43 protein-coding genes and 1 tRNA gene (2 of these 44 running past the window's edge) are annotated in these 57671 nt (G+C 48.7%); 21 read left to right on the forward strand and 23 right to left on the reverse strand.

What is annotated here, in order from left to right:
• The 5 genes from DS731_RS17700 to DS731_RS17720 form a co-directional block, all read right to left on the reverse strand.
• Positions 1-130: the 5' end (the start) of a Na(+)-translocating NADH-quinone reductase subunit C gene (locus DS731_RS17700; protein WP_119502571.1), read on the reverse strand. The gene continues 635 nt to the left of window position 1, outside the view; only the first 130 of its 765 coding nucleotides appear in the window; its start codon is at positions 128-130; the stop codon falls past the left edge of the window.
• The gene (locus tag DS731_RS17705) at positions 120-1319 is read right to left on the reverse strand and encodes an NADH:ubiquinone reductase (Na(+)-transporting) subunit B (protein WP_119502572.1); all 1200 of its coding nucleotides are present in this window, start codon (positions 1317-1319) and stop codon (positions 120-122) included. The genes DS731_RS17700 and DS731_RS17705 overlap by 11 nt, the downstream gene beginning before the upstream one ends.
• Before the next feature lie 3 nt (positions 1320-1322).
• Entirely contained in the window at positions 1323-2660 is a 1338-nt protein-coding gene (locus tag DS731_RS17710) for a Na(+)-translocating NADH-quinone reductase subunit A (RefSeq protein ID WP_119503487.1), read from the reverse strand.
• Between the two features lie 684 nt (positions 2661-3344).
• Entirely contained in the window at positions 3345-4523 is a 1179-nt protein-coding gene (gene fabV, locus DS731_RS17715; RefSeq protein WP_119502573.1) for an enoyl-ACP reductase FabV, read from the reverse strand.
• A 146-nt stretch (positions 4524-4669) separates the two neighbouring features.
• Positions 4670-5233: an FKBP-type peptidyl-prolyl cis-trans isomerase gene (locus DS731_RS17720; RefSeq protein WP_232373570.1), complete on the reverse strand. Its 564-nt coding sequence runs from the start codon at positions 5231-5233 to the stop codon at positions 4670-4672.
• A 290-nt stretch (positions 5234-5523) separates the two neighbouring features.
• On the opposite strand from DS731_RS17720, the gene ppc reads away from it, so the two are divergent.
• Positions 5524-8148 (forward strand): phosphoenolpyruvate carboxylase, encoded by a 2625-nt coding sequence (ppc, locus tag DS731_RS17725; RefSeq protein WP_119502575.1) that lies wholly within the window; start codon positions 5524-5526, stop codon positions 8146-8148.
• A 68-nt stretch (positions 8149-8216) separates the two neighbouring features.
• Here the strand turns inward: ppc and DS731_RS17730 are convergent, their stop codons facing one another.
• The 5 genes from DS731_RS17730 to DS731_RS17750 all read right to left on the reverse strand — a co-directional run bounded on the left by DS731_RS17730 (position 8217) and on the right by DS731_RS17750 (position 12771).
• Positions 8217-9062 carry an IS3 family transposase gene (locus DS731_RS17730; RefSeq protein ID WP_232373549.1) on the reverse strand — a complete coding sequence of 282 codons (846 nt, stop codon included), beginning with the start codon at positions 9060-9062 and terminating at the stop codon, positions 8217-8219.
• Positions 9059-9559, reverse strand: coding sequence for a helix-turn-helix domain-containing protein (locus DS731_RS17735; protein ID WP_119500931.1), 501 nt, complete (start codon positions 9557-9559; stop codon positions 9059-9061). The genes DS731_RS17730 and DS731_RS17735 overlap by 4 nt, the downstream gene beginning before the upstream one ends.
• A 95-nt stretch (positions 9560-9654) precedes the next feature.
• Positions 9655-11061 (reverse strand): DUF2271 domain-containing protein, encoded by a 1407-nt coding sequence (locus tag DS731_RS17740; protein ID WP_119502576.1) that lies wholly within the window; start codon positions 11059-11061, stop codon positions 9655-9657.
• Positions 11058-11972 (reverse strand): calcium-binding protein, encoded by a 915-nt coding sequence (locus DS731_RS17745; protein WP_119502577.1) that lies wholly within the window; start codon positions 11970-11972, stop codon positions 11058-11060. Before DS731_RS17745 ends, DS731_RS17740 begins: the two co-directional genes overlap by 4 nt.
• 10 nt (positions 11973-11982) lie before the next feature.
• On the reverse strand, positions 11983-12771 hold the full coding sequence (locus DS731_RS17750; protein WP_119502578.1) for a DUF4198 domain-containing protein: 789 nt from the start codon (positions 12769-12771) through the stop codon (positions 11983-11985).
• Positions 12772-12966: 195 nt separating this feature from the next.
• On the opposite strand from DS731_RS17750, the gene DS731_RS17755 reads away from it, so the two are divergent.
• The 3 genes from DS731_RS17755 (at position 12967) to DS731_RS17765 (ending at position 17419) form a co-directional block, all read left to right on the forward strand.
• On the forward strand, positions 12967-15342 hold the full coding sequence (locus DS731_RS17755; RefSeq protein WP_119502579.1) for a TonB-dependent hemoglobin/transferrin/lactoferrin family receptor: 2376 nt from the start codon (positions 12967-12969) through the stop codon (positions 15340-15342).
• 142 nt (positions 15343-15484) lie between these two features.
• Entirely contained in the window at positions 15485-16084 is a 600-nt protein-coding gene (locus DS731_RS17760; RefSeq protein ID WP_119502580.1) for a PepSY-associated TM helix domain-containing protein, read from the forward strand.
• A 12-nt stretch (positions 16085-16096) separates the two neighbouring features.
• Positions 16097-17419, forward strand: coding sequence for an NADPH cytochrome P450 oxidoreductase family protein (locus tag DS731_RS17765; RefSeq protein ID WP_150154315.1), 1323 nt, complete (start codon positions 16097-16099; stop codon positions 17417-17419).
• 136 nt (positions 17420-17555) lie between these two features.
• Here DS731_RS17765 and mdh read toward each other — a convergent pair whose 3' ends face one another.
• Positions 17556-18494, reverse strand: coding sequence for a malate dehydrogenase (gene mdh, locus DS731_RS17770; protein WP_119502582.1), 939 nt, complete (start codon positions 18492-18494; stop codon positions 17556-17558).
• Positions 18495-18719: 225 nt separating this feature from the next.
• Here mdh and argR point away from each other — a divergent pair, with 225 nt between their 5' ends.
• From argR to DS731_RS17790, 4 genes are all read left to right on the forward strand, one after another.
• Positions 18720-19184: a transcriptional regulator ArgR gene (gene argR / locus DS731_RS17775; protein WP_119502583.1), complete on the forward strand. Its 465-nt coding sequence runs from the start codon at positions 18720-18722 to the stop codon at positions 19182-19184.
• 259 nt (positions 19185-19443) lie between these two features.
• Positions 19444-20616 carry an efflux RND transporter periplasmic adaptor subunit gene (locus DS731_RS17780; RefSeq protein WP_119502584.1) on the forward strand — a complete coding sequence of 391 codons (1173 nt, stop codon included), beginning with the start codon at positions 19444-19446 and terminating at the stop codon, positions 20614-20616.
• Entirely contained in the window at positions 20616-23762 is a 3147-nt protein-coding gene (locus DS731_RS17785; protein ID WP_119502585.1) for an efflux RND transporter permease subunit, read from the forward strand. The genes DS731_RS17780 and DS731_RS17785 overlap by 1 nt, the downstream gene beginning before the upstream one ends.
• A gap of 3 nt (positions 23763-23765) precedes the next feature.
• Positions 23766-25247, forward strand: a complete 1482-nt coding sequence (locus DS731_RS17790) for an efflux transporter outer membrane subunit (RefSeq protein WP_119502586.1) — start codon at positions 23766-23768, stop codon at positions 25245-25247.
• A gap of 102 nt (positions 25248-25349) precedes the next feature.
• Here DS731_RS17790 and DS731_RS17795 read toward each other — a convergent pair whose 3' ends face one another.
• Positions 25350-28406 (reverse strand): TonB-dependent receptor, encoded by a 3057-nt coding sequence (locus tag DS731_RS17795; protein ID WP_119502587.1) that lies wholly within the window; start codon positions 28404-28406, stop codon positions 25350-25352.
• 563 nt (positions 28407-28969) lie between these two features.
• The gene (locus tag DS731_RS17800) at positions 28970-32098 is read right to left on the reverse strand and encodes a TonB-dependent receptor (RefSeq protein WP_119502588.1); all 3129 of its coding nucleotides are present in this window, start codon (positions 32096-32098) and stop codon (positions 28970-28972) included.
• A gap of 976 nt (positions 32099-33074) precedes the next feature.
• Between DS731_RS17800 and DS731_RS17805 the strand changes: the two genes are divergently transcribed.
• From DS731_RS17805 to DS731_RS17825, 5 genes are all read left to right on the forward strand, one after another.
• Complete coding sequence (locus DS731_RS17805) at positions 33075-33809, forward strand: PhnD/SsuA/transferrin family substrate-binding protein (protein ID WP_232373402.1); 735 nt, start codon at positions 33075-33077, stop codon at positions 33807-33809.
• The gene (locus tag DS731_RS17810) at positions 33793-34758 is read left to right on the forward strand and encodes a hypothetical protein (protein WP_119502590.1); all 966 of its coding nucleotides are present in this window, start codon (positions 33793-33795) and stop codon (positions 34756-34758) included. The genes DS731_RS17805 and DS731_RS17810 overlap by 17 nt, the downstream gene beginning before the upstream one ends.
• A 177-nt stretch (positions 34759-34935) precedes the next feature.
• On the forward strand, positions 34936-35559 hold the full coding sequence (gene udk, locus DS731_RS17815; protein WP_119502591.1) for a uridine kinase: 624 nt from the start codon (positions 34936-34938) through the stop codon (positions 35557-35559).
• 15 nt (positions 35560-35574) lie between these two features.
• Entirely contained in the window at positions 35575-36786 is a 1212-nt protein-coding gene (locus DS731_RS17820; protein ID WP_119502592.1) for a NupC/NupG family nucleoside CNT transporter, read from the forward strand.
• A 194-nt stretch (positions 36787-36980) separates the two neighbouring features.
• Entirely contained in the window at positions 36981-37820 is an 840-nt protein-coding gene (locus DS731_RS17825; RefSeq protein ID WP_119502593.1) for an isopenicillin N synthase family dioxygenase, read from the forward strand.
• On the opposite strand, the gene DS731_RS17830 is transcribed toward DS731_RS17825, so the two are convergent.
• Positions 37817-38977 (reverse strand): tetratricopeptide repeat protein, encoded by a 1161-nt coding sequence (locus DS731_RS17830; protein ID WP_119502594.1) that lies wholly within the window; start codon positions 38975-38977, stop codon positions 37817-37819. The genes DS731_RS17825 and DS731_RS17830 overlap by 4 nt on opposite strands.
• A gap of 212 nt (positions 38978-39189) precedes the next feature.
• On the opposite strand from DS731_RS17830, the gene DS731_RS17835 reads away from it, so the two are divergent.
• The 4 genes from DS731_RS17835 to DS731_RS17850 all read left to right on the forward strand — a co-directional run bounded on the left by DS731_RS17835 (position 39190) and on the right by DS731_RS17850 (position 42263).
• A complete protein-coding gene (locus DS731_RS17835; protein ID WP_119502595.1) occupies positions 39190-39960 on the forward strand; it encodes a ParA family protein in 771 nt (256 codons plus the stop codon).
• A 252-nt stretch (positions 39961-40212) separates the two neighbouring features.
• Positions 40213-40869, forward strand: coding sequence for a glutaredoxin 2 (grxB, locus tag DS731_RS17840; protein WP_119502596.1), 657 nt, complete (start codon positions 40213-40215; stop codon positions 40867-40869).
• Between the two features lie 96 nt (positions 40870-40965).
• The gene (locus tag DS731_RS17845; protein WP_232373403.1) at positions 40966-41919 is read left to right on the forward strand and encodes a GGDEF domain-containing response regulator; all 954 of its coding nucleotides are present in this window, start codon (positions 40966-40968) and stop codon (positions 41917-41919) included.
• A complete protein-coding gene (locus DS731_RS17850; protein ID WP_119502597.1) occupies positions 41916-42263 on the forward strand; it encodes an Hpt domain-containing protein in 348 nt (115 codons plus the stop codon). The genes DS731_RS17845 and DS731_RS17850 overlap by 4 nt, the downstream gene beginning before the upstream one ends.
• Positions 42264-42283: 20 nt before the next feature.
• On the opposite strand, the gene DS731_RS17855 is transcribed toward DS731_RS17850, so the two are convergent.
• From DS731_RS17855 to DS731_RS17880, 6 genes are all read right to left on the reverse strand, one after another.
• The gene (locus DS731_RS17855) at positions 42284-44353 is read right to left on the reverse strand and encodes an EAL domain-containing protein (RefSeq protein WP_119502598.1); all 2070 of its coding nucleotides are present in this window, start codon (positions 44351-44353) and stop codon (positions 42284-42286) included.
• A gap of 338 nt (positions 44354-44691) precedes the next feature.
• A tRNA-Leu gene (locus DS731_RS17860) sits at positions 44692-44778 on the reverse strand.
• Positions 44779-44866: 88 nt separating this feature from the next.
• Positions 44867-45541 (reverse strand): 3'-5' exonuclease, encoded by a 675-nt coding sequence (locus DS731_RS17865; RefSeq protein WP_119502599.1) that lies wholly within the window; start codon positions 45539-45541, stop codon positions 44867-44869.
• Positions 45542-45543: 2 nt separating this feature from the next.
• Positions 45544-47376 (reverse strand): DUF294 nucleotidyltransferase-like domain-containing protein, encoded by a 1833-nt coding sequence (locus DS731_RS17870; RefSeq protein ID WP_119502600.1) that lies wholly within the window; start codon positions 47374-47376, stop codon positions 45544-45546.
• 83 nt (positions 47377-47459) lie between these two features.
• Positions 47460-49184: a sodium:solute symporter family protein gene (locus DS731_RS17875; RefSeq protein ID WP_119502601.1), complete on the reverse strand. Its 1725-nt coding sequence runs from the start codon at positions 49182-49184 to the stop codon at positions 47460-47462.
• 4 nt (positions 49185-49188) lie between these two features.
• The gene (locus DS731_RS17880; RefSeq protein WP_119502602.1) at positions 49189-49455 is read right to left on the reverse strand and encodes a DUF4212 domain-containing protein; all 267 of its coding nucleotides are present in this window, start codon (positions 49453-49455) and stop codon (positions 49189-49191) included.
• Positions 49456-49709: 254 nt separating this feature from the next.
• Between DS731_RS17880 and DS731_RS17885 the strand changes: the two genes are divergently transcribed.
• Positions 49710-53159, forward strand: a complete 3450-nt coding sequence (locus tag DS731_RS17885) for a PAS domain-containing hybrid sensor histidine kinase/response regulator (RefSeq protein ID WP_119502603.1) — start codon at positions 49710-49712, stop codon at positions 53157-53159.
• Positions 53160-53186: 27 nt separating this feature from the next.
• On the opposite strand, the gene DS731_RS17890 is transcribed toward DS731_RS17885, so the two are convergent.
• Entirely contained in the window at positions 53187-53846 is a 660-nt protein-coding gene (locus DS731_RS17890) for a mechanosensitive ion channel family protein (protein WP_119502604.1), read from the reverse strand.
• 270 nt (positions 53847-54116) lie between these two features.
• On the opposite strand from DS731_RS17890, the gene rimK reads away from it, so the two are divergent.
• The 3 genes from rimK to DS731_RS17905 are packed head-to-tail and all read left to right on the forward strand — an operon-like array spanning position 54117 to position 56528.
• Positions 54117-55022, forward strand: coding sequence for a 30S ribosomal protein S6--L-glutamate ligase (gene rimK / locus DS731_RS17895; protein ID WP_119502605.1), 906 nt, complete (start codon positions 54117-54119; stop codon positions 55020-55022).
• The gene (locus tag DS731_RS17900) at positions 55022-56050 is read left to right on the forward strand and encodes a succinylglutamate desuccinylase/aspartoacylase family protein (protein ID WP_119502606.1); all 1029 of its coding nucleotides are present in this window, start codon (positions 55022-55024) and stop codon (positions 56048-56050) included. Before rimK ends, DS731_RS17900 begins: the two co-directional genes overlap by 1 nt.
• A 28-nt stretch (positions 56051-56078) precedes the next feature.
• The gene (locus DS731_RS17905; RefSeq protein WP_119502607.1) at positions 56079-56528 is read left to right on the forward strand and encodes an ATP-dependent zinc protease family protein; all 450 of its coding nucleotides are present in this window, start codon (positions 56079-56081) and stop codon (positions 56526-56528) included.
• On the opposite strand, the gene DS731_RS17910 is transcribed toward DS731_RS17905, so the two are convergent.
• Both DS731_RS17910 and acs read right to left on the reverse strand, forming a co-directional pair.
• On the reverse strand, positions 56529-57170 hold the full coding sequence (locus DS731_RS17910; protein ID WP_119502608.1) for a response regulator transcription factor: 642 nt from the start codon (positions 57168-57170) through the stop codon (positions 56529-56531).
• A gap of 9 nt (positions 57171-57179) precedes the next feature.
• Positions 57180-57671 carry the 3' end of an acetate--CoA ligase gene (gene acs, locus DS731_RS17915; RefSeq protein ID WP_119502609.1) on the reverse strand. The gene runs 1455 nt beyond the window's last position, so 492 of the gene's 1947 nt are visible here — the last part of the coding sequence; its start codon lies off the right edge, out of view; its stop codon occupies positions 57180-57182.

Here is a 57671-nt window from a genome sequence, read left to right on the forward strand (position 1 = left end):
CCAATTGGGCGTTTGTTTGTTGCAGTGAACGCAGGCCAACAGCCGCACCCGACACAACAATTGAACAAACCAGACAGACGGCAACTACTACGCCAACTGTTTTTCCTAAAGATTCTTTCTTAGCCGACACGAGCTACCCTCCGCTTGATATTGCTTTGCGCGACGAAATAGTCGAACAGTGGCGCCCACAAGTTGGCAAACAGAATGGCCAACATTACACCTTCAGGGAAGGCAGGGTTGAGGACGCGGATCAGTACCGTCATGAAACCAATGAAGATACCGTATGCCCACTTACCTTTATTGGTAAACGACGCTGATACAGGGTCAGTTGCCATGAAGAACATACCAAAGGCAAGACCACCTACAACGAAGTGCCAATGAGCAGGCATTGCAAACATCGGGTTAGTGTCGCTGCCAATCATGTTAAGCAGAGTAGCAAAGAAGGCTACACCTACTGCAACACCGGCAACAATACGCCAGCTTGCAATTCGCATATACATGATGAACAGACCACCAATCATGATAGCCAGTGCAGATACTTCACCCGCAGAACCTGAAATGGTTCCGATGAAGCTATTCATCCACTGATCCATGTTGCTGTAATCTAAGTTACCGGAAGCCGCCTGGCTTAAAGATGTAGCACCTGAGAAACCATCGGCTGCTACCCATACCTGGTCACCTGAAATTTGTGCAGGGTACGCAAAGTATAAGAAAGCACGGCCAGACAGTGCAGGGTTAAGGAAGTTACGGCCAGTACCACCAAAGACTTCTTTAGCGATAACAACACCAAAAGTAATACCCAGAGCAACCTGCCATAATGGAATCGTTGCGGGCAGTGTCAGTGCGAACAGAACAGAAGTAACAAAGAAACCTTCGTTAACTTCGTGCTTACGAACTGATGCAAAAAGGACTTCCCAGAAACCACCTACTGCGAACGTTACTGCGTAGATTGGTAACCAGAAGCAGGCACCGTAGAAGAACAGGCCTAATCCGCCGGCACTGGCCAAATCACCACCTAATGCAGTGAAAATAGCTGCCTGCCAGCTGTCTGGTACAGTTGCACCGGCACCCAGCGCGTCTTGCGCTTGCAAACCGATGTTGTACATACCGAAGAACATGGCCGGGAATGTTGCCATCCATACCATGATCATAATACGTTTCAGGTCGATGCTGTCACGAACATGAGTACCGGCTTTGTTTACTTTACCGGGAGTATAAAAAATCGTTGCCGCTGCTTCATACAGTGCATACCACTTTTCATACTTACCACCCGGTTCAAAATCCGGCTCGATTTTTTCCAGATACGCTTTCAAACCCATGACTTAACCCTCTTTCTCAATGGTGGTTAAACAACTGCGCAGGATTGGACCGTAGCTGTATTTGCCCGGGCACACGTAAGTACACAGAGCTAAATCTTCTTCGTCCAATTCAAGGCAACCCATTGCCTGAGCACTGTCCGTATCGCCCGCAATCAAATCACGTAACAACAGTGTAGGAAGAATATCTAATGGCATAACACGCTCATAGTTACCGATTGGTACCATCGAACGCTCTGAACCATTAGTGGTGGTTGTCATGTCGTAATCTTTCGACGACAGGTGACCTAAATAAGCACGGGTTACAGAGTGCTTATCAGAACCCGGCGTGATCCAGCCGAGGAATTTCTTCTCACGACCTTCTTTTAACGCTGAAACCTGTAAGTGATAACGGCCTAAGAAACCGTGAACACCTTGCGCTGTAGTACCGTTCAGGACAGAACCTGACACTGTACGTACTTCACCATCAACCAGTTCACCGGCTGTCAGCTCTGCAATGTCAGCACCCAGAAGTGTTCTGACCAGGCGAGGATTTTTCGCAGCAGGACCTGCCAGCGAAACAACGCGACGGTTGTCCAGTTCACCGGTAGTCACGGTAGCACCGAACGCAAGAACGTCCTGGTAGTTAACAGACCAGACGGTTTTCTTGGCACCAACCGGATCAAGGTTGTGAATGTGCGTACCCGCAAGACCTGCAGGGTGCGGACCGCCAAACTCAGCAACGTCTACAGTCGCATCACCGGTAGACACTGACGCGCCTGCGGCTTTACAAACGTAAACCTTGCCACCACTCAGTTGCTTCAGCACTTTCAGGCCGGCAACAAAATCATCACTGCGCTCAGCGATGATTGCCACAGGATCTGCAGCAAGCGGGTTGGTATCCATTGCATTCACGAAAATGGAGGATGGTACAGAACCTAAAGCAGGTACTTTACTGAACGGACGCGTGCGTAACGCAGTCCACAGACCGGAGTCCACCAGTAAGGTTTGCAGTTGTTCCTGAGAAGCGTTTGCGATCTGGTCTGCAGCAATTTTCTCAAAAGTAACAGCTTCGTTACCTTCGATTTTTACTACTACAGATTGAAGAACACGTTTAGCACCACGGTTTACCTCTACCACTTCGCCCGCAGCTGGTGCAGTAAACTTAACGCCCGGATTCTTTTTGTCTTCAAAAAGAATCTGGCCTTTAGCCACTTTGTCACCAACCTGGACATGCATGGTAGGACGCATGCCAACATATTCTTCTCCCAGAACGGCAACGCGCGTGACAGCAGATCCATCGGAGATTTGCTGTTGCGGCGCTCCCTTAATAGGGAGGTCGAGACCTTTCTTGATTTTTATCATACGTAATCGCACTACTCTAATAGAAGAACCCTTATGCATGACTGCAGCATCCGCTGCCTGCATGCAGAAGCGCACTTACTAAATTAGGTATCCGTCACCTAAACTATTTATTGATTTTCCGTTGCAGCGTTCATGCACTCACCTTGCGGCGTTGCAAACTTCGATACGTGCCGGGATATTATCGTTATATTTTTATAGGGCCGGACATCAGCTGAAACCTGCACACATGCTATTGCCGGTGCGGTACTGAAGCGTGAGCCGGAAGCAGAGATATAAATACCCTCTACTTAACTACGGGATTTTAGCATTATCGCAGCACTTTAGGCTATGCAAATAATGGATTATCCACAATTTTTGTTAATTTTTAATATAACCACTGTGTGTTTTTCGCTATGTAATCGTTACATCCGCCTCAGCCAAAACTCTTCTATTGTAGTCTATCTTTGGTCTGACGCTTAACGGGGTCACACATTGTAATGCCATGACATAAGTCACTGGTTGGGATTGGCGGCGAAAGTCTACCACAAAGTTTTTCGAAACTGACTAAGACTTAACGCCTAATTACTGCGTGTTAACCCTTATTGCATAAATTTCATCCACATTGTCAAAACACACTTTGCAGATACATTAAAAAATGTACAAAAAAGCCGTCTGTCACGACGGCTTCTGCAAAATATTAATGAATTACCACTTAACCAGCGGATCCACGTCGGCGTCGTAATCAACACCGGCAATGTCAAAACCGAACAGTTTCAGGAACTCATGATGATAACCGGCATAATCGCTTAACTCATGGAAGTTTTCCTGTGTTACCTGATCCCACAGGGCTTTAATTTTCGCCTGTGTTGCATCATTGGTTTCCTTACCGTCCATACGGTAACGGTTCGCTTCGTCCAGTGTCGGGCTGTCGCTGTACAAGCACTCACTGAACAAGCCGGCGATTTGTTCGATACAGCCTTCGTGAGTACCTTCCTCTTTCATCACTTTATAGATCAGAGAGATATACAGAGGCATCACAGGAATAGCTGAACTGGCCTGGGTGACCAGCGCTTTCAATGAAGAAACATTCGCTTCAACCAGTTTTTCTGTGTGCTTGCCAATAATCGCAGCGGCTGCGCGATCGAGGTCTTCTTTGGCTTTACCGATAGTCGCCTGACCATAAATAGGCCAGGTAAGCTCTTTACCGATATAAGTATAGGCAGTGGTTTTACAGCCTTCAGCCAGAACACCGGCTTCGCCCAGGAAATCCATCCAGCGTTCCCAGTCTTCGCCACCCATCACTTTGATGGTGTTGTGAATTTCTTCATCGTTGGCAGGCTCTAACGTCACATCATGAACTTTGTCTTTATCTGTGTCGTAGGTTTTAGTGGTATACGCCTGACCAACAGGCTTCAGCGTAGACTTGTAGGTTTCGCCTGAAACAGGATCGGTACGGCGGGGAGATGCCAGTGAGTAAATGACCAGATCCACAGAACCCAGGTCTGCCTTAATTTGCTCAATCACCTGCGCCTTCATCTCGTCAGAGAACGCATCGCCATTAAAGGTTTTTGCGTACAGTCCGTTACTCTCTGCCTGCTGATGAAAAGCAGCTGTGTTATACCAGCCAGCAGTAGCTGTTTTACGTTCAGACGGCTCTTTTTCGAAACAAACACCTAAGGTTTTAGCACCATAGCCAAAGGCGGAAGTGATCCGCGATGCCAGACCGTACCCTGTTGAACAACCGATCACTAAAACATTTTTCGGGCCTTCACCCTGAACGCCCTGCTGGCGAACGTATTCAATTTGCTCAGCTACGGAAGCTGCACAGCCTGCCGGGTGCGCATTTGTACAGATGAAGCCTCTGACTTTAGGCTTGATAACCATAGTAGTTTTTCCTTTATTAATTGTGCGCGTATTGTAATAGCGTCTGTCGGGATAACAACTCTGAGCAGATCCAGCTCTGAATTATTAAAGAGAAAAGTCGTCAAAGATGCAAAGAGCGGCAGTCAGATGACTGCCGCAGCAGGCAGTTAACCCAGAATATCCAGCAGTTCTACATCAAATACTAATGTAGAGTACGGTGCAATTGCGCCACCCGCACCTTGTTCGCCGTAGGCCAGCTCATAAGGGATATACAGTTTCCACTTAGAGCCAACAGGCATCAGTTGCAGTGCTTCAGTCCAGCCACGGATAACACCGTTAACAGGGAATTCTGCAGGCTGACCGCGCTTGTAAGAGCTGTCGAAGACAGAACCGTCAATCAGTGTACCGTGGTAGTGAACACGCACATTGCTGTCAGCAGCAGGCTTGTCGCCTTCACCGGCTTCGATGATTTCATACTGCAGGCCGCTTTCAGTCACAGTGACTTCTTCACGCTCGGCGTTCTTTGCCAGGTATGCTTCACCTTCTTCGATTACCGCTTTGCTTTGCTCAGCTTTAGCAGCCTGCATACGCTGATGGATTTCGCCGAACGCATTACGCAGGGTATCGGTGTCAACCTGTGCTGCCTGGCCGTTAAACGCATCGCTTAACCCTTCTACAACTGCTTCTAGCGCAAGGCCTTCGAATGGGTTAGATTTAAGTTGCTCTCCCATTTGGAAACCAACACCGTAACTTGCTTGCGTTTCTACGCTGGTATATTTATCGGTCACATTGACTCCTGAAATTAAATTACAAGATTTGTTTATTTTTTGGGCTAATTATGACTACATTGAAGGCCAAGAAATAACCTGCCGGCAAGTTTACCATATCGGGCTGCAACATGCTTGGGGCTTGGGATTTGTTAAATGAACTTTTCATTAAGGTTTAATTTATAACTCAAAGTGGTTAGACAAGTTTGACAATTTTGAAGTAAGGTTATGGGCATATACAGTAGGAGGATGCTATGCAATCACACTATGATGCCGAACTGAAAGACACAGTCCGGTACTTGGGAAAAGTCCTTGGCGAAACCATTAAAGCTGAATTAGGTCAGGAATGGTTAGACCGCATTGAGACCATCAGAAAAGATGGTCGTTCTTCATTTCAGGGCGATGCAACCCGTAGCGAAAATCTGAAAGAAATTTTCAAAAATCTGACGGATTCTGATCTTTTGACGGTCGGACGAGCTTTCGCACAGTTCCTGACATTAGGTAATATTGCCGAGCAGGAATACAACAGTGCAATGAGTGTTGATGCATCTATGGATGCATTGTTTAAACACCTTGATAAAGCTGATCTGTCAGTTGAAAACGTACAAAAAGCCGTGTCGAAGCTGAACATCGACCTGGTACTCACGGCTCACCCTACAGAAGTGACCCGCCGTACATTAATCCATAAGCAGAAAGAACTCGCCCAATGCCTGCAAAGCATTCACCAGGAATCTCTGGATGATCACGAGCGTACGCGTATTGAAACCCGTATCGCTGATTTGATTAGTCAGGCATGGCATACCGAAGAAATCCGTTCAGTTCGTCCGACGCCTGTTGATGAAGCACGCTGGGGTTTCTCCGTCATCGAAAACTCTTTGTGGGAAGCCGTACCGGATTTCCTCCGTGACCTGGATGAGCGCTTAAAAGCCGATTACAACGTTAGTCTGCCACTGGATGCAGCACCTGTGCACTTCAGTTCCTGGATGGGTGGTGACCGTGACGGTAACCCGTTTGTTACCGCAAAAGTGACTGAGCAGGTTTTGCTGCTGGCCCGTAAACGCGCAGCAAAACTGTTTGCCTCTGACCTCGACCGCTTACAGGTCGAACTGTCCATGTTCGATTGCAGCGCAGCCCTTCGTGAAGAAGTGGGCGAAGAAGCTAACGAACCATACCGCGCTCTGTTGCGTCCGCTGGTTCGCCGCTGTGGTGCAACCCGCGACGGTATTGCAGACTATCTGTCCGGCAAAAAAGTCGACCAGTCTGACTGGGTACAACATAACGATGAACTGCTGAAGCCGCTGTTACTGTGTTACGACTCACTGGTTGAGTGTGGCATGAGTGTAACCGCCAACGGTTTACTGCTTGATACCATCCGCCGGGTGAAATGTTTCGGTATTCATCTGCTGCAACTGGATGTGCGCCAGGATTCTGAGCGTCATGCTGATGTATTCAGTGAAATTACCCGCTATCTGGGTCTGGGTGACTACGCGCAGTGGAGTGAAGCTGACAAACAGGCATTCCTGTTACGTGAACTGAGCTCGAAGCGTCCGCTGTTCCCTGCCGAGTGGGATGCCTCTGCCGACGTGAAAGAAGTGCTGGATACCTGTAAGGTCATTTCCCAGCACGGCAAAGAAGGCTTCGGCATTTACATCATTTCCATGGCCAGTGAACCGTCTGACGTTATGGCTGTTCAGTTGCTGCTTCAGGAAGCCGGTGTAGACTGGCCAATGCCGGTGGCGCCGCTGTTCGAAACGCTGGACGATCTGAACAATTCTCCTGCCGTCATGCGCAAGCTGCTGTCCATCGACTGGTACCGTGGCTACATCAAAGGCAAACAGTTTGTCATGATTGGCTACTCTGACTCAGCAAAAGATGCCGGTGCACTGGCAGCGGGCTGGGCACAGTATGAATCACAGGAAGCGCTGGTAAAAGTGGCGGACGAATTTGAAACCACACTGACCCTGTTCCACGGACGTGGCGGAACAATTGGTCGTGGTGGTCTGCCTGCACACGCAGCTATTCACTCACAGCCTCCGGGCTCATTAGACGGTGGCTTCCGCGTGACTGAACAGGGTGAAACCATCCGTTATAAGTTCGGTATGCCTAAACTGGCGAAGCAAAGTCTGGGCATTTACGCATCGGCCATTATTGAAGCGATGCTGTTCCCGCCACCGGAGCCAAAACCTGAATGGCGTGAGCTGATCACCAAAATGGCAGCAAATGGTCGCGATAACTATCGCGGTACCGTTCGTCAGGACAAAGACTTTGTGCCGTATTTCCGTGTTGCCACACCTGAACAGGAACTGGGTAAGTTACCTTTAGGTAGTCGTCCTTCCAAGCGTAAGCCACAGGGCGGGATTGAAAGTTTGCGTGCGATCCCGTGGATTTTCGCCTGGGCGCAAACCCGTCTGGTTCTGCCGTCATGGCTGGGCGTAATGCGCGCCATTGATGCAGTTAAAGCAGAGAGCGACCCGAAAGTGGTTGAGGAAATGTTCGCTGAATGGCCATTCTACCGTTCCCGTCTTTCTATGCTGGACATGGTATTCAACAAAGCCGATCCGCGTATCAGTGAAGCTTATGATGAGCGTCTGGTACCTGCGGAACTGAAACACTTCGGTAAAGCACTGCGTGATGAGCTGCAGGAGAGTATTGACTCGCTGCTGAGTCTCACGGGCCAGGAAAGCATCATGGATAAAGATCCTATGGGTAAAGAATCCATGAACATCCGCGCCGGTTACTTACAGCCTCTGCACTATCTGCAAATTGAGTTACTGGAACGTATCCGTGCCGCTGGTGACGACGCGCAAAACCCTGTGCTGGAACGTGCAATGATGGTAACCATCGCCGGTATCGCAATCGGTATGCGTAACACCGGTTAATCCGCCGTCAGCGTTTCCAAATGCAAAAGCCGTCATTATGAAGTGACCCCATAAAGTTGGACTCATTTCTAAGCGGCTGCCAAGGCCTGATTTCGATATTGTATCGGACTCAGGCCTTTTAGTTTCAGCTTAATACGCTCGTTGTTGTAATAGTCGATATATTCTTTGATGCTTTCAATCAGTTCGTCGGCATCGTTGAACTTCTCGTTGTGATACATTTCCGTTTTTAATATGCCGAAGAAGTTCTCTGCGACGGCATTGTCTAAACAATTTCCTTTCCTGGACATGCTTTGAACTAGCCCGTTTGCTTTGATGTGATTTTGGTACTCTTTATGTTGGTATTGCCAGCCCTGATCCGAGTGAATAAGCGGCTTCTCATGTCGCTGTAGCTTACTCGTCGCGGTTTTGAGCATGTCTGTGACTAGTGGCAGTGCAACCGATGTGCGTACTTCATAGCTGACAACCTCTTGGTTAAACAGGTCAATTATCGGTGACAGATAGACTTTCTGGTCTTTGACTTTAAACTCAGTCACATCGGTCACCCATTTTTGATTTGGCTTCACTGCCGTAAATTCTCGATTAAGTTCATTGCCTGCGATTCTGCCGACTTCACCTTTATAGGACTTGTAACGTTTAGGTCTTACCTTGGATTTTAACCCCAGCTCATTCATCAGGCGTTGTACGCGCTTGTGATTAACTATCAAGCCTACTGTTCTCAGCGCAGAAGTAACTCTGCGATAGCCGTACCGCCCTCTATGTTTATGAAAGATAGTACGTATTTTTTCGCTTAAGCCAATATCGGGACACGACCGTTCTAGCGTATTACGATGATAGTAATAAACGCTTTTCGGGAGTCCTGTGATTTTTAATAGATTTTGTAAGCTGTAACTAGCCTTGAGCTCTTCGACAACTATCGTTTTGTCTTTGCTTTTTTCTTTCTGGCTTGAGCCAAGGCTTCTAACTTTTTTAGAACAGCATTCTCCGCACGTAAATAGTCCAACTCTTCTCTGAGTTCCTTCTCCGTCATTTCAGTTGATGGTTTAGGTGCAGAAGGTTCTTTTTTCACGCGAGGTTTACCTTTTTTCTTTGGTTTTAGACCGGAGATACCATCGTGAGCATAAAGCTTTTGCCATTGGAAAAGAATCCCAGGGGACGATAAATCGAAGAAGGCGCTGGTGTAACTAAGTGACCAGTTGTTAGCTGCCATTGTTTTCAACACATCTGTTTTAAATGCTTGAGAATATGGCCTGTGAGTAGACCTGAAGCTTTCAGCGCCATGAATTCGATAAACAGCAGTCCAATATCGGACCTGCCTTTCTGTGACATTAAATCTGCCACCTATCGCCGAAGAACTTTCAGATAAAGCACACTCAGCTACTTTGAGCTTGAAGGCTCGAGGATGTTTGGACATAAAAAGACCCCCAGTAATTGGAATGTCCAACTATTGGGGGTCACTTCATTAAGACGGCTTTTTTGCTTCTGTTGCGGCTTGTCCGCCACACACACTTATAACGATACGGTTATGTCACCAATCTCCCCTTTACCGGCTGTATGGAGGGGCTGCTTAATCAGGGCATTCAGGTCCAGCGGGATTTTCTGATAGTTACGGCCGCCATCTTCCCGTGCAACTTCTACATTCAGCACAAGTTTCTTATCCGTGACCGGCCTTCCCTGTTCGTCAAATCCGTCCCAGTGTACGTGCAGAGGCTTGTTCTTGCGGGTCGCACCGGCAAAACCGTCAATGAAATCTTCATGTGTACGTCCGATTTTACGCCACCACACTCTTAATTCTGTCAGCCAGCGCTGGCTGTCTCCGCGAATTAATAAGCTTTTAACCAGCTGTGCATCTTCCCCGGTAAGCCATACCGATGCATAGGGGCCATGATAATTACTGACATTAAAACGGGGCAGCGTCACATCGATATCCAGCGCAGTCACACCGGCATCTTCCTTCCCTTGCCAGAAAGCAAAGTAGCCGTCTGACGTATTTACCCTGCCTTTCTTATCAGTGGTTTTTACCAGCACATCCTGTTTGTCGCTGAGTAAATCCTGCATCTGTGTTGTCGTGGTGATCACCGCAAGCTGAGCGGCCAGAGCTGCATCAAACACATTCTTCGCCACCACATGTGACGTTAAGCCTGAGGAAGGCCAGCCATCACTGCTGTCCAGCACGCCGGCTTCCTTTGCACCGGCAACAACCTTTCTCGTGACAGTATTTATGACCGTGCCGGAAAAGGGTTCGTTATGATCAGCCACAGGTTCACCAAATAGCATACGCTCCTCCGGCGACGTCCCGTAAAAGGACACTGTGTCGTTCACCTGAACGGAAAAGGCAGCGCCGGCACCGGCTCTCTCAGCGAGGTAACCGGAAATCCGGTTAACCATCAGTGCGTCACCGATAATGCCAACGTTCCAGAATGGTCCGTCAGGCATAGCCTGCGGCATGGTAAGTTGTGCCGGCGCAGTTAATGACACTGCCGTAACTCTGGATGCTCTCGCCAGTTTCCGTGCATCCCGCCGTTCCATAGACACGTTCCCGGCAACATACTGCTCCCAGTAACGGTACAGCGCACCATTACGGCAACTGACTTTCCCTTCTGTCAGTTGAAACCAGGCTTCACATTTCGCGATGCCCTCATACAACCAGGATGGCAATTCATGCGTTCCCCCGCGGGAGAGTTCCGTCAGTAAGCTGCCTTGCGGGTTTGTAGCCTCTGCCGTGTCGTGCACCAGTGCTTTCAGCGCTTCCTGCTCAACCTTTGCATCGCCACTTTCCATGATAACCGTGACATCGTAGCCGGGTTGCTGAATGTGAAAAGATTGCTTTGCCGGCTCAGGTTGAGCTGAACCGGCGGCCTGAACAGCAACAGCTGTCCAGGTACTCAGAAGGCAGATAATGAAGCGACGTTTCATGGATTACTGACTCTCGCAGTTTGTGTTGCCTTGTCGTCATTATCGTTGCTTTCTCGTTCAAATACCGGGGCCGGATCGTCGATGGTGATGAAACCATCGCCGCTAGTATCGTAGCGGCTGAAAGAACGGAAGCCGGACTGCATGTATTCGTTAAATGTCATATGCCCGCTTTCGTCTTTGTCCAGTACACCAAAACGCACGTAAGTTTGTTTTACCTGTCCCTCATAGGTTTTTTCATACTGCGCGTCCAGACGGTCTTCAAACTCCAGCACATATTCCTGCTCAGTCAGTACCTTATCGCCATTCTCGTCAGTGCGGGCAAATTGCTCATCTCTGACAGCCTGAAATTCAGCCTTATCGACTTTGCCGTCACCGTTGGTGTCATATAAATCCATGAAGCCTTTGATATTATGTGTGGTCGGCATGCGCAACATGGGGCGCTGCTCCAGCTTTGGCTTGTCATCACTGTCTGCACTGCGGCCTTCGCGTACCGGGTCAGGATCAGAGGCCAGGATCAGTCCGTCTTTATTCTGATCCATGAAGTCAAAGCCCCGTCCGCCCACTGCATCCATTTCAGCTTTGGTGATTTGCTTATCGTCATCTTTGTCTATAGCGTTGAAGCGAATATGTGTCTGTTTCACCGACGCTTTTCTGTCAGCCGCCATGCGTGTTTTCATATGACCTTCCCACTCGTAAACATACTCATCTTCTTCGATGGTACCGTTGTGGTTGGTATCCGTTGCGGCAAAACGCTGTCTGCGGGCATCAACAAATTCTTCCAGAGACAGCTTTTCGTTACCATCCAGGTCGTAGGTTAAAATAATACCGCTGGCACTGTGAGGGGCAGCCAGTGAGCAGGTACTGGTAAGCAGGCCCAAAGCTGTAGCAATAATAGAAATACGGGTTTTCATGATGGGCTCCTTAAAAAGCTTCTAACGTCAACGTGGTTGTGTAGCTGTAAAGAGGTACCGCTTCGCCTTCCGGAGCAGCTTCTTTCACGCGGACCTGCAGCAAGTACAATCCCTGTTTATCCAGGGTGGCCGATGCAACACCTTTTGAGTTGGTCGTTAACTTTTGAAAATCTGCTTCTTCACTGAACTGATCATTGGCGAAATACACCGTTACCGTCTGCTCAGCCAGCGGTTTACCTTCGTACTGCAGGGTGAATTCAAAATGGTCTCCCGCAAACAAACCATTAGGATGAGTCGCCGGCACAATCTCCAGTCCTTTACCCGTACCGGCTAGTACTTTTTTAGTAGGACATTTCTTCGTCACGTAAGCAACCGCGCTGGTCACCGACTGGAAGTGCTCTGTCAACACAGCCCCTTCCGGTAAAGGTTCTTCATTTCCTCTCACCGAACCGCGCTCACCATTCAAATCGTAAACGCGAAAAATCGCCCCCAACCGCTTACCGGTGGAAAACTTATAGGTCCCTTCCTGTTCCAGTGTCTGTTCAAGGACATTACGGGTTTTCAAATTCACCACCGTCTCTACCGGTACGATACTGCCATCCGGTTGCTCAACCTCGAAAGGCGCATTACTGATGGCCACTTCGGGCACAAAAAACTGCTCTGCGAATGACGCATCCAGCGTCATCGAGTCACGGCTAACCGGCTCAAAACTAAGCGGTTTCAGGTAAGGAGTGTGGGCGTTCGCTATGGGTGCAAGCATCATCATTGTACTTGCCAGTGCTAAGGATTTTATTTTCATTTTTTAGTACTTAGGTTGTAAAAAGTTTCCCGATCTTATTGCAAATAGGAATTGTTATCAATATCATCCTCAATCAAATCTGAGCGGCGATAGTGTTAAACACCTTTTCTGCGCATCGCATAACTCTCCCCTTTTCGCCACTTAGATCTAAATACTAATTATTTGCACTTTTATTAATATTGCACGGAGCCACTCATGAACTTCAAACGGTCAGCCCTGTTTTTTGCAGTCACGGCGATCTTGTCTGGTAATGTTTTCGCACAAGAAAAAGAACAACTCGCCACAACCAAAGTACAGAGCGAAGACAGTAAAGAAATGACATCCACTGCGGTTACTCTGGATGCTAAAACGCTGGCAGAACAATCTATCACCAATATCGAAGATACCGCCCGCTATGAAGCCGGCGTTCAAATTAATGATTCAGGAAACCGCTTCGGTGATGACGGATTCAATATCCGCGGTCTGGAAGGTGATGCTGTTGCCGTAACCGTAGACGGTATCTCTCAGGGCGAAACACTTAACCCGTCAAGCTTTGCGGCTTACGGCATGTTCGGTTCGAGCCGTGGTCAGGTAGAACTTGAACACGTTAAAACCGTAACAATTTCGAAAGGTCCAAGTGCTGTCGCAAACGGCTCAGGCGCACTGGCCGGGGCAGTAACCTATGTCACTAATGATGCCTCAGATTTTCTGCCTGTGTCCGGCGATGCAACCGGCGGCAGAGTCAAAACCGGTTTCGATTCACGTTCAAACGAATGGTTGATCAACGGCTCTGTTGCAAACCGTACCGGCAATTTTGAAAGCCTGTTGCAATACACCCGTCGTGACGGCAATGAAACGGAAGCCCACAGTAACGGTGCAGGTATTGCCGGACCCGCACGTGGACAGGCCGATCCGATGGATAACACTTCAGATGCCGTGCTGCTGAAGCTGGCCTATAACTTATCTGAAGATGCGCAAATTGGTGTGGTTTACGAAAAAACTGACCGCTCTTCAGATGGCACGCCGTTATCCCGTGAACCGGCCGAAGGTGAAACTGCCAGCTATTATAATTTCAGCAGTAATGACGAAAATAACCGTGAGCGCGCAGGAATTTTCTACAAACAGGATAATGCCGGTAACCTTTTCTTCGACAGCATTGAAGTGAAAGCAGATTATCAGCAACTGTACACATCCGGCCTGACCTCTTTTCTTTACTCAAGCCAGGGTGCCGTGATCCTTCGTCAGGAAGATCGCAGCTTTGAACAGGATTCCACCAGTCTGAATATCGACCTTAAAAAGTCGGTTGAAGGGGATATCAACCATGACTTTGCTTACGGTGTGAATTATCAGTCTGTATCCGTAGAAAACATCATGTATGACCGCCGCTACGATGGTGAGACCACCAGCGACCCGGTACTCGATGGTTACCCTATTCTGGATCAGGGCTTTGTTCCTGCATCAGATAAACATGTACTGTCTGTGTACGCTGCCGACACCATGGCACTGAACGAAGTAGTAAAACTGTATGTAGGTGCACGCTACGACAAAACAGACTATGAGCCGGAATTAAATGACAGTTTTTCCGATCCGCTGGGCCAGAGCGTTTCCGATGCGCAGTTTAACGCTCTAATCGGTGAAGTAGGATTAAGCTATGAATTCGTTCCCGGTCAGGAAATTCAGGCAAAAATCAGTCAGGGCTATAAAGCACCGACGCTGCAGGAACTCTATTTTGGTACTAACTCCGGCGAAGAAATTACGGATACAGTTACCGGCACGGTGTATCAGGACATTGACGAAATATCGAATCCGGACCTGGATGCGGAAAAGTCTGTTAACTATGAAATCAGCTACCTGGCTCAGTTCGAACGAGGCTTTATCAGCCTGAGCGCGTTCAGAACAAACTATACAAACCGCATCCAAAGCGAAACCTTTTCTACCCCTTACGATGCTGAAGTAAATATTGAGACCTGCAGTTACTACACCGGTACCTGTACAAGTGAAGTACTGACAGAAGACGTCTATACCCAAGCACAGAACTCCGGTGAAATAAAAGTAGAAGGGATTGAATTCAGTGCCTTTTATTTATTCACAGACAATATTACCGGTCGCCTGACGTACTCAGCCCTGGACGGTGAATACCTGTCTGAATACACGCCGGCCAGCGAAGGTGATTTCGACTTCTACGATAAAGGAGATGATCTTGAGACTCTGGCACCTGACTCTGCGACGGTGAGCCTTGGTTACCTTTCAGACGAGCGCAACTGGGGTATTAAAGCCCACATTGTTTATTCAGCCGGAATGGATGAGTCTGCTCAGAAGAGTTTCACCTCGCTGAACAATGGCAGTGGCCCTTTCTTCTACCCGCAAAGTTATACCGTGTTTGACCTCACCGGTTTCTATGCGATCACAGAAAACCTGACACTCACAGCAGCTATCTACAACCTGACAGATAAGGAATACTACAACTGGGGTGTTGTAGACAATCTTCGCTCAGGTAATGGTGGTTTCTTCTCAGGTGTCAGCGGTACCGGTTACCAGCGGTTCTCTGAACCGGGACGCAGCGCAAGTGCCTATATCACTTACACTTTCTGATAACCAAATTACTCTGATATGACGATAACCGGCCTGCTATGCGGGCCGGCTTCACTTCAAAAAATAATAATTCCCATTATCATATCCCTATCCTGCTTTGAATTATGTTACAAAGCCTGTATTCCCGAATTTGAGTAACACTATGCGATTTTCCCTTGGCAGTGCTAGGCAATGGCACTGGATTTCAGCCGCCATCTGTATGATTGGCATGTTCATGTTCGCCATAACCGGTATCACGCTTAATCACGCGGCGGATATTGAAGTTGCGCCGCAGGTAAGAAATGTTGAGGCGGAATTACCGGATAATGTGCTGTCTGATATCAGTGAGTTGCCTGAAGGCTCTGTCGTCCTGCCCGCTTCATTGAGAAATTGGCTGGCTGACGCTCAGCGCATCACGCCGCCGTCTGATAAGGAAGGAGAATGGGATGGTGTTGAGCTGTATGTTTCCTGGCCAGGTCCCGGTCAGGATCACTGGTTGTCGGTGGATACCGAAATGGGTGAATTAGTTTACGAAGGCTCAGATCGCGGCTGGATAGCTTATTTTAACGACTTACATAAAGGCCGGAATACCGGCACAGTGTGGCAATGGTTTATTGATATTTTTTCTGTGGTAGTGATTATTTTCACCGTCACCGGACTGCAATTACTGATAAAACAGGCACCTCACAAAGCGTCAACCTGGCCGGTAACGGCACTGGGTTTCCTCATCCCTGTTTTCATTATGCTGGTGTTTATTCATTAAGGTATTCTGGTTGTGACCGAGTTTGAACGATTACTGACGGGGCTTTGCATGGTAGCGGCCTATTCCCTCTGGGTTGGCTATCTGTTCTGGAAACACAAAGGGAAGCATTTGCTGAGGCAGCATACTCAGGAAAGCAAAATTCTGATTGCCTGGGCAAGCCAGACAGGTACCGCACAGGCACTGGCAAAAGCATATGCCGCAAACCACAGTGAATTTAAACACGGGGTGCTGATGCCATTATCAGCCCTCTCACCGGAGCGTCTGAAAGAATTCGAAAGGGCTTTATTTGTAGTAAGTACTTACGGTCATGGTGAGCCGCCCGATAACGGACGTTCATTTTTCAAAGCCCTGAACCGCACCCGCAGGAACGAAACTGATTTATCTCATCTCGAGTATGAAGTCGTCGCGCTGGGAGACAGTAAATATCCGCATTTTTGTGCTTTCGGCGAACATATTGATAAGCGGTTGAATGCATTGGGTGCCAGCCCCGTTGCACCACTGGTTAAGCTTGATCACAGTAAAGGTGAAGAGACTGCCGCACTGGCACAATACTCATCTGCAAGTGTGGCTGTACCCGCGTATGAGGATTTCACGCTTATCCGCAGGCGACAACTCAACAGTGGTCCCCGTCACCCGCTTTTTGAAATCGATCTTTACGCCGGACACAATGCTCAGCAATGGCAAGCCGGTGATATTCTTGATGTACTGCCTTTGAATACATCAGAGGAAATCGCCCGCAGCTATACCATCGCCTCTGTAAGCAGCGAAAGTCATATTATTAAACTGATTGTAAGGCTGGCGATTAAAGAGGACGGCAGTCAGGGCCTGGCCTCAGGGTGGCTGACACAGCAGTTAAAAATAAACGACACAGTTAAAGCCAGGTTGCATGTAAACCCCGCCTGCCACCTTACACTTAACAACAAACCACTACTTCTGATAGCTGCCGGCAGTGGACTGGCAGGTATCCGAGCTCAGTGGATGCAGGCAGCAGAGCAGCAACATACAGCACCGGTCTACGTGTTATTTGGTGAACGCACACGGGAACTTGATGACATTCTGTCAGAAGTTATTCCTGCACAGGCGCTGAACGCAGCCAATGTCACTGTGAAGCGGGTATTCTCGCGTTGTCCGGACCACCCCATGTATGTACAACAAGCGCTGCAGCAAAGCGAAGACGCGCTTCGTGATGTGGTAAACAATGACGGCCAGATATACGTCTGCGGCAGCTACGATGGTATGGGTGAAGGTGTGCACCACACATTAATCAGGATGCTCGGAGAGGAACAGGTGCAACAGTTAACCGACAGCCACCGTTATCACAGGGATGTGTATTAAGTCGCTCTGTAATCATGCACAAACGCTGTCGTCCCTTCGCTGTACTTATAAAAGTAATACCTTGTGTACCTGAAATCAGGGTATAAAAAAACCGGCTTTCAAAAGCCGGTTTTTTCAATGCATCACCGAAACGGAATTAGCCGTTTACGAATTCAACACCAATTTTGATGTCGCCACGCAGGCCTTCCAGCATGTCGTCTTTCGCTTTTTGTTCGAAAGCGCTCAGCTCGCCGTATGGCAGAATTTCTTCAACGCCGTTAGGACCTAAACGTACAGGGTGTGCGAAGAATGCCGCGTCATCGCTGTCGTCAGTTTGTACATAAGTGTACTCAACAACGTTTTCACCTTGCATTGCAGCAACCAGAGACAGACAGAAACGTGCTGCAGCCTGACCCATAGAAAGCGTCGCAGAACCGCCGCCAGCTTTCGCTTCAACAACCTCAGTACCTGCATTCTGGATGCGTGTAGTCAGGCTTGCTACTTCTTCGTCAGTGAAAGAAACACCTTCAACCTGGCTCAGCAGAGGCAGGATTGTCGTACCGGAGTGACCACCGATTACAGGAACATGTACGCTTGATACGTCCAGACCTTTCAGTTCAGACACGAAAGTCTCAGCACGGATCACATCCAGAGTAGTAACACCGAACAGCTTGTTCTTGTCGTAAACGCCTTTTGCTTTCAGCGTTTCAGCAGCGATAGCAACAGTAGTGTTTACAGGGTTAGTGATAATACCAACACAAGCAGAAGGACAGTTATCAGCAACACCTTCAATCAGGTTCTTAACGATACCGGCATTGATGTTGAACAGGTCAGAACGGTCCATACCAGGCTTACGCGGAACGCCGGCCGGAATAAGAACAACGTCACAACCGGTAAGCGCATCAGCCAGATCATCTTTACCATGACCGGTAACTTTCACCGCGGTGGGGATGTGGCTCAGGTCAACAGCAACACCAGGAACAACTGGCGCAACGTCATATAACGCTAATTCAGAACCTGCTGGCAATTGTGTTTTCAACAACAATGACAGCGCTTGACCAATACCACCGGCAGCACCTAACACGGCTACTTTCATACCATTTCTCCTATGGAATAGTTACTCGTCAAAAAAACGGAGCGTCACAGTAAATCAACGCGTAAAAAAACTCAATCACCCAATGGTCTTATGCATGCATAATGGGTATAAGCCGCAAGATTATGCAATAATTTGAATGGATATGCATAAATATTGCTTAAATGTGATGACTACGGCACAATAATAGCGGTTTGTACCCTTAAACACCAAATACGACAGGAAAATATGGCTAACGTAAAACAAGAAAAGATGATCAAAGCCTTCAAAGAGATCCTGAAAGCAGAAAGCTTCGGGTCTCAGGGTGAAATCGTTGAAGCACTGAAATCACAGGGTTTTGATAACATCAGCCAATCAAAAGTGTCCCGTATGCTGAGTAAATTCGGCGCGGTAAGAACGCGAAATGCCCGCGGTGATATGGTTTACTGTTTACCACCTGAACTTGGCATGCCTACGGCGAAGAGTCCGCTTAAACAGCTCGTGCTCGACATTGTACACAATAATGTGATGGTAATCATAAGAACCAGCCCCGGTGCCGCACAGCTTATCGCAAGATTGCTTGACTCTCTGAGTCAGAAAGACGGCGTGCTGGGTACCATTGCCGGTGATGATACGATTTTTATCGCTCCGGCTGACGTCACCCGAATTGAAGAAATTCGTCAGCGCGTAGAGAACCTGTTCGAAAACGTCTGACACAGTTGCTATTGCACAAAGCACCTTTTCAGGTGCTTTTTTTATTCCTTCAGCATTGTACCCCCTTTGTAAATGGCGCGTTCATTCACGGCAAAAAACGCCGGTGAATGAGTAAATTCGTCCCGCTTTTTCGCTAATCTGCCTTCTCATAAAACCGCGTTAACCCTGCCTTAACCCTCCTTGTCGATACACTCTGCTTCAGCAAACTGACGGGAAAGCGCTTAGCGCCGTCAGCTCCGGATTAAACAAGGAACCCGCCATGAAGATCGCCACCACTCTCTGTGTTATTACCAGCCTGCTTACCCTTTCAGCTTGTAGTGACACAACACAAAGTCAACGTTCTGCGCCCCGCGCCACCGCCGTTAGCGCAATTACCATAGCCGCACAAACATTCCCGATTACCCGCACGCTGCAAGGCCGTGTTGTGGCGCAACAAACTGCACAGGTCAGGCCGCAAGTGGGCGGTGTACTTGAACAGCGTTTGTTCGAAGAAGGCAGTTTTGTAGAAAAAGGACAGCTGCTTTACCAGATTGAAGATTCAACCTATCGCGCCAGCGTGAACGAAGCAAAAGCCGATCTGTTGAGCGCGAAAGCGTCTGTGGAGTCAACCCGGCTGATTGATGAGCGCTACCAGAACCTGTTAAAGATAGAAGGTATTTCCCAACAGGATGCCGACAACGCACATGCCGACTATCTGGTTGCTCAGGCCACTTTAGCCAAAGCGCAGGCAGCACTGGACTCTGCCAACGTTAATCTTGCTTTCACCCGCATTACTGCCCCCATCAGTGGCCGTACTGGCATTTCTAATGTGACCGAAGGCGCATTGCTCACTCAGGGGCAGGACACGGCGTTAACCACCATCCGCAAGCTCGACCCGATTTATATAGATATGACAGAAACCAGCGAAGGTGTGCTTGAGCGCCGTGCAATGATGCAGCGCGAGGGCGTAACATCCGGCTCCAGTGATGTTATCGCCATGCTGGAAAATAATACTGAATATGATGAAACCGGCTCATTCACTATGCATGAAGTGGCTGTTGATGAAGCCACCGGCTCTATCACCTTACGGGCGACTTTTCCCAATCCGGACGGCATTCTCATGCCCGGCATGTTTATCCGCACCAAAGTCACCATAGCGGTAGACGAAAACGCGATTCTTGTACCCCAGCAAGCCGTGCAGTTTGACAATAAAGGTAATGCTTTCGCCTGGGTCGCTTCAGGGAGTAAAGCGGTGAAAAGATCGCTGACCTTACAGGAAGCCACCGGTAATAAATGGCTGACTGAATACGGCATTAAGGCCGGTGAAAAAGTGATTGTGGAGGGTATCGACGGTTTACAGGACGGCGCAGACATCACCGTTACCGACGTGACGCTGAACGAAGATGGCAGAGTGGCAGCACCTAAAGCGAAAAATCAGGGAGGAAATGAGTAATGTTCGCCCGATTCTTCATAGATAAGCCCGTATTTTCATGGGTTGTCGCCATTATTATTATGCTGGCGGGAACCGCTTCCATACTCTCTTTACCCATTGCCCAATATCCTGATATTGCGCCGCCTACAGTAAGCATCAGTGCCAACTATTCCGGTGCAGACGCCCAGACCGTAGAGAACAGCGTCACACAGGTACTGGAACAACAGCTCACGGGTCTGGATGGTCTACTGTATTTTTCTTCCTCCAGCTCATCTGCGGGAAGCGCCAGTATCTCGCTGACATTTGAGCAGGGAACTGATGCCGATTACGCCCAGGTACAGGTTCAGAATAAAGTGCAACAGGTGAACTCCCGCTTGCCCTCTGCCGTGCAGTCTGAAGGGGTGACAGTAACCAAATCGCAAAGCGATATGCTGCTTATCGCTGCTGTTTACGACGAAACCGACGAGGACTCTGAGTTCGATATCTCGGATTATATCGCCTCAAATATGCAGGACACCATTGCCCGAACTGAAGGTGTGGGTGACATCAACGTGTTCGGTTCCCAGTATGCCATGCGCATATGGCTCGACCCGGCAAAGCTGGCGGCATACGAACTGATGCCCTCAGATATTACCTCCGCCCTGAGCGCCCAGAACGTGCAGGTGCCCGCCGGTAAAATCGGTGACATGCCTTCGCCGGATACGCAAGAGCTGAATGCTACCGTAACGGCTCAGTCCATGCTGCAGAGTGTTTCCGATTTTAAAAACATCATTGTGAAGTCTGACCGTCAGGGCACCGATGTACGGTTATCTCAGGTTGCCCGTGTTGAAATGGGTAGTGAATCATATTCTGCGGTTCCCCGTCTCGACGGTCATCCTGCATCCGGTATTGCCATTATGCTGGCTCCCGGTGCCAATGCCCTGGATACATCAGAACGGGTTAAAGCGGTATTGAGTGATCTGGAAAAGAATTTCCCGGACAACTACAAAATGGCGTTTCCGAAAGACGCAACCCCGTTTATCAAGTTATCGATTCTGGAAGTCGTGGAAACCCTGATCATTGCCATCGTTCTGGTGGTACTGATCATGTGGTTGTTCCTGCAAAACTGGCGGGCTACGATTATCCCTACCATTTCCGTGCCCGTGGTGCTGTTGGGTACATTCGGCATCATGGCCGCGATGGGCTACTCCATCAACACCCTGACCATGTTTGGTCTGGTGCTGTCCATCGGCTTACTGGTAGATGACTCCATCGTAGTAATTGAAAACGTGGAACGGCTGATGTCAGAGGAAAAGATGTCGCCCCGGGATGCCACGATCCTGTCTATGAAAGAGATCACCTCTGCCCTCATCGGTACATCCATTGTGATCTGCGCCGTGTTCCTGCCTATGGCTTTTTTCAGTGGTTCAACTGGCGTTATCTACCGCCAGTTTTCGGTAACCGTAATTTCGTCCATGCTGCTATCGGTGTTTGTGGCGCTAACGCTGACCCCCATGCTGTGTGCATCACTTCTGAAAGATACCGGTGCAAGCCGTCAGACCGGTGGCTTTTTCGGCTGGTTTAACCGCATGTTCGACAAGTTTGCCGACAAATATAACCTGCGTGCGGTATCAGCGATTAAGCGCCCTAAATTCTGGCTGGCTGGTTATGTGGTAATTATTGCCGTAATGGGCCTGCTGATGGTGAAACTCCCCTCCAGCTTTTTGCCAGAGGAAGATCAGGGTGATGTGATGGTGATGTTTAACTTGCCTGCCGGTGCATCGATTACCCGTACCACCGCCATTGCTGATGAAATTCAGACTTATATTCAGGAAGAGGAATCGGATCTGGTTGATCACTTCTTCACAGTTTCCGGTTTTAGCTTTTCCGGCAGCGGCCAGAACGCAGGTATGGGCTTCCTGTCACTAAAAGACTGGGACGAAAGAACCGGCGACGGTGAATCGGCATCAGACATTGCTGGTCGCCTGATGATGAAGATGAGCGAACTCCGCGACGGCAGTGTGATAGCTATGCTGCCGCCGGTGATTCAGGGTCTCGGTCAAAGTAACGGCTTTACCTTCGAGTTACAGGCAGCGGCGGGCACGACCCGTGACGAACTGACAGAAATTAAGAATGCCATCTTACAACAAGCCCGCACTAATCCGCTGCTGAGCGGTGTGCGTGAAGGCACGCTTAGTGAAACCCCGCAACTGGATATCGATATTGATAACGAAAAAGCCGTTGCCATGGGGTTAAGTTTGTCAGATGTGGCCGACACCCTATCTACGGCCTGGGCCGGTTCTTATGTGAACGATTTCCTGGACCGTGGCCGGGTGAAAAAAGTCTACATTGAGGGCGACAGTAACTACAGCGCCAAACCGGAAGATCTACGCCAGTGGCACGTACGCGGTACTGACAGTGACGGCAACACCACCATGACACCATTCAGTGCCTTTTCCAGTGTCTCCTGGTCGCAGATGCCACAAACATTGAGCCGCTTTAACGGTTTGGCTTCCTACGAAATTCAGGGCAGCGCAGCATCGGGCGTCAGTTCAGGCGAGGCGATGGCGGAAATGGAACGCCTTGCCGATGAAGTGGGTAACGGCAAGGTGACCTATGCGTGGTCCGGATTGTCCTATCAGGAAAATCTGTCCGGCGGACAATCGGTTTACTTGTATGCCATTTCTATTCTGGTGGTGTTTCTGGCATTGGCCGCACTTTACGAGAGCTGGTCTATTCCATTCTCGGTGATGCTGGTTATTCCGCTGGGATTAATTGGTGCTGCGCTGGCGGCCACTTTCCGTGGCCTGGAAAACGATGTTTACTTTCAGGTAGCGCTGCTAACCACCATCGGGTTATCGGCTAAAAACGCCATCCTGATTGTCGAGTTTGCCGAAGCAGCGTATGAAAAAGGGCAAAGCGCCGTCGATGCTGCCATTCACGCAGCAGCACAACGTCTGCGCCCGATCATCATGACCTCGCTTACCTTTGTCTTTGGTATTTTCCCGCTGGTTATCGCATCGGGTGCAGGAGCAAACAGCCGGATTTCCATCGGGACAGGCATTCTGGGCGGCACGCTTACCGCAACCTTGCTGGCCATATTCTTCATTCCCATGTTTTTCGTACTGGTAAGAACCGCGTTTCCGGCCAGAAAGCCCGTTTATGACAATGCTGCGGATAAGGAGTAATCAATGCAATCTACACGTCATTCCAGCAAGTTAACTCTGTGCGCTTTAGTTGTCGCACTGTCGCTGAGCGGCTGTGCAACCCTGACGCCGGACTATGAGCGCCCTGCCTCACCGGTACCCTCTGAATGGCCGGCAGGCGAGGCTTACACAGATACAACGAAGGTTGATCAAACTTCGATGCAGGACGCTAACACCAAAGAAGACAACGCCATTTTGCAGCTTCCCTGGCAGTCGTTCATTACCGACGACAGAATGCAGAAAGTGATTCAGACCGCACTGGATAACAACCGGGATTTACGACAAACCCTTGCAGATGTAGAGGCAGCAAGAGCCACCTACCGCATTCAGCGGGCTGAATTGTTTCCTACAGTGAATGCGGGTGTAACCGGTACGCGGGCGAAATCGTCAGACGGCTCCGTAAGCACCAGTTATGAAGCTGATGCCGGCCTAAGCGGATACGAAATTGATTTGTTCGGCAAGAATCAGAGCGCAACCGAAGCTGATAAGCAAAGCTGGCTTTATTCTGTGGAGACAGCCAGAGCGGCAAAGATCACGCTGATTGCCGAAACCGCCAATGCCTGGCTGACGCTGGCGTCGGATCAGAGCTTGCTGAAACTGGCAGAAGAAACCGCAGAAAACGCGCAGAAAGCCATGGAGATCACCCGCCGCCGCAATGAGCTTGGCGTCGACTCAAAAGTGGATGTGCTGGATGCGCAAACCACCTATCACACCGCAATGGCAGATATTGCCAGCTACACTACGCAGGTGGCGCAGGACATCAATGCGCTCATGTTGCTCGCAGGCAGTGGCGTAGACAAGCAATGGTTACCTGATGGTCTGCCGGAAAACGATGATTTCATCAGTGTGATCCCGGCAGGGCTGACGTCCGACATTTTACTTAACAGACCGGATATACTTGCCGCGGAGCATAACCTTAAATCAGCCAATGCAGATATTGGTGCCGCCAGAGCAAACTACTTCCCGTCTGTGACGCTAACTGCTACCGGCGGGCTGGCCAGTAATGTACTGGCCGACATTTTTACCGGTGGCGCGTCCACTATCTGGAGCCTTATCCCTTCAGTGTCGGTGCCTATTTTCACCGGTGGCGCCAACGATGCGCAGCTTGATTATGCGAAAGCAAATCGGGATAAAATGGTTGCCGCTTATGAGTACAGCATCCAAACCGCATTTTCTGACGTGGCAGATGCGCTGGCAAGACGGGGCACCATTGCCCGTCAGCTTGGGGCGCAGCAGGATTTAGTCGATGTAGCTTCAGACAGTTACCGCCTGTCACTGGCCCGCTATGAAAATGGTGTGAACAGTTTTCAGGATGCCCTCACCTCACAACGAACCCTGTACAGTGCGCAGCAGTCGCTGATTTCTACACAGTTAATTGACTTGAGCAACCGCATAACCCTTTACCGGGTGATGGGTGGAGGTCTGGGTGGCGTTGATGATGGCGATGCAGAAACTGCCGGTGAGTAAATGCTGAGGTAGTTTTTCTACAAGCATAAAAAAACCGCCGTAGAAAACGGCGGTTTATATGCTTTGTTTCTGAGTTAAGAAGATCTGCTTCCTGTCGTCAGATTAGAAGTTGTAGTTAACACCTACACGTACTTCCCACAGAGACGCATCACCCATACGGGCTTCAGGCGTTGTGTCGCCGACTTCAACAGTGTTGAAAAGCACACGCTCAGCAATACCCCAGTCGTCGTTCAGGAAGTTAGTGAAGTTATCAAATACGATAAATGCACTCGCACTATGACCATCTGTGAAACCAGGCAGTTGCTGAGTTAAACGCAGGTCAATCTTGTTCCACCATGAACCGTCTTCGCCGTTACGCTCTCCGCCAACTGGCAGTACGTTGTTGCTGTCCAGGTATGGTGTAAAACCGAACACGCCATTGGAGTCGTCCTGAGACAGCGTGTAGCTGTACGGCTTACCAGACTGAATAAGACCGAAGGCGCCCAGGGTTGTTGGGTAACCGTCGATCAGTTCGATGTCATAGCTCACATTCAGCGTGAAACGGTGTTCAATGTTGTAGTCAGACAGCGAAGAAACCTGCTCATTCGGCGAGGTAAATGCACGGTACTGATAGTTAGAGAACGCCACAGAGCTTGTCATAGGCTGAACGTCTTCAGCATGGTTATACGCATAACCACCGGCCAGATTAATGCCGTTTTCGTACTGCTTCATTACACCGAAAGATACCGTGTAAGAGGTAGACTCAACATCAGAGTTCGTCAGTACAAAAGAACCAACACGGTTGCTTTCATAGATGGCATAACCATCATCTGTAGTACCCACCTGGTCCAGGTCGCCACGCAAAACAATTGCCTGGTTTTGTGTGCGGGACACTAACAGGTCGGCCTGAAGGATATAGTTGTCTTCAGTCTGGTGAGTCACGCCCAGTGCCATTTTAAGCTCTGACGGGATTTCGAAATCAGGGTCAAGATAGTTGATCTCGTTATTCGCACCGGAGCCTGCAGCAACGGCATTGTACATTTCAGATGGGATACCGTAACCGGGACCGGCTGGTACACCGTCTTCTACGCCAAGATACACCACGTCTGCGTCAAACAGTGAGCGTGAGCCGTCTGTGTAACCGTAGTCCCGGCCACGGGCACCAAACTGCAATACGTTGTTGTTTGAGAAGTTGTTAGATAACCAAACGTTAGGGTTACCTCCAGAGAACAGACCCAAGCCACCACGCAGTTCAGTGCTGTCGTTCAGGTAATAGTTAAAGCCGATACGTGGCTGCAGCAGACCTTCGCCATCCAGCGTTTCGCTGTTAGAGAAACCGTAGCTTTCTACGAATTCTGCATTTTCTTCCGGCGCTGAATCTGTGGTGTACCAGTCGTAGCGTAAACCGAGTGTCAGAGTAAGGTCGTCGTTAAAGGCAAACTCGTCTTCCAGATACAGTGCGTTAATTTCATAGCTCCACACTGCAGCTGCATCGTTCGGATCGCCGGATGGAGCGTTGTTGTAGTAAATCGCACCCGGTAAACCCGCTTCAAATGCTTCAATACCGCCGTAGAAACGCATTTCTGTTTCAGTGTGCTGAACGAACACGTTAAATACATCGAGGGCTTCGCGCTCGTAACCGAATGTCAGGTCATGACCATTATCCAGAGCGTAATAACCACGAAGAATAAGACCCGTCACATCGTAGTTCAAATCGTTAGCCTGACGGCTGTCGTCACCACCGATATACACAACAACGTCTTCACCGGTATCCGGGTTCTCAACGTAAATCTGCATTTCACCGAAGTTCATACCACCAACAGCACCGGTCTGGTTTTCCAGAGAGTTCTGACGGTTATCAACATCAAGGTAAGAGTAACGGATTTCGGTAGAGAATTTGTCGTTCCAGTCAGAATACAGTGACAGTACGTGAGATTGTAATTCAGTCCCTACTTCGTACAGGTGGTTTTGCAGTTCAAATTCATCCAGATCACCATCGGACTCAGCAAAGAAGTTACCGTCGTTATAGTTGTAGGTATAGCTTAAACGGTGTGCATCATTGATGTTCCAGTCAAGACGAACAAGCAGCTTTTCATCTTCTTCAGGAATGCTGGTAGGCACCGGGCCCGGGTCATACTGGTACAGCTCGTTAGAAATACGGACGATTTCATCCAGATCTTCCTGACGCAGGCCAACTTCGTTAATGGCACCGGAACCAATTGCGCCACGGGTAAAGATGCTTGAACCTTCATACTTTTCATATGAAACGAAACCGAACACAGTATCTTTAAGCAGCGGGAAGCCTACATTAAAGCCGTAACGCTTATCGCTGTAGCTTGGAGAAGCAATAGAATCACCTTCCAGTGAGTCACCTTGCAGAGAATCAGAACCGTAATCGTAGAAAGCGCCACCGTGGATCTCGTTGGTACCGGTCTTCGTAACGGCATTGATATTACAACCTGTAAAGCCAGAGTAGATTACATCAAAAGGTGCAATTTCTACGGTAACCTGACTTAATGCGTCATAAGAGAAAGGCATACGGATAGTCGGATAACCGTTTGAGCCTAAACCAAAGGAGTCATTCATTTTTACACCGTCAACAGTCAGGCTGTTGAAGCGGTTAGATTTACCCACACACTGAACAGGGTTCGAGTCACCACGGGTTTCGTCAACGTAAACCCGCGGGTCAATACGAATGATATCCGTGATGTTACGGTTAATAGCCGGCGCACTTTTCATCGACTCAAGATCGAAGCTGGCTGACGGTCCCATTTTACCGAATGCAGCAGCACCCAGCTGAGAAGCGGTGATTTGAATAACTTCAATGTTACTGGATTCTTCCAGCTGGTAATTAAAATTAAGTGGTTCACCCAGAGTCAGGTAGATGTCAGACACTTTAGTGTCATTGAAGGTGTCAGAATCCACAGTAATTTCATATGGACCACCAACACGCAGACCACTCAGTGAGAACTGACCAGCTGAGTTAGTAGAGATGGTTTTCACAGCACCTGTTGGGATGTGCTTCAGGGTGATAACCGTATCAGGTGCAGGGTTCCCCATAGGACCGACAATGCTACCTTTAATGGATGACGATGTCTCTTGTGCAACGGCTGCTGCGGTAAGACCAACGGACAATGCCACTGCAAGCGCAATGCGCGTGAGTTTGACGGGTGTGTTCATGTGTGTTTTCCCTTGAGTATTTTAATTTATTCGCATTCAGGATGCCTGCAGGCATATCGTGCTGAGCGGTTAAGACCTGAGTACCCACACAGGATGACACTTTTATGACAAAAACAGCTTGCCGTGTTGGTTCCTGTACAGCGTATAGGCCAATCAGACCAACTGGTCTGAAACTGCCAAGACAACGATTAAAGTCCTTTTTTACTAAAATGCTTTTTCTGTCGTTTTCGACGCAAATCTATGGTCATTTCCAGCCGGTTCCGTACAAATGAAAAAGTACGTTGCCAGTTTGCCGGAAAATTTTGGCATTTCATGCGCCGACCCCGTTTAATATTACTGGACATTATTTGCGCTATCCAGCAGAAATTTACGGTTTACTGACATAAAACGGTCCTAGTGAAGCAATATTTTGTGTCAGATTTATTACAGAAGAGATTTTGGATAGAAGAGGTAGATTGCGGAGGTAAAAAACAAAAAGAAAAAAGCCAGCTATCCGGAAGAAAGCTGGCTCTGAATGGACTGTCGTCAGGTTATTATTATTATAATCCGTTAGTCATCTCTTATCAGAAGATGTACTTCACACCTACCTTGATTCGCCAGGTTGACTCAATAGAATCAAACGAGTCGAAGTTGCTCAGGTTAGTACCGCCATACGCTTCATCGTAAACGTACTGACCATTTTCGTTGATGTCGTAGTCATACAGCAGGTTTTGCGGATATGACAGGTCATAAGTTTGACCCCACTCATCGTTCAGCAGGTTAGCAAAGTTGTCGATGTTCAGATAAAACTTACCTTTGTGACCATCAATAAAGCCCGGGATTTCCTGAGAAATAGACAGGTCCATTGTCGTTACCCAAGGCTGAGTAGAAGTATACTTATCAGGATAACCACCCGCTGCACCGGCAATACCGGCAGCTTCAGCAAATTCCATTACTTCTTCGTATGTCAGGGAACTGTTCGCCCAATCTACAGCAGGATCATCTGCACCTGTTGGTACATAAGGCAGATAAGTGTCTGAACCAGCGAAGGTATACTGATCACCCAGACCAACATCGTTGTACGCGCCCAGAGTCCAGGAGAAAGGACGGCCTGAACGACGTTCAAAGAACATGGTTACGTTAGTGTTGTAACCACTGAAGAACTCGTGATCGTAACCTAAAGTCATAACCAGACGATGCTTGATCTCGTAGTAAGCAGTTCCGACCATAGGAACGTTACGGTTAACACCCACTTCGTACTGGTAGTTAGACTCAGCAGTAGAGCTGGTACCCGGGTTTGCTTCAGTGATATCAGTGTAAGTGTAAGCTGCGCTCCACTTGATACCGTTATCCCATGATTTGTTCAGCATGGTAGTCAGCAGAATGTTACGACCGCCATCGTCTGAGTTAGTCAGTTGCAGGTCATAGTTACCTTCGTACTCAGTACCGTCGTACACGCTGTCCCAGATAATACGACCGCCATCAGCAGTACGTCTGCCGTTGTCTACGCGGGACAGGTCAACCCAGTATGCTGCGTTTTGCTTATCGGTATAAGTAAACTCAGTAGTCCACGCGAAGTCTTCGCCAACGCCCGGAATATCAAAGGTGTAATCAGCGGCGATGTTATAACGCCAGTCTGAAGGCAGCTCGAAATCAGGATCGATCTGGTTAGTACTACCAGCGCCCTGCGCAAGCTCAGCCTGCAGAGATGCCGGTACAGTAGTGAAATCAACTTCTGATGCATCGATGGAAGAAGATGTAGCACCATCTTTAGTTACACCATCGTTGGTGTAAGCATTGGATACCCAAACCAGAGGCATACCACCGGTAAAGCGGCCAATACCACCACGGATAGTCAGATTTTCAGTGACGTCGTAGTTAAAGCTTACACGCGGCAGGAAGATATTGAAGCCGTCCATGTTCTCTGTGTTAGAGAAGCCGTAAGTATTTACGAAATTCGCGTTTTCCTGTGGCGTATCGTCAATTGTCAGATACTCATAACGCAGACCGGCAGTCACTTCAAAATCGTCAAACAGTTCGAAGGTCGCATCACCGTACAATGAGTACTGAGTGCTGCTTACGTCGTAAGCAATATCCTGCACGTTGTTGGTGTACGCATTGGAGTATTCAACATAAGAAGGCGCTTTGTTCTCAAAGTCTTCAATACTGTCGAAGGTCCAGGTACCGGCAGAGTCACGACCGTACAGGTTGTAGTTCCAGGTATCTTCAATTTCAACACCGAACTTGTACTCTACGTCACCAGCCAGATAGGTAGCGTGCAGACCGAAGTTCCAAACTTCGTTAGCCAGTTCGTTGGCCTGACGGTTTTCGTCCTGACCGGCAACCACAGTGCCGTCTGCAGTACGAATGTTAATTTCACCCCAGTTGGAGTTGGTATTAGATGCTTGCTTGTATTCTTTGTAAGACAAAGAAGCTTCAGTCTGGAAATCCGCAGACCAGTCTGAATACAAGTGACCGGTGTAGAAGCGGTTGGTCTGTGCCATAGTCCATTGATTAGACAACAGACTTACCGTGTCTGAATACTGTGTATAGCCATTCAGTTCAGAGGTGTCCTGGTCGCTGTAGGTGAAATCAGCGCGATGATCGCTGTTGATGTTCCAGTCCAGTTTGATCAGGATTTTTTCATCTTCGTTTGGCGCTGGTGCACCACCGATTGAATCAGTCAGACCATAGGTATTTTGCAGAATGCTAACTACCTGATCCACTTCAGCATTAGTCACATCATGACCAGAAGCTTCAAGGTTGCTGAGGTTATAATCGAAGGCTACATCTTCTTCCCAATGCTCATAGGCACCAAAGAAGAACAATTTGTCTTTCAGAATTGGACCACCAACAGTAAAGCCGTATGACTCTTCGTCGTTGCTCACTTCAATTTCGTTGCCAGGATTCAGGCGGTTGTCTTTCGCATCACCAGTCCATGGAACATTCTCAATGAAAGCTGTACCGTGGAATTCGTTAGTACCTGATTTAGTGACTACGCTGATGTTACCGCCACCGAATTTACCGGCACGGGCACTGAACGGAGAGTAATCGATAGAAACCTGAGATACTGCATCCAGAGAAATTGGCGGACGGTTAGTCGGGTAACCATTGCCTTGCAGACCAAAAGTATCGTTTACGCCCACACCATCGATTGTCAGTCCGTTGTACTTAGGGTTTGAACCGGCTACTGACAGTTCATCACCGTCAACGACTGCCAGCGGGTTAGCACGAAGTACGTCTTTGATATCACGGTTAAAGGTTGGCATTTTGTTCAGCTGTTCCTGACCGAACACTGAGCTTGAACCTTTATTAGCGAAGAAATCCCGTGCACCGGTAACAGTGATACGTTCTACGTCGCCCTGGGCTTCCAGAGCCTGGTCAAGAACGAATGCATCGTTGATGTCCAGATAGACGTCTTCAATAACGGCACTTTGAAACTTATCAGACTCGATAATAATTGTGTAAGGACCGCCAACACGCAGACCACGGGCAGAAAACTGACCGTCAGCGTTTACAGTCACTTCCTTTACCGTACCGGAAGGCTGGTGAAGAATAGTAATAACACTGCCCGCTGCAGGATTACCCTGAGGACCCGAAATTACACCACGCATCGCAGAAGACTGGCCTTCTGCTGCAACTGCAGCAGATGCTACGCCTACTGAAAGCGCAACAGCCATCGCAATGCGATTGAACTTACTTTTAGTGAACATGTGTGTTTCCCTATCGTTTTTTAAAAACTCTCTGAACGTTGGGTTTTTATTTTTGTCCAACGGATCAAGATAACTACTTTCCCGTGATGCTGAATGGCCATGACCGCAGCAATGTGACAGTTCATGACACTTTCGCTTTCAACTTCACGTACATCACGATTTAGAGCGAGCTGTCCGGTGACTTAACCCGGAAGAAACATTCACCCTAAAGAAATACTATCCAGTCTTATTTTTTCGCAGATAAACCGCCACTTCCCTCTGATACAACGGAAAGGAACCAGCCAACAATCGCTTGTTGGCTGGTAAGTTTTCTGACGCCAGGTGACCGCAAATTTGACCACTATGGCTGCAACAACCTGCCTTCTTATTCTTCTTACAGGTATGTTTTTGTGATTCTGACCGGGGAAAAGCCATGCACTTTGGAGATTTGGCTTTTCCCCTGGTCATAATCGACAAACGGTAGCAACATCAAAACAGAGAAAATGGCGCTACCGGCATTAACTGGAAACGGCTGCAATTCTTCGCGAGTTTTATGTCAGCTTTATGACAGCAATGTAAACGAAGGAGCTTCTAACACACTGACCATGCTGATTTTTTTATTATTATCCGGAACAAATGGTCCGGAAAATTTACGCAAAAACTTCAGAACGTGCAGCTTATCGCCAGCCCGACTATTCAACGCAGATTTTTTTCAGATAAACACCGCTTATTTGAATTCAGCTTCATTGATTTAAAGTTATTTAATTACAAACATTTACACGATTAAAATAAACTTACCTATTGCATTAAATAAGCTTAACTGGTGAAATTGCGCCAACAAATAAACCTACGTAAATTTATTCAAGTGGTCAGTTTTTCATTTTTGAAACAATACAGGGTCATCATCGTCGTGCTTATTGCTGCATGCTGCCTTGCCACAGGTTTTTTTCAAAAATTTGGAAATCTGCCCTTAGTCGGGCCGCAAACTGGTCAGGTTTTGAACTGCGCAGACCGTTTTTCGTCAAATGCAGACGATTTCGACATCTATCTGACAGAGCAAACCTTCTCAGAAAGTGCGCTGAAAGCTTTCTGTCAGAATCCGGTAATTAAGCGTCAGTTTGGTAATGTGAGAATTACGGTGGGACAAAATGACTACGATACCTACCGCTACATCAACCACGGCGTAAGTGATCTTGCCCTCGTAAAGAACAATGTTGTCAGTGCCTTTGGTGCCAGTGAAATTTATGGCTACGAAGAAGTTGCCTCCCACCAGGACTATGCAGCCTACTTTATCGCTTTAAAGGAAAAGCCGGTGCTGTCTAAAGAGTATTTGCTGGGTAAGCGTATTGGCATACTGGATTATCCGAGCAGCCGCTCAGGCCATATTGTGCCTAAGAAGATACTGAAAACTTTGGATTTGAATCCGAATAATGTAGAGCTGCATTATTACAGCTCTCATAAAGAGATGCGCAGAGCCCTGCTTTCCGGTGAAGTCGATATTATTTCATCCTACTGGGACAAAAATGACGGAGAGATCCTGTCGCGCACTTATATCACACCGCTGGAAAACAGCGTAAAAGGCATGCGCTGGTACCTGAAAATGCAGACCCGCAACACAGATTTAAAATGCGCCGTGCAAAACGTAATTCAGGCCATTTCTGCCGCGCAGAATAAAAAATACTATCAGCAGGTAGAACTGAAGGAGCCTTGTGTAAATGCAAACGCTCAGTGAAATGACAGCCTCTCAGTGGGGACGAACAGCAGCAGCCGCGCTCGGACTATTTGCTCTGTTTCAAAGCTGTATTTTCGCGGGTCAGTTTGCCGGTGCCTGGCTTGACCGTCACCAGGCTATTGATAATGTGGAACGACGGATAAGTCTTGATCTCGCCTATCTGGATGTGGGCAATGAAACACTGAAAACGCCGGTGAATGATGCCGCGGTCCGCCATTATATGCGCCGCATTAATGCAACTCTGGCGGAGCAGTCTTACCCTCTTACAATCAGTGAAATCCAGCACGTTACTGCCACTGCAGAGCCGGTGGAAGAAACGGTTGAAACCGCCACATTCACGTTATCCACCGCAGAGCAAAGTATCGACATTGGTTTGAGTCTTACCCCGCTTTATTTTTCAGCTCAGGTGCATCCGCTGGCTATTCTGGCGGCTTTGATTGCTGCTCCGGTGTTAATTGGCTACAAACCGCGGGCCAGAAGTAAGCGCAAATCTGCGAAAGAAGAAGCACCGCCACCACCCCAACCTAAACTGGTTATCGATCTGAACACGAAATGTATCGGCAACGGCGCAGACGGCCGGGCTATCCTGATGCAGAACAAACCGTTCTGCTTTTACGCAGCGCTGGTCAGATACTGCATTGAGAATCCTGATGCGACCTTGCCACAAAATAAAGATGTGCCCCAGGAACTCATAACGATTGCTAACCGGGTTTTCCTGCGTCTGATCGAACTGGGCCATACCAAACGTAAAAGACCGGACTTTAATGCCAATCTGGATAAAACCTTAAGTGAGATCCGTGCGGCGCTGGATGAAACCTTTGAGCCCTTCCCCGTGGAAAAGGAAAAATATTATCCGCCCAGAGCACAGGGTGAAGGCTCCAGATCCAAACAGCATTCTTACGCACTTCCCCCGATTACTGATGAGGACATTGTTATACTCGGAAAATAAGCCTGATTGCTCCACCAGCCCAGAGAAAACGCCGTACCCGGTACGGCAGGTATTAGCTCAGCCAGTTGTGTCCGGTCTGCAAAGACTGAACCACTTTTTGACTGATCGTGAATTATACGTTGATTCGCGAGGGCCAAATGCGTATCTTTGCAGGAGGAATATCAGCCATCCAGAGTTATGCAGTCGCCATTAATTATCGCTATATCCGGAGCTTCGGGCTCCGGGAAGTCACTTTTTACTAAAAATCTGTTAAATGCCTTCAGTGCGCAAGGTCGCCCTGTACAAATATTACGGGAAGATCACTACTACCGTGCGCAGGACCACCTGCCAATGGAAGCGCGGGAAAAGAACAACTACGATCACCCTAATGCATTCGAACACGAATTGCTGAAAGCGCACCTGCAAGCATTGCGCAATGGCGAACCCATTGATTACCCGCACTATTGCTTTAAAACCCATACCCGCTTACCGGAAACAGAGCGTCTGAACCCGGCTCCGGTGATCATTCTTGAAGGTATTATGCTGCTGGCAAGACCAGAGCTGTTACCTCACTACGATGTAAAAATCTTCATCGACACACCGCTCGACATTTGCCTTATGCGCCGCATGATGCGTGATGTTAAAGAGCGTGGCCGTACTCTTGAATCCATTGCCAAGCAATACGAATCAACGGTTAAACCGATGTACCATCAGTTTATCGAACCAAGCAGGTTCACAGCAGATGTCGTCGTTACACAAGGTGGCAAAAACCAAATCGCCCTGGATGTGATCAAGTCACATATACAACAGGCATTACAATAACAAAGGAACGTCATTATGGTGAGTTTACTGGGCATACTGCTATTGCCCGGAATTGCATTCTTATTGTCCTCTGCACGCCGGAATATTAACTGGCGCACAGTGGGCGGAGCATTCGCGATTCAGGCATTGATCGGCGCTTTTATTCTTTATTTTGAGCCGGGCATTCAATTACTGCTCAGTATGACTGACTTCGTGGGCAACATCATCGGCTACAGTCAGGAAGGCATCAATTTTGTTTTCGGCGTGGTCGGTGACAAATCCCTCGGCTTCATTTTCGCCTTCAACGTACTGCCGGTCATCATTTTCTTCTCATCATTAATTGCCGTCCTGTATTACCTCGGTGTGATGAGCTGGGTCATCAAACTTATTGGCGGCTTCTTACAAAAGGTACTTGGTACCAGTCGTCCTGAGTCTATGTCTGCTGCTGCCAACATTTTTGTGGGCCAGACCGAAGCCCCTCTGGTAGTACGCCCGTTCATTCCTCACATGACAAAATCTGAATTATTCGCTGTTATGGTCGGCGGCCTGGCGTCTATTGCCGGCTCGGTCATGGCGGGTTATGCCGGTATGGGTGTAGAGCTAAAATACCTCTTGGCGGCCAGCTTCATGGCGGCTCCAGGCGGCCTGTTGATGGCAAAAATCATGTTGCCGGAAACTGAGAAAGCAAAGGACGGACTGGAAGAAATCGATGCGTCTGAAACCGGCTATGCTAACGTGTTCGACGCGGCTGCCAGCGGTGCTGCATCAGGCTTGCAACTGGCACTGAACGTAGGTGCTATGTTGCTGGCTTTCGTCGCACTTATCGCCATGCTGAATGGTCTTATCGGCTGGACAGGCACATTGTTTGGCTATGAAGATGTGACCTTCCAGGGCATTTTAGGCTACTTACTACAGCCGCTGGCCTGGATTATCGGTGTTCCCTGGGAAGAAGCCCGTCTGGCAGGCAGTTTCATCGGTCAGAAGTTTGTGGTGAACGAATTCGTGGCATACCTCGACTTCCTTAAGCATCAGAGTGAACTATCCGAAGTATCTCAGGCAATTATCACCTTTGCCCTGTGCGGATTCGCGAATTTCTCCTCCATTGCTATTCTCATGGGAGGCATCGGTGCAATGGCACCCACCCGCCGTAAAGAAATTGCACAACTGGGTCTGAAAGCGGTTTTCGCCGCAACACTGTCGAACCTGATGAGTGCATCACTAGCCGGCTTTTATCTCTCGCTTGGCTGAGCCGGATACACCCGGAACCGTAAAAAAGTGAGCGCGGCTCACTTTTTTAACCAGAGAAACCAGACTAAATGGTCAGCTTTGTAACGAAAACTGACCACTTAACCTAACGGTAATTGACGTATATCAAAGGCCGTTACTTTTACGAAGACGCGGGATTCCCTATAATTCTGCGGTCATTTAATTAAGGTATCGTTATGCAATTAGAAGCTGTTGACTATCAGGCTCCCGGTGCACAGGAAGCATTCGTAGAATCCCTCCGTGAGACAGGATTTGGCGTACTGAAAAATCACCCAATCAGCCAGGCAATGGTGACCGGCATTTATCAGTCCTGGCAAACATTCTTCGACAGCGAAGAAAAGAATAATTACGTCTACAACAAAGGGACTCAGGACGGATTCTTCCCGCAAAGCGTATCTGAAGTAGCAAAAGGATTTACCAAAAAAGATATTAAAGAGTACTTCCACTTCTATCCCTGGGGTCAGTGCCCGCAAGCGTTGCGTCCTCAGCTGGCGGAATACTATGCAAAAGCAAACACGCTGGCAGAAGAGTTACTGGGCTGGATTGAGAAGCATTCGCCGGCTGAAGTCAGTAAATTGTACAGTCAGCCTTTGTCGAATATGATCAAAGACAGTGATCAAACCCTGTTACGGGTTCTGCACTATCCGCCGTTCCAGGGAGATGAAGAACCGGATGCAATCCGTGCTGCAGCCCATGAAGACATTAACCTTATCACCATTTTGCCCGCCGCGAACGAGCCGGGTTTGCAGGTTAAAGGTAAAGATGGCAGCTGGATTGATGTGCCTTGTGACTTTGGTAACCTTATCGTCAACATTGGCGATATGTTGCAGGAAGCATCAGGGCATTATTTCCCGTCAACCACTCACAGGGTGATTAATCCTGCCGGGACGGACATGACTAAGTCACGAATTTCATTACCCCTGTTCCTACACCCGCGCCCGGATGTGGTGTTGTCAGAAAGACATACTGCACACTCCTATTTGCAGGAACGTCTCAGAGAGCTTGGCGTCATTTAACGGGCGCTTTGTAAGTCAGACAGCTTACTCATGTAACGATATTCATCCTGGCGGTTTTGCGCATGCTTAGCCGCCAGCTTCATGAAGTCAGCGGCGCGGTCTATATTGCCCAGCTCATAGTGCGCCTTCCCCATTCCGAAGAAAATTTCATGGCGGCTGTTATCCAGCCTGCGGGCACGGTTGTAATGGATAAGCGCCTGCTCCGGATCACCGAAATCCAGCGCCTCTTCACCCAGAATGAAGTGATAGAAGGGGTTACTTTCCCGTTTATTACGCACACTTCTGGCAATGTCTCTGGCTTGCGCTGTACGACCTTCGAGTTCATGCAGTAACGCCAGGTTTTCCCATGCGGTTAAATTTTCACTGTCGAGCTTCAGTGCCAGCTCGTAGCTTTCACGGGCGCTGTCCAGTAATCCGTGACGCCGGTACAACACCCCGAGGTTCACCCATGTGGAACCGAACTCAGGATAAAGCAATGCAGCTGCACGTAAATACGCATAGGCTTTTATGTCGTCATTGTTGAGCAAAGCATCAGCACCTTTGTTGTTATAAAACATAGCTGTAATTTTCTCTTTGCTGATGGCATTACGGGGAAAGTGGGAGCGGATGGTCTGCGGATCAAAGTCCACATCAATGAAATGCGATGAAATCTGGTTTTTTCTGAGCGTGTCCGCAACGGATACCCGCAAATTAATATGACCATTGAGTAAATTTACTCCGCTGCGGCGGGTCCAGTATTCGGGAATATCCACTTCGTAGAATACTGCATTAAACCCGGCATAATCCGCCATGGCTTTCGCCATGATAGTCAGCGACAGGCAATTCGCGGCACGGTTCGCAAATGTCTCAGAAGCGATAGTGTTCGCATTGGTGATATAGCGGATCCCCAGTTCTCCGCCATCGAAGATTTGTCGGATCAAATTCTTAAGATTGTCTCCGTCGCCGGATAGAGGAGACTGTGAATTATCGACAAATTCTCTGGCAGCTGCATCAAGCTTAAAGATTTCGTCTGCGGATTCCGGCGTATACTCATGGTACTGAGTGAAGACGTCATCGTTGAGGGGCAGTTCGCTGGCGGTAAAGGATTCCGGTAATGATGCACAGCCGGATATGAGGACAACAAACATCATACCGGTTAATATTCTTATCTGCTTCATATCGTCACCCCTGCTCGATTGGCGTGACTTAAGTATAACTCATAACAATTATTTTACATTTATTTCACACTAGATATTCAACCATTCATCGCAGACCAGGAAATTTCACCGGTAACCCTGATTATTTTCAATGTGAACCGCTGATCCCTTTACAACAGTGACCAAAATCGGACATATTTTAACCTTACAGTCGAAATCTCACCGGAGATCTAATGAAACGTGTCGTATTCAATCAGAAAGGGGGCGTGGGAAAGTCGACTATCAGTGCTAATCTGGCCGCGGAAAGTGCCAGAAACGGGCTCAGAACGCTATTGGTCGATTTAGATGCCCAGGGAAACAGTACGCATTACTGCGGGGTGGATATAAACGATGACAGCCTCACTGTTGCAGATATGTTTAAACAGGTTGTTGGCTGGTTTTCCAAACCTCAGCCGCCATCGGCCTTTGTCAGACCAACGGCATTTGAAAACTTGTCTGTTTTGCCTGCCCATCCCAGCCTTACCGAGCTGGAGCGGGAACTGGAAACCCGCTACAAGATGTTTAAGCTGAAGGAAACACTGGCAACGCTGGAGGAAGATTTTGACCGCGTGTACATTGATACGCCGCCCAACTTCAACTTCTATTCCAAGGCTGCATTAATTGCTGCAGACAGCTTCATTATCCCTTTTGACTGCGATGACTTCTCTGTACAGGCCATCGACCGTCTGCTCGACAACGTTCTGGAGTTGCGTACCGATCATAATCCGGAACTGGAACTGGAGGGAATCATCATTAATCAGTTTAACCCGCAGGCAAAATTACCGGGGGAACTGATTGCTTCACTCAAAGAGAAATCTTTACCTGTGCTGGACAGCAAAATTAACAGTACAGTCAAAGTGAAAGAATCCCATTCTAAACGTGTTCCGCTTCCGTACCTCGCCCCTTCACATAAAGTCAGTCAACAACTGGCTGCATTGTGGCAGGAACTGGAAGGACAACGCTGACCGGGTTGCCCCCTGCCCGTCGCTATTCTTCTTTTTAAGGCTGACGACGCTATCTGTTCCTGCTTATAGTCAGCCCTTCCGGGACGGCGAACTTTTTTCTGTGCTGCCCGTAAATACCGGTAGTAGTATCAATTAATATACGGTAACACGTCAAATAGCCGCGTGTTTGCTGTGTATTGACAGAAAAATCAAACTTAAAGAAGTATCATTCTCAATATAGTCTACAATTAACTACCGGATTACGGAGTAACAATGCCTACATTACATCAGTACCTGCACTGCCCCTATTGTGTCCGCGCAGACATGACAGCTAACTATCTGGGCATAGAGCATAAAAAGTCTTATTTGCTTAACGATGATGAAGCGACCTGTCACAAACTCATCGGCGCAAAAATGGTTCCTATTCTGGAATTTGACGACGGCACAGCCATGGGTGAAAGCCTGGATATTGTCGAAAAGCTGATTGAAATGGCCCCTGCGGGGAAGAAGTTGTTACCGAAGACAGAACCGGAAAAGTATACCAAACACCTGGAATCCGTCTCGTTTGAAATAAATGCGTTGCTGTTTCCCCGTAATGTCATGATTGAGCAGCCGGAGTTTGCAACAGAAGAAGCCCGCGAGTATTTCAGGAAGAAGAAAGAGAAATCACTCGGTATGTCATTTGAAGAGGCTTTTGATAACACAGAGCAGTATAAAAAGGCAGTTGAAGTGGCACTGGCAGATATGCCTGCGCCCCCTTTGCCGGCTCAGCAAATGAACCAGTTGGGGTGGAATGATATCTTTGTTTTCCCGGTTTTAAGAAACCTGACAATGGTAAAAGATTTGGCGATGCCCGATGAACTGGCACAGTATGTTGCTGCGGTGGCAGAGCTTACAGATATAAAGTTGTACACGGATTTGGCTAAATAATCCGTTCATAGAAAATAAAAAGTTGTACTTAAATTTGGCTTGCCGTTAATGTGGCATTTATAGTGGTCGAATGAGTACAACTAAAGGAGTAATCAGGTGGTAATCCGGTCGACTTCCCGCTCACTGGCAGATTGTCATGTTCTTATCGTTGATGACCAGGCGTCAAGTCGTCTGGTCATGTCGACGTTGCTGGAGAATGTGGCCCGTTGTGACTCTGTTGCCAGTGCAGAAGAAGCCCTGGAGTTTTGCAGCAGAACCCTGCCTGATTTAATCCTTATGGATGTGTTTATGCCAGATATGGATGGCCACGAAGCGTGTCGTCAACTGGCTAACAACCCTAAAACCCAGCACATTCCCGTTGTCTTTGTTACTGCTTCAGTGTCCGATGAGGCGCAGGAAAAGTGCTGGAATGCCGGTGGCGTGGATTTTGTGCAAAAGCCGGTTAATGCCACCACACTGATAAATCGCGTAAAGTCTCATCTGGCCCATAAATTAAAAACTGACCTGCTTGAGCAGCTTATTTATACCGACAGGCTAACAGGCTGCTTTAACAGGCATTATCTTGAAGAAAGCTTACCGGATATTGTCAGAGAGTCCGACCGCACGGGCACACCGCTCTCGATTGCGATTTTCGATATCGATTTATTCAAGCAGTACAACGACAAGTATGGTCACATTGAAGGTGACACCTGCTTGTGGAAAATCGCCAAAGCCTTAAAAAGCTCACTGCTAAGACCGATGGACAGATTAATACGGGTTGGTGGTGAGGAATTCCTGATTATTCTGCCAGGCACTCATGAAGAAGGCGCGCAAACAGTATGTGAGCGCATACTTCAGACAGTGAGTACTGAGCATATTGCTCACGCCCTGTCTCCTTCCGGTTTTTTAACCGTCAGTGCCGGTGCTGCAACTTATCACCCGAATTCTGCAGACATGATTGATGAAACCATGCTTGCGGCCGATAAGTGTTTATATCTGGCAAAAGAAAACGGCCGTAACTCCTATGCGTTTGTCGGTCCGGACGGAGAATCACGGGTAGGTGCAGGATGAATGACTTTCCGGTATTAGATAAAGAAACCGCATTATCGCGGCTGGCGAATAATCACAGCCTGTATAACAAAGTGCTGGTCATGTTTACTGAGCAGGCCGGGGAGATGCTGACTGTGCTGGAAGCACTGCCGCAAGACCAGATAGCAGATCAGCACCTTGCACTGCATTCACTGAAAGGGTCTGCCGGAGAAGTGGGTGCCACCAGACTGTTTTATACTCTGCAGCAAATTGATCAGACCCTGAAAACAGCGCCGGAGCATGTCACTGCAGATCAAATTGAAGATGTGATTGCGGAAATCAGGCGCATACTGAACATAACGGCTCCCGGTAACCCCGCCGCCTGAATTACGGCATCAGGATACCGCTAACCGGTAGCCCTTATTTTCTGAATCATCGCAGGGCTATGCCGTACTTCATGACAAAAGCGCAACAGTGCATCCAGTGAGTCCGGTTTTGCAATCAGGTAACCCTGGAAATAACGGCAACCCAATGCAATAAGTTTATCCAGCTGCTCTGCGGTCTCCACCCCTTCTGCAACTACGTCATACTGACATATGCGGGCAATCGACACGATAGCATCCACAATCACCGCACTTTTCTCACTCTCCAGCGTCCACACAAAACTGCGGTCGATTTTAATTTCATTCACCGGCATATTCAGCAAATGTTGAAGAGAAGCATGACCAGTACCGAAGTCATCCAGCGATAACTTAACGCCAAGATTCCGGATGGCCTGAATAGATTCAAAACAGATGGTATTTACATCAATAAAAAAGGTTTCTGTGACTTCCAGACACAGGCTGCCCGGCCTGACGTGATACTGATCAATCAGCCTGCTGAGTTCTTCCGCAAACCGGGTATCCATCAGCTCTTTTGAAGAAATGTTTACCGATAAGACAAAATCCGGCTGCTGGATCTTCTGTAATGCCAGAATAGCCTGCTCAAGCACCCAGAAATCGATTTCACGAATGAGTCCGGCCTTCTCTGCCACTCTGATATAAACCTCGGGAGAAAAGCTCTTAAGGGGCAAGTGGGACGTTCGCAACAACACTTCTGCACCGGCAATCCGGTTTTGCTCACTGTCATAAACAGGCATAAAGACCAGATGAAAGGCTTTGTTCGCCAGTGCGATCCGCAGTTCCTGCTCAACAAATCTCGCCTGACGATATTCTTTCTTAAGTTCAGGCTGATAAATTTTATAGCCGGGTTCGTTGTCCATGATCGCATCAATGGCAATGGTCGTCTGAGCGAGTAACTCATCAACAGTCATTCCTCTCTCACCACGGGCAATCCCCAGCTTTACATCCAGTCTTAGATGCCCCAGAGAAGGAATATTCACCCCTTTCTGGGAAGCCGAGATTAAATTACCGAAGAAAGCCTCGTCGAAATCCTTCAGCACCAGCAGGATATTCTCATCCTGCTTCCGGACCAGAAACGCTTCACGGTGCTTGTCCTGAGTGAAAGGACCAAATGTGGCTTTAATCAGTGATGTGACCGTTTCCTTTGAAAATTCCCGTTGCAAGGCAAGATAATTTCTCATCCTGATATTCACGATGGTCAGCGGACTATTCAGCTTACCCGGATACAGTCGCTTAAGACCATTCAGGTTAATAAATCCCGAGTCGGGGTCTCTGTCTGCGAGCAGTTGGAGCTTTTGCATCTCTACCCGCTTGACAACGACAAAGTGACACAGAAAAACCAGCATTACCGCCGGCCATATTAATGCGAGGAAAAGATTCACCGATGCAGGTGTAATAATGTGGTGTTTCAGCAACAAACTATTGAGATACAGTTTATAGCGACCGGGATCCAGTTTATTCAACGTTTCAACCGACACCAAAATACTGGCCACCGCAGACAAATCACTGGCCGCGATATCGTAGGGAACCTGATAAAGCTTTTCCCACCAGGCATCCACCACGATGCGCTCACGGTTAATGAGCTGTACACCGTCATCAGGTAAAAAATAAACGGACTGAAAGCGCTTTGTACTAAGATCGTTTTCGTCGTACTCAACGTCATCCCTCAGAGAAATAAATGTCACACCGGCCCGGTGCTGTGCACCCGGGTTATCTGACTCAATGAATGCATCGACTTCAACTTCATCCAGATTCGCATATGAAGGCAGTGATAACGTGTTATCTGCACCGGTGTATTTGAATTTTAAACCGCATAATTCAAATAACCTTGGCTCAGACACAGAACAGTCGAGAACATAACCTGATTTCGTTTTTTCAAACTGACTTTCTTCCCGGTAGCCGGCGACATCTACCACGCTTCCATTTGCAAGCACATCTTCAATCACCAGATTAAACGGCGAATAGCTGAACGTCACCAGCATCAGACTGATAAAAGCAAGGCCGGAAAAGGCATACTTATACAGATGCAGTGAAAAGAGTGCTGAATGTAGTGAAGAAGGAGTTCTGCTGACCATTACCGGCAAATTTGTTAACTATTTATAAATCCAATAACCCATTGGTTAATGTCAATAATTTTACCGATATGACAGTTTTATAAAGTATAGTTTTCGATAAGCTGTTATGACCAACATGACGAAAAACTGAACTTTCGTCTAATAATACAGCGGAGAATCAAGCGTTTCCGCTATCAGAACAAAAGGATGAAAATAATAAGTTTATAAGTAATTTGCGCTGAAACAGCCAAAAGAATAACTAAAACAAAGAAATAATGAATAATTTACAGATTATCAGCAGCTTGCTGAGAATGTAAATTGTACGGCTTTGAAGTTTACTACAGAAGAGTATAAAAGAATGGTGCCCAGGGGCGGACTTGAACCGCCACGCCCGTTAGAGCACTAGCACCTGAAGCTAGCGTGTCTACCAATTTCACCACCTGGGCATAAGAGACTTTGTGTATCGGGCGTTTGCCCCGTCTCGTTGTGGATGCGCAATTTACGGATGTTCGGTGACTTTGTCAATCAACAAATTCAGTTTTTTTCCATTTTTTTGCAAGAAATGGCCTGAGTGTGCAGTAAATCGCCAACACTGACTACTTTCCCGCCATTCAGCACCTGATTTTGCGCAAACCAGAGTTGCAAGGTTGCCATGGCATCATCCAGCGCATTGTGAGCTGGTGCTGCAGGTAACCCCAGGCGCTGCCGGCAAACCGCTAACGTTGCACTGTTTGGCGGCAGTACTTCATGGTGCTTTTTAAGTTGATAGACTGCCAGCTTTAACGTATCCAGTACCACCACCGGCGGACAGGATATTTGCTGAGCCGACAATGCCGCCTGTAACACGCTTAAATCCAGATTAGCGTTGTGACATACCCACAGATGCGTTCCGGCATAACCGACCAGTTGCTCCAGTACCTCTTTAATATGCGCCCCCTGCGCTATGTCGGCACCGGTAAGACCGTGGATGACCGGGCTTTGGGCAAGATCCGCACGGGTTCTGACAACTGAATAAAAGCAACGGCTGATATCTATGTGACTTCCCCGTCCTTCTACCCAGCCGGCAGAGGTAATTTGCGCTTCACGGACATCCAGTGATGTCAGTTCCAGATCAACGGCCAGCAACGGCAGTGTTGCCAGCGACTTCTCCGCCCAGCCTTCCGGCAGTGGCGGGGCTCCTGCCAGCCAGCGCTTTAACATACTCAGCATGGTCAGCTCATGCCTCCGGAGAAATTCATCACCGCACCCTGCTGCGCTCTGTCGATAGCCTTAAACGCGGCTTTAAGCTGATGCTTTTCTATGGATGACAATGAAGAGACTGATACCCGGTTGTCTGTGACATTGCCGGACAACTGATGACGCCAGCGCAGACGGTTCAGAAACAGCCAGATATCCCGGAGATTTTGGGCATCTTTAGTCGATAATCCGGAACCTGACGGCAATGCCGCCAGCCGTGCCAGTGTAGAGGGCATGGTTAAGCCGTTTGCCAGCGCATAAATGCGGGCAAGATTATTGATGATTGCGATGGCCTTAACCTTCAAATCAATCACATCCTTTTCTTCGTAACCTTTCTCGTAAACAAATTTTTGAAACATCGAGAGAGGGACGGAAATATCATTATTGTGACGCGCCAGCGCAGCCAGAAACATCTTTTGCTTCAAAAGCGGCGCTCTGACAAGTTGCATCTTTCTGAACAGCTCTGCGTCTCCCGCAGCACAGCGGGCATCCAGAAAAATATTGAAATGCATAATCGCTTTAGGCGTTGGTTGCCTGACCCATTCACCGGCTTCCTTCTCAGCCTGTGCCAGTGACAAACGCAATTCCGGATTCGATGCCATGATATTGCCGTCACATAACTTGATACCGCACTTCGCCAGACCATTGCACACATAATCCGCCATGCCGGCAAAGTAGTCTGCCTGGCTGTCAGTCGGCGTGGTTTCCAGTAACAGACCATTATCCTGGTCTGAGCCCATTGTTTGATCTTCACGGGCCTGGGAACCATACACCACCCAACTGTATCGCAACGGTGCCGGTCCGTGTTCCCGCTGGTAATAATGTATCAGTTTGCGGGTCATAATATCCGTTGCCTGAGACAATACTTTACCGGCAATATCGAAGTCACCGGGCCGTTTTGCATGGGTGGCAAAGTAGTGTGGCATCTGCCAGGACAGGCGGGTGAGTTCATAGAGGTTATCGGCTTTCGACAATTCACCGATGATGTAAAGCACGTTACCCCGCTGGTGACGGACAATATCTGATGCGGTAATCATTCCCAGCGGTTTACGGCTGTTCCTGTCCACCACCGGCAGGTGATGGATATTACGTTCACTCATCAGTGCCATAGCATCGAACATGGTCCGGTACTGATGAATCATGGCCGGCGTGGCTGTCATAATGTCAGCGACAGACAGGGAAATATCAGCGCCTTTTGCCACTACACGGTTGCGGAGATCTCTGTCGGTTACAATGCCCACCAGCTTTTCGTCACGGGTGATCAGCAAAGAAGACACCTTGTTTTCCGACATGATTTGCGCGGCCTGCTGAATACTCACAGATTCTGCCGCCTGAACAGGCTCATGTTCAATGACCTCATGCAGTGCCTTGTAGAGCCACATGGAGTTAGATTCCACGACAGCCTGATTTTGCAATGCACCGGTACGGGTACCGTGAAAGAAATCAGCAATCGCAGGGAAACTCAGGACACGATGAAACGCAGCGGCGGTGAAACAATACACCAGCCCGGGTTTATCGACTTTTACCGACAAGGGGTAATCTATGTTATCCAGCAATTTGGGATAACCGAAATAGTCTCCCTCGCTGAGGTGACGTTCACTCTGCTCTGCGTCTTTCACCGAAAACTGACCATTCTGGATCAGAAACAACCGCCCTTCATTTTCTTTCAGCAACGTCTCTGTGTTGTCAGCAGTGAGGTAAATCAGGCTGGCTTGTTTCGCCAGATGAATCATCTCTTCTTCATTCAACTGGTCAAAAGGTGCAGAGGTTTTCAGAAAGTCTGTGACTTGTTGTGGCACAACGCTCATTGTTTAATCCTCAAAAAGAATAAAGCTCACCGCTGAGGGTGAGCTTTACAGTTTCTGTCGTCAGTAGTTAAGTGCAACAGGTTTTAGTGCGCTGACGCTTCACCTGCACCTTTCGGATAACGGATATCCTCTACCATTTGCTGGATTTCTTCAGGCGCTTCACCGGTCATCTTGAAGACAACGAAGGCAACCACGAAGTTAACAATCATACCCAGCGTACCAATCCCTTCAGGTGAGATACCGAACCACCAGTTATCAGCCGTATTCGCTGCCGGATTCACAAACTTGAAGTAGATGATATAAGCCGCAGTGAACGCAATACCCGCTACCATACCAGAGATTGCCCCTGCACCATTCATGCGCTTGCTGAAGATACCCATAATAATAGCAGGGAAGAAACTGGAGGCAGCAAGGCCGAAGGCAAAGGCGACCACCTGTGCTACGAAGCCCGGCGGATTAATACCGAAGTAACCGGCAATTGCAATCGCCACACCGGCAGCCAGACGGGCATAGAACAGCTCAGCCTTATCGGTAATATTCGGTGCAAAGTTACGTTTCAACAGATCGTGAGACACTGAAGTGGAAATTACCAGCAACAGACCCGCAGAGGTAGACAGCGCCGCAGCTACCCCACCAGCAGCAACCAGGGCGATAACCCATGCCGGCAGATTCGCAATTTCAGGGTTAGCCAGTACCATGATGTCACGGTCAACATTCACTTCGTTCTTGCTGGCCGGATCATCAATGCTACCCGCTGCATAGAACATTTTGCCGTCACCGTTTTTATCTTTAAAGGTGATCAGGCCGGTTTTTTCCCAGTTCTTAATCCACGCCGGAGCCTCAGCATAATCAGTACCCGCCATATCAGGGCCGTTGATGGTTTCAATCATGTTTACACGACCGAAGGAAGCCAGTGCCGGCGCAGTGGTATACAGGATGGCGATGAACAGCAGCGCCCAGCCAGCTGATTTACGGGCATCACGTACTTTAGGTACGGTGAAGAAACGAACGATAACGTGTGGCAGACCGGCTGTACCTACCATCAGGGCGAAGGTGATAAAGAACACATCAATGGTACTCTTAGTGCCGCTGGTATACTCATTAAAGCCCAGTTCCACCGAGAGACTATCGAGTTTCTCCAGCATATACATCCCCGACCCGTCGGCCAGTGTGGCGCCAAATGCAGTTTGTGGCAGGATATGACCGGTAACCATCATGGAGATGAACACACAAGGTACAAGGTAAGCGAAAATCAGAACGCAGTACTGAGCAACCTGTGTATAGGTAATGCCTTTCATTCCACCCAGTACGGTGTAGAAGAATACTATTGCCATACCAATAACCACGCCGGTTACGATATCTACTTCGAGGAAGCGGCTGAATACCACACCCACGCCGCGCATCTGGCCTGCGACATAAGTAAAGCAAACAAAGATGGCACAGAATACCGCCACGGTACGGGCAGTCTGCGAGTAGTAGCGGTCACCGATGAAATCCGGTACAGTGAACTTACCGAATTTACGCAGGTAAGGTGCTAAACAAAGTGCCAGCAGTACGTATCCACCGGTCCAGCCCATCAGGTAAACGGCACCGTCGTATCCCATAAAGGAAATCAAACCGGCCATGGAAATGAATGAGGCAGCAGACATCCAGTCAGCGGCTGTCGCCATACCATTCATGACAGGGGGTACACCACCACCTGCTACGTAAAAGTCGTTAGTTGAACCGGCACGGGCCCAAATCGCAATGGCGATATACAGGGCGAAAGATGCGCCGACGATGATAAAGGTCAGTAATTGAACATCCATGGGCCTACTCCTCGTCTACGCCGTATTTTTTATCCAGTGCATTCATCTTTGCCATATAAACAAAAATAAGTACTACGAATACATAAATGGAACCTTGTTGTGCAAACCAGAAGCCCAGTTTGAATCCAAAGAATTGGATCTGGTTAAGTGCATCGGCAAAAATGATGCCTGCGCCAAATGACACAGCAAACCAAATCACCAACAATTTGGCGAGGAGGGAGAGGTTCTCCTTCCAGTACGCCTGCTTGTCGTCTTCATTTCTAAATGCCATCTTTCCGTCCTCATGTCAGGTTAAGTGGATGTTTTATTTTTACATTTATCTAACGACCGGATTTTTGTGTGGCCTCAGTAATCTTTTTTCTGTTTACTTTTGTCAAAAACCACGCAAAAACCCTGTCGCGTCTCGCTTTTTCTATACTCTAGTCGCGGCTTGGCTTTCGAGGAATGAGACCATGGTCGTAGGTAGGAGGATTATAGAGTGAGTATAATACATACAGACATGTTAAAAGGATGTATATAAAAACCATGACATTCGCCTGGGTTTCACTTGCACTGGTTTATCTGTTTTTTCTCTTTTATATTGCCAGTTGGGGAGACAAAAACTCACCCACCGCACGCTGGCTGACTTCCCATCCCGCAATTTACTCCCTTGCCCTGGCCATTTACTGCACCGCCTGGACGTTCTTTGGTGCGGTCGGATCTGCCAGTCGTGACACCTGGATATATCTGCCTATTCTTTTAGGGCCGGTACTGGTTTACGTGCTGGGCTACAAGTTTATTTATAAAATGACACTGGTCAGCAAAAAGCAGCACATCAATACCATTGCCGACTTTATTGCCTCGCGCTACGGCAAACGTCAGGGTGTGGCGCTGCTGGTAACACTCATCGCACTGCTGGCGACCATTCCTTATATCGCGCTGCAACTTAAGGCCATCGGTTCAACATTTCAGCTACTTACGCAGCAACCGAACAGCCACTTCATCATTATTGTGGCGACCCTGTTTATCGCGATCTTTGCGATTTATTTCGGCACAAAACAAACCGATGTCACAGAGTACCGCCGTGGGTTGATGCTGGCCATTTCGTTCGAATCCAGTATCAAACTGACCGCGCTGGTGCTGGTGGCCATTGTGGGTTACAGCGCCTGGCAAGCCACTGATAATCCTGAGCAGTTCAATACCTTTTTCAGCGACGAAGCCCTGTCGCAGTTCGGCTCTTACTCCTTTATATCCCAGACAATCATGGCCGCCGCGGCGGTAGTGTGCCTGCCAAGACAGTTTCACGTGGCAATTATAGATAACCTGAGCCTGGGGCACCTGAAAACAGCACGCTGGCTTTTTCCCCTGTATCTGGGGATCACTGCCGCAGTCATTCCGGTCATCGCCATTGCTGGTAATGCCATATTTGCAGGGCAGAATGTGGAGCCCGATACCTATGTACTGAGCATGGCAATTTACTCGGAGTCAGCGCTGTTGCAGATCATTGTCTTTATTGGCGGGCTGTCGGCCGCCACCGCCATGATCATTGTCGCCACACTGACCTTAAGTACCATGCTGACTAACGACGTGATCCTGCCGCGGGTTCTGCTAACCAAACACAGTAATCCGGGCAACAAGGATTATGGCCGGCGCATCCGGCTGATCCGGCGTATTGTCATTGGCCTTATTCTGTTGCTGGCTTTTCTGTACCACCAGCAAATGACCAACAGCCGTTCGCTGCACTCCATCGGTCTGATTGCCTTTTCACTGGTGATCCAGCTCATTCCGGCCATTGTTGGCGGGCTTTACTGGAAACGTGCTCATGCTCACGGTGTGTATGCCGGTCTGGTTGCCGGACTGGTTACCTGGGTGCTGTGGCTGGTGCTGCCGCTGGTGAATGACAGCGCGACCACATTGCAGCAAAACGAACAAATCAGCCAGGGAGCACTAATCAGCCTGGCTGCAAATTTTGCTGCCTACATCGGCTTCTCGCTTTTTGCCCCTGCAAGATTAGTTGACCGGATCCAGGCGGAAGCTTTCGTTTCTCCGGCAGATAACAGAACGGCATCGAACCGCCGGCACAACACCCATGTGACAATCGCTGACCTCATTACTCTGCTGTCCACGTTTATGGGCAGCGGCCGCTGTGAGCAACTGGTGGAAGAATATCAGCAACTGAACCACTGCAAAATTAACCGTGCCGAAACGCCCGATGAATCTTTTATGGCCTTTTCCGAACGGGCACTAGGCGGTGTAATCGGTGCATCCAGTGCTAAAGCGTTAATCGACTCCATCCTGAAAGGAAAGAAACTGGATTTCACCGAAATCATTAACTTCTTCGACGATACGACTCAGGCAATGCAGTTCAACATGACTGCCCTTCTCACTTCGCTGGAGAATATGGACCAGGGGATCAGTGTGATAGACAAGCACCTGAATCTGGTTGCCTGGAATAAACGCTATACCGCTTTATATAATTATCCTGACGGCATGCTGGCAGTGGGTACGCCGATTGAAAAGCTGGTGCGGTATAACGCAGAAAAAGGGGAGTTCGGTGCCGGTGATGTGGAAATCCAGATAGAAAAACGGCTGGAACATTTACGCTCCGGTACGCCTCACCGGTTTACCCGCCAGCGCAGTGATGGCCGTGTAATTGAAATGGTCGGCAACCCGTTACCCGGTGGCGGCTTTGTAACCAGTTTCAATGACATCACCGGTCACATCGAAATTCAGCAGGCGCTGGAAGAGTCGAACATCAACCTGGAAGCCAGAATTAAAAAGCGTACGGAAGAAGTGCACTCCATCAATGCCGAATTGAGACTGGAAATAGAGCGTCGCTCTGAAGCAGAAAAAGAACTTATCCGCGCAAGAAAAGCGGCAGAAGATGCTAACGCCAGCAAAACCCGTTTTCTGGCGCTGGCCAGTCATGATGTTCTGCAGCCACTGAATGCAGCGAAGCTTTATGTGACCGCGCTGGAAGAAGCTGAACTTTCTGCACCGGTGAAAGATATCGTTACGAAGCTGAATCACTCTGTCACTTCCAGTGAAGCGCTTATCGGCACCCTGCTCGACATATCCCGTCTGGACCAGGGGGAGCTGAAACCTTCTGTGGAAGCCGTACACCTGCCTGCCTTGTTGTCGCAGTTGACTGACGAAATGGGTATGCGGGCCAGGGAAAAAGGTCTCCAGTTACGGGCCAGGATCCGGGACTGCTGGGTACTCGGCGACAAAACCTTCTTGTACCGTATTGTGCAAAACTTGCTGTCAAATGCAGTGAAGTATACAGAATCCGGTAAGGTACTGCTCACCGTGCGCCCCAGGGGTGATCGTGTGCTGATTGAAGTAAGAGACACGGGTATCGGTATCTCGTCTGAGCAACAGGGCATGATTTTCAGTGACTTTTACCGTACCCACGAATCCGCAGAACACGGTGTTGGCCTGGGTCTGGGGGTAGTCCGCCGCCTCAGTCAGCAAATGCAAAGCAAGATTCAGGTGTCTTCTGTGCCGGGCAAAGGCAGTTGTTTCACCCTGACCATGGGCCGTGCGTCGCCCCGCCGTCAGACTGATCCCGCCAAGCTGAGCCGCTCTTCAACCTTCAGAGGGGTCCGTGTATTGTGCGTAGATGATCAGCAGGAGAACCTGGATGCGCTTCAAACCTTACTGGAAAAATGGGGAGTCACAGTCGTGCTGGCAAATAACTGGGACGACGCAATACGTCAGGCAGATATATTCTCACCGCAAATTCTGTTAATGGATTATCAGTTAGGGCCGGGCCAGAACGGGCTTGATCTGATTGAGGCTATCCGCCGGCATCTGGATATCGTCGTGCCGGCATCACTGGTCACGGCTAATCATGAAGAAAGTCTGATTGCACAGTGTAAAGAACAGGGCGTGAACTACCTCACCAAGCCTTTAAAACCAGCCAAACTGAGAGCGTTATTACAAAGTTTGACCCGGCATATAAAAGATAACCGCAGGGAGCCACGGCAGCAGTAGATTGCCGGCTGGCTCCGGAGAAGAAATTTACGCTTTGGGCGGGGTTTGCCTCTCGCCCTGAACGGGTGAAGTGGCCGGAACAGGCTGTACCGGCGTCTGGCTGTCTGCTGATTGCACGTTCGTACCGTTAGCGGCAGTGACCTTGCCTAATGTTCCCCAGCGCCCCTTCGGATTAACCAGAACAGGCCGGGTAAGGATCAGGTTATTCGGATACAGCACCGTTTCGCGATCCTGCGTGACCAGACGGGTGTTGAACAGATTGATGTCGGCTATGTAACCTTCAATGAAGTTGTCGCCATCGAGAATACGCACATAATTCCCCCGCCGGTATGTCACATTCGTCAGCAGAATAAAGTATGCGGTAACGTTACTGATCAGCGACCAGTTCGCGAAAAGGGCGACACCCAGTAAGGTAAGAATTGACGTAGACAGCACCAGCAGGCCGGAAATATCCACACCCCAGGCAATCAGTATTAACGCCAGGGTGACAGTGGCACTTAAAATTCTGGCAGTAAACAACCCTTTCAGCGCACTGGAAGATTTGAGTTTACTCTTTTCTACATTCTTTTCGAGACGGGGGATGGCAAAACGGGTCATCAGCAAATAAAGCAACAGCATGACCGCTGTCCAAATCACGTTGGTCTGGTAAGTTTCCAGCCAGCGCGTCACTTGTTCCAACCACTGCATGGTAAGTTCCTGAACAGATGTTAATTGTCGCGTTTTCGCGGGCACAAAAACCGGAAAAAAAGTAAACCGGACAACCCCTGACCGGGTACCCTATACTGAATTATCGACACGACAAAAAATGAAAATCACAAAGAGGCAAAATTATATCACCTCTTATGTCCGGTTCGTATTATATTATTAACTAAAGCTTTGGTCTGTCTGTGTTTTCATCCGCACCTGTTCGCCGGATGCAGCAGCCCTTATTCTACCATTACAGGTGTAATAAAAATTATGCGTATCGCAATTCTGTCCCGCAATCCTAAACTTTACTCCACCCGCCGGCTACTGGAAGCAGGCAGAGAGAAAGGCCATGAAGTCGATATTATCGACACCATGCACTGCTACATGGATATTACCAGTGCCAGGCCTTCAGTAAGGTACAAAGGTAAGCGGTTGCCGTTCTATGACGCGGTAATACCCCGTATCGGTGCATCCGTCAGTTTCTACGGCACCTCTGTTGTCCGTCAGTTCGAAATGATGGGGACTTACAGTATTAACGAATCGGTTGCTATCAGCCGTTCGCGGGACAAATTACGTTCATTGCAGCTGTTATCCCGTAAAGGCATTGGTTTGCCACGTACAGGCTTCGCCCATCATCCGGATAACATTGAAGATCTGATTAAAAACGTGGGTGGCGCACCGGTGGTGATTAAACTACTGGAAGGTACTCAGGGTATTGGCGTGGTACTGGGGGAAACCCAGAAAGCCGCAGAGTCAATCATTGAGGCCTTTATGGGTTTGAATGCCAGCATTCTGATCCAGGAATATATTAAAGAAGCCGGTGGCTCTGATATCCGCTGTTTCGTTGTCGGTGATAAAGTGGTTGCGGCCATGAAACGCCAGGCGGCACCCGGTGAATTCCGCTCTAACCTGCACCGGGGCGGCTCAGCCAGTCTGGTGCGCTTGTCACCGGAAGAAAGAAAAACGGCTATTGCAGCGGCAAAGACCATGGGTCTGAATTGCTGTGGTGTAGATATTCTCCGCTCTAACCACGGTCCGGTGGTGATGGAAGTAAACTCGTCACCGGGTCTGGAAGGTATTGAAGCCGCCACCAAAAAAGATGTGGCGGGCATGATTATCGACTTTATTGCCAAATCAGCAAAACCGGGCAACACCCGTACACGAGGTAAAGGTTAATGGCAGAAAAAGCACTGGAAATTGGTGGTCAGCGTATTCTGCCCGGCGAAAGCAAAAAGATTGAGCTTGAAATGCCGCCGCTTTATACCGCTACCAACATGAGTATTCCGGTCTATGTAAAACGTGGTAAACGACCCGGCCCGACTATGTTCGTGTCGGCGGCTATCCACGGTGATGAACTGAATGGCATTGAAATTGTAGGCCGTCTTATTCACTCCAAAGCGATTGAAAGGCTTCGCGGAACACTTATCGCTGTGCCTATGGTGAATGTGTACGGTGTACTGAACCAGTCGCGTTACCTGCCTGACCGCAGAGATCTGAACCGCAGCTTTCCCGGCAGCAAAAAAGGCTCTCTGGCAGGCCGTCTGGCGAACCTCTTTTTTAAAGAAGTGGTGAGCAAGTGTGATATCGGCATCGACCTGCATACCGGTGCCATACACCGCAGTAACCTGCCGCAGATCCGCGCGAACCTGGACGATCCGGAAGTACTGGGAATGGCGAAAGCATTCGGTGTACCGGTATTACTGAACGCAGATTTGAGGGATGGCAGTCTGCGTCAGGCCGCCAGCGAAGATGGCGTAAAGATTCTGTTGTACGAGGCAGGCCAGGCACTGCGTTATGACGAGTTTTCTATCCGCGCAGGCGTAAGAGGCATTATTAACACCATGCGCCACGTGGGCATGCTGAACAAGAGTCGCAGTAAAGGTCACGACATTAAGCGCTTTATTGCCAGGGAAAGTGGCTGGGTGCGGGCACCGGAAAGTGGTCTGGTGAATCACATCGCCCAGTTAGGTGACCATATTGTTAAAGGTGACAAGCTGGCGACGATTTCCAATCCTTTCGGTGAGGTACTGGAAATTATGTACAGTCCTATGGATGGTGTAATTGTAGGTAAGCAGAATATTCCGCTGGCGCAGGAAGGCGAAGCGATTTATCACATCGGCTACTTCAAACAACCTGACACGGTGGCTGAACACGTAGAATTACTACAGGATAACCTGGTAACAACCGAACAATCCCAACCATAGGTTGACTACCTTTGTTAGAGGAACACTGATGCAAGAGCAACAAAAACGCTTGATAGGTGCACTGGAATATTGTGATTTACCCGAGCTCACCATTAACGACCTGACAATCCGGGTCGATACGGGGGCGGCAACGTCGTCATTACATGTCGATAATATCGACGAGTTCGACCGTGACGGCGATTTATGGGTGAGTTTCGATATTCATCCTGACATTCACAATGTAGACAGCATTGTGCGCCGTGAGGCGAAAGTCGTCGCCCGCAAGAAGGTGAAAAGCTCCACGGCAACCCTGGAGCGCAGATATGTTATCGACACGGAAGTGGTGATGTCCGGTGAAGCCTGGCGGATCCAGTTAACACTCACCGACCGGCGTGAAATGACTTATCTTATGTTGTTTGGCAGAGAAGCCATGAACGGGCGCTTTATTGTAGACCCGGAACATGAGTTTATTCTGACGGAAAAACGTCCCGCCGGATAATTATTTCGGCGGCTCGAGCTCAAGCTGGGAGGCAATCAGTACCGCCTGTGTACGGTTGTTAATACCCAGCTTCTTAAAGATAGCGGTGACGTGTGCTTTCACCGTTGCCTCTGCGATATCCAGGTTATAGCCAATTTGCTTATTCAGCAAACCATCCCGCATGTAACACAGCACTTTGTACTGAGAAGGTGTTAACGACGCCACTTTATCTGCCAGTTCAGAAAACGCTTCGTCGACCTCTTCAATCTTTTCACTCACCGATTCCGGTAACCAGATATCACCGTCAAGAATAGACTGCACAGCATTAGCGATATCGCCGGAACTGGCTGTTTTCGGAATGAATCCCAGCGCGCCCACGCCGACAATTTTAGAGATAATGGCAGCGTCCTCTGTACCGGAGACAACGGCTACAGGAAGCTCGGGATAAAGTTTACGGATGTGCACCAGACCAAACATGTCATGGCTGCCGGGCATATGTAAATCGAGAAGAAGCAGGTCGATATCTTCTTTTTCGAGGATATCGACCGTGGTAGTCAGATCGCCGGCTTCCCGTAGAATGAGATCCGGCAGGGTTAACGATAACGCTCCCCGCAGTGCATCCCGGTACAGCGGATGGTCATCAGCAATCAGCAGCGTTATCATTCTTTTCCCTTATTTGTTTAAGCGCTCCTCGATGAGTGTATCAACAACGGAAGGATCCGCCAACGTTGAGGTATCACCAAGTTGCTCATGCTCGTTAGCGGCAATCTTACGCAGAATGCGGCGCATAATCTTACCTGAGCGAGTTTTAGGCAGTCCGCGGGACCACTGAATCATATCCGGTGTGGCAATCGGGCTCAGTTCCTGACGTACCCACGCACGCAGTTCTTTCGTCAGCGCCTCATCAGGCTCAATACCTTCGTTAGGGGTAACGTACACATAGATACCCTGCCCTTTGATATCGTGGGGATACCCCACCACCGCAGCTTCAGCCACTTTAGGGTGAGCCACCAGCGCACTTTCAATTTCAGCAGTACCTAAGCGGTGACCGGAAACGTTCAGTACATCGTCCACGCGACCTGTGATCCAGTAGTATCCGTCTTCATCACGACGGGCACCGTCACCGGTAAAGTACACGCCTTTGTAGGCACTGAAGTAAGTCTG

This window comes from Alteromonas sp. RKMC-009 (assembly GCF_003584565.2).
Lineage (GTDB): Bacteria > Pseudomonadota > Gammaproteobacteria > Enterobacterales > Alteromonadaceae > Alteromonas.

Bases quoted from the DNA above. Each gene is read 5' to 3' on its own strand.
- DS731_RS17705 (WP_119502572.1), bottom strand. From the start codon at position 1,319: ATGGGTTTGAAAGCGTATCTGGAAAAAATCGAGCCGGATTTTGAACCG.
- DS731_RS17710 (WP_119503487.1), bottom strand. From the start codon at position 2,660: ATGATAAAAATCAAGAAAGGTCTCGACCTCCCTATTAAGGGAGCGCCG.
- fabV (WP_119502573.1), bottom strand. From the start codon at position 4,523: ATGGTTATCAAGCCTAAAGTCAGAGGCTTCATCTGTACAAATGCGCAC.
- DS731_RS17720 (WP_232373570.1), bottom strand. From the start codon at position 5,233: ATGGGAGAGCAACTTAAATCTAACCCATTCGAAGGCCTTGCGCTAGAA.
- ppc (WP_119502575.1), top strand. From the start codon at position 5,524: ATGCAATCACACTATGATGCCGAACTGAAAGACACAGTCCGGTACTTG.
- DS731_RS17735 (WP_119500931.1), bottom strand. From the start codon at position 9,559: ATGTCCAAACATCCTCGAGCCTTCAAGCTCAAAGTAGCTGAGTGTGCT.
- DS731_RS17740 (WP_119502576.1), bottom strand. From the start codon at position 11,061: ATGAAACGTCGCTTCATTATCTGCCTTCTGAGTACCTGGACAGCTGTT.
- DS731_RS17745 (WP_119502577.1), bottom strand. From the start codon at position 11,972: ATGAAAACCCGTATTTCTATTATTGCTACAGCTTTGGGCCTGCTTACC.
- DS731_RS17750 (WP_119502578.1), bottom strand. From the start codon at position 12,771: ATGAAAATAAAATCCTTAGCACTGGCAAGTACAATGATGATGCTTGCA.
- DS731_RS17755 (WP_119502579.1), top strand. From the start codon at position 12,967: ATGAACTTCAAACGGTCAGCCCTGTTTTTTGCAGTCACGGCGATCTTG.
- DS731_RS17760 (WP_119502580.1), top strand. From the start codon at position 15,485: ATGCGATTTTCCCTTGGCAGTGCTAGGCAATGGCACTGGATTTCAGCC.
- mdh (WP_119502582.1), bottom strand. From the start codon at position 18,494: ATGAAAGTAGCCGTGTTAGGTGCTGCCGGTGGTATTGGTCAAGCGCTG.
- argR (WP_119502583.1), top strand. From the start codon at position 18,720: ATGGCTAACGTAAAACAAGAAAAGATGATCAAAGCCTTCAAAGAGATC.
- DS731_RS17780 (WP_119502584.1), top strand. From the start codon at position 19,444: ATGAAGATCGCCACCACTCTCTGTGTTATTACCAGCCTGCTTACCCTT.
- DS731_RS17785 (WP_119502585.1), top strand. From the start codon at position 20,616: ATGTTCGCCCGATTCTTCATAGATAAGCCCGTATTTTCATGGGTTGTC.
- DS731_RS17790 (WP_119502586.1), top strand. From the start codon at position 23,766: ATGCAATCTACACGTCATTCCAGCAAGTTAACTCTGTGCGCTTTAGTT.
- DS731_RS17795 (WP_119502587.1), bottom strand. From the start codon at position 28,406: ATGAACACACCCGTCAAACTCACGCGCATTGCGCTTGCAGTGGCATTG.
- DS731_RS17800 (WP_119502588.1), bottom strand. From the start codon at position 32,098: ATGTTCACTAAAAGTAAGTTCAATCGCATTGCGATGGCTGTTGCGCTT.
- DS731_RS17810 (WP_119502590.1), top strand. From the start codon at position 33,793: ATGCAAACGCTCAGTGAAATGACAGCCTCTCAGTGGGGACGAACAGCA.
- udk (WP_119502591.1), top strand. From the start codon at position 34,936: ATGCAGTCGCCATTAATTATCGCTATATCCGGAGCTTCGGGCTCCGGG.
- DS731_RS17820 (WP_119502592.1), top strand. From the start codon at position 35,575: ATGGTGAGTTTACTGGGCATACTGCTATTGCCCGGAATTGCATTCTTA.
- DS731_RS17825 (WP_119502593.1), top strand. From the start codon at position 36,981: ATGCAATTAGAAGCTGTTGACTATCAGGCTCCCGGTGCACAGGAAGCA.
- DS731_RS17830 (WP_119502594.1), bottom strand. From the start codon at position 38,977: ATGAAGCAGATAAGAATATTAACCGGTATGATGTTTGTTGTCCTCATA.
- DS731_RS17835 (WP_119502595.1), top strand. From the start codon at position 39,190: ATGAAACGTGTCGTATTCAATCAGAAAGGGGGCGTGGGAAAGTCGACT.
- grxB (WP_119502596.1), top strand. From the start codon at position 40,213: ATGCCTACATTACATCAGTACCTGCACTGCCCCTATTGTGTCCGCGCA.
- DS731_RS17850 (WP_119502597.1), top strand. From the start codon at position 41,916: ATGAATGACTTTCCGGTATTAGATAAAGAAACCGCATTATCGCGGCTG.
- DS731_RS17855 (WP_119502598.1), bottom strand. From the start codon at position 44,353: ATGGTCAGCAGAACTCCTTCTTCACTACATTCAGCACTCTTTTCACTG.
- DS731_RS17865 (WP_119502599.1), bottom strand. From the start codon at position 45,541: ATGCTGAGTATGTTAAAGCGCTGGCTGGCAGGAGCCCCGCCACTGCCG.
- DS731_RS17870 (WP_119502600.1), bottom strand. From the start codon at position 47,376: ATGAGCGTTGTGCCACAACAAGTCACAGACTTTCTGAAAACCTCTGCA.
- DS731_RS17875 (WP_119502601.1), bottom strand. From the start codon at position 49,184: ATGGATGTTCAATTACTGACCTTTATCATCGTCGGCGCATCTTTCGCC.
- DS731_RS17880 (WP_119502602.1), bottom strand. From the start codon at position 49,455: ATGGCATTTAGAAATGAAGACGACAAGCAGGCGTACTGGAAGGAGAAC.
- DS731_RS17885 (WP_119502603.1), top strand. From the start codon at position 49,710: ATGACATTCGCCTGGGTTTCACTTGCACTGGTTTATCTGTTTTTTCTC.
- DS731_RS17890 (WP_119502604.1), bottom strand. From the start codon at position 53,846: ATGCAGTGGTTGGAACAAGTGACGCGCTGGCTGGAAACTTACCAGACC.
- rimK (WP_119502605.1), top strand. From the start codon at position 54,117: ATGCGTATCGCAATTCTGTCCCGCAATCCTAAACTTTACTCCACCCGC.
- DS731_RS17900 (WP_119502606.1), top strand. From the start codon at position 55,022: ATGGCAGAAAAAGCACTGGAAATTGGTGGTCAGCGTATTCTGCCCGGC.
- DS731_RS17905 (WP_119502607.1), top strand. From the start codon at position 56,079: ATGCAAGAGCAACAAAAACGCTTGATAGGTGCACTGGAATATTGTGAT.
- DS731_RS17910 (WP_119502608.1), bottom strand. From the start codon at position 57,170: ATGATAACGCTGCTGATTGCTGATGACCATCCGCTGTACCGGGATGCA.